Source organism: Brevibacterium luteolum, assembly GCF_013004595.1.
In the GTDB taxonomy this organism is placed as follows: Bacteria; Actinomycetota; Actinomycetes; order Actinomycetales; family Brevibacteriaceae; genus Brevibacterium; species Brevibacterium luteolum.
In genome coordinates, this window is record NZ_JABEMC010000005.1 from 1 (window position 1) to 57,031 (window position 57,031).

A 57,031-nucleotide genomic window follows, 5' to 3' on the forward strand; every position below is an offset into this window, starting at 1 on the left:
GCAGGCCAGCTTCTCGTTGACCATACGCACAGCACGGTCACGGACTTCTGCAGGGTACTTACTCGGTGCGGGCATGTTCCTATCCTCTCGGTTAGATCAAACCCTCCACCAGACCCGGGGCGATCCAGGATGATGCCGACGATGGCGGTCAGGCCGCTGGTGGCCAGGCCGACGAGCGACATGATGAGCGAGAGCAGCGCCAGGGTGTTCTGCGGCGGGGTCTGCACGTAGCCGGGCTGGCCGTATGACTGCGGCGTGCCGTAGCCGGAGCTTCCGTAGGTGTCGCTGCCGTAGCCGGTGCCTGCGTAGGTGTCGCTGCCGTAGCCGGCGCCTGCCGGCTGGTGGGCGTAGGGGTCGCCGGCAGCCGGGCTGCTGTACGGGGTGGGGGCGCCGCTGTAGCCGCCGGCTTCTGGGGATCCGTAGCCGTAGGGATCGCTGCTGCCGGAGCTGTTGGGCTGGTACTGATGCGACATCGCGCTCTCGCCTGGCCTTCTGTCATCGGGGGTGGGTGGTGCCAGCCAGCCGGTGCACCGGGTGCGTGCGACTGCCTGTACCAGCCACGGTACCCCGCGTGCTGATGGGCCGACAACGCAGATCGGCAGTTGTCACCGAATCGGCACACACCTGTCACGATTCCCTCCTCTGATGCGCTCGGTCTGGATGCCCTGCGCGCCGGCCGGCAGGTGCATGAGCCGCGGTCAGCAGGCCGGACGGTCAGCAGGCCAGACGGTCAGCAGCCCAGACGGTCAGTAGCCCAGCGCGAGGCCGCCGAAGAGGACGAAGAGGACGAGAAACCAGAACACGAAGTTAAGAACAATCAAGCCGACGATGACGTAGCCGACGACCAGACCCCAGGTGGCCAGGTGGACGCCGGTCTCACCGGAGCGCTTGATCTGTTTCTTGGCCATGTGGCCGAGGATGATCCCGCCGATCGCGGTCAGACCGCCAGTGGCCAGGCCGACGATCGACAGGATAAGCGAGAGCAGCGCCAGGTTGTTCTGCTGCGGGACCTCGGCATAGGGGTAGGCGTAAGACTGCGGTGCGCTGTGACCTGGGCTGCCGTCGGAACTGCGGGGCTGGTACGGGTGCGGCATCGCGGTCTCGCCTCCTTCTGCCGCTGGGAGCGGGGTGCGGCTGGCCGGCGCGGAGTCCGTGCGCCTGATCTCAGCGTAGCACTGCCTCGCGGTCTGCCGCGGTGACAGCCGGGATCGGCCGCTGTCACCGCATCGGCGCACGCCGCTTATGAGCCGAGTGCGCTGAGGATGACGGCGATGATGAAGGCGGCCCACCCACCGGTGATGATGAGCCCGAGGACGAATCCGGTGATCGCCGTCCCGAGGCCGCGCTGACCGGTCGCCGCGATCTGGATGAAGGCGATGATCCCGGTGATGAGCGCGATGAACGACGTCAGCCCGAGCGTGACGATCCCGGCGAGCGCCAGCCCCAGGGTCCACTTGGCCATGAGGTTGCGCGGCTCGCCGCGGTACCGCGCTGAGCTGCCGAAGGCCGGGAGGTCGTCGAAGATGTCGAGGATGTCGAAGATCATCGGGGTTCCCTTCCCGTCTCTGGCATGGCCGGGTGCCCTGCCGTCTGCCTCCACAGTAGACCGCACCCGAGGCGGTGCTCCCCTTTCCATGTCACCGGCTGGGCACATGTGGTGCCCGCCTGGGCACAGGTCGGCCTGCCACACGAGCCCGCCGGGCTGACTCGCCTACACTGGGCGCTGTGAGCCACCCGACGACCACCTCCGCGGCTGCCCCCGGCAGCACCGCGTCTGAGCCTGCCGCTAAGCAGCCCGGCGCTGCCGCGCGGCTGCGCGACCGGCTGGCCGGCCTCGACCCGCGTGTCTGGACGTGGGGTGTGCCGCTGCTGCTCGGCGTCATCGCAGCGCTCATGCGCTTCTACCGCCTGGGTTTCCCTGGCCGGCTGATCTTCGATGAGACCTACTACGTCAAGGACGCCTATACGCTCAGCCAGGCCGGCTACGAAAAGGCCTGGCCCGATGAGCCGAACCCTGAGTTCGAGGCCGGCAATACGAGCATCATGCTCGACGAACCGTCCTATGTCGTCCATCCGCCCTTGGGCAAGTGGATCCTCAGTCTCGGCATCGACATGTTCGGGGCGGACTCCTCCTTCGGCTGGCGCTTCTCCGCCGCGCTTGTCGGCGCGCTCTCGGTCGCCGTGCTCACCTACTTCGCCATCCGCCTCTTCCGCTCGGTGTGGATCGGCGGGCTGGCCGGGCTGCTCATGACCGTCGACGGTGAGCACTTCGTGCATTCGCGCACCGGCCTGCTCGACCTGTTCCTCATGTTCTTCGTGCTGCTGGCCTTCGGCTTCCTCGTCCTCGACCGGGAGCAGACCAACCGCCGGCTGCGCGACCGCCTCGCCCTCACGCCGCATGGCAAACGCGCAGCGGCCCCGGCAGCCGACCCGTGGACCTACGGCCCGGCGCTGGGCTTCCGCGGCTGGCGGCTGGCCGCCGGCGTCGCGCTCGGCTGTGCGATGGGTGTCAAGTGGTCGGGCCTGTACGCCCTGGCCGTCTTCGGCATCGCCGTCGTCGCCTGGGACATCACCTCCCGCTACCGCGCCGGTGTGCGCCGCCCGGTCACCGGGATGCTCATCCGCGATTCGGTGCCGGCGTTCCTGCTCATGGTTCCGGTCGCCTTCGTCACCTATGTCGTGACCTGGTCGGGCTGGATCTTCACCTCCGGCGGCTGGGACCGGCAGTGGGCAGCGGAGAACCCCGGCTGGTGGGACTTCCTGCCCGACTGGATCCCCGGGCTCGCGCACTACCACGCGTCTGCCTACAAGTTCCATGTCGGGCTCTCCAGCGAGCACACCTATATGTCCAACCCATGGGGCTGGATCGTGCAGTGGCGGCCGACGTCGTTCTACTACGAGTCCTACGCCGCCGGTGAGCACGGGTGCATGGTCGAGAAGTGCTCGTCTGCGATCACCTCGGTCGGCAACCCGGTCATCTGGGGGGCGGCGCCGGTGGCGCTCATCGTCCTCATCCTCGCCTGGATCGTCCGCCGCGACTCCCGTGCCGGCTTCATCCTCGCCGGCTTCGCCGCCACCTGGCTGCCGTGGTTCCGCTACCAGGACCGCACGATCTTCACCTTCTACACCATCGTCATGGTCCCGTTTGTGTGCCTGGCGATCGCCTACTGCCTCGGCCTGCTCTGGGGCGACGCCACGGACGCCGCTGAGCGCGGCCAGTCTCTGCTCGCACGCCGGCTGGCTGTCGCCGCGTTCGGGGCGGCGGCGATCCTCGTCTTCGCGTTCTTCTGGCCGGTGTACACCGGTGAGGTCATCCCCTACGACTCGTGGCGCCTGCGGATGTGGAACCCCAGCTGGATCTGATCGGCGCGGCCTGAATCGGCTGGCACACCCGGCCCACCCGGAGCGTACTTCCCTTAAGTTGATGCCTCGTTCACCTCCGCGTCACACATGGGTCGCCTCTCAGTCATCCGCGATGGTCATGGTGGTTGCCTGTGACCATGAACAACCAGACCAAGCGCACTGTCGCCATCATTCCCGCTCGCGGCGGGTCGAAGGGCATTCCGCTGAAGAACCTGCAGAAGGTTGCCGGCAAGACCCTGCTCGCCCGTGCGGTTGAGAGCGCCAGGGCCGCCAGCCGTATCGACACCGTCATCGTCTCCACCGACCATGACGGCATCGCCGAGGAGGCTCGGCGAGCCGGCGCCGAGGTGGTCCACCGTCCTGCTGACATCTCCGGTGACCAGGCGACCAGTGAGTCGGCCCTGCTCTACACGCTTGAGCAGCTGGCGGACAGCTACGACATCACCGCCTTCATCCAGTGCACCTCGCCGTTCATCCACCCGGAGAACCTCGACCACGCTGTGGAGCGCGTGGCTCGCGATCAGGCTGATGTCGTCTTCTCCGCCGTCGAGGACTTCAGCTTCCTGTGGACGCTCGATGAGAAGGACAATGCCGTAGCTGTCGGCCACGATGCGGCCTTCCGCCCGCGCCGCCAGGATCGCGCAGCGCACTACAACGAGACCGGCGCCTTCTACATCATGCGCACCTCGGGGCTTCAGAAGTACAAGCACCGCTTCTTCGGCCGCATCGAGATCGAAGAGGTGCCCGCCGAACACGCCCGCGAGATCGACTCGATGTCCGATCTGTCGCTGGCCCGCGCTGTGGCCTCCCAGCACGAGGCGATCAACGTCCTCGACGTCGACGCCCTTGTCACCGACTTCGACGGTGTGCACACCGACGACGCCTGCTACGTCGATGAGAACGGCGAGGAGACCGTCCGCGTCCACCGCGGCGACGGCCTCGGCATCAGCCGGCTCGTCAAGGCTGGCTTCCCCTTCCTCATCCTGTCGAAGGAGCAGAACCCCGTTGTCTCGCGCCGGGCCGAGAAGCTGCGCGTCGACATCGCCCAGGGCATCGACAACAAGGCCGAGGTCTTAAGCGAATGGATCACCGACAACGGCCTCGACCCGGCCCGCGTCGCCTATGTCGGCAACGACATCAACGACATTGAGGCCTTCAGCGTCGTCGGCTGGCCGATCGCCGTCGCCGACGCCCACCCGCAGGTGCTCGCCGCCGCGCGCTCGATCCTCACCCGCCGCGGCGGGCAGGGCGCCGTGCGCGAGGTCTGCGACCTCATCGATCCCGAAAAGACCAGATCAGCTGCGTGACATCCACTCACGCCACCCCGTGCAACACCTCGCACCGAAACGATTGGAGTTCCCAGCATGACTCAGAACGCTGATAACGCAGCACAGCCCTGCCCCTTCCGCCAGACCGCCGCGCCGGTGGCGATCGGCGAGCACCTCGTCGGCCCCGGCCAGCCGGTGTACGTCATCGGGGAGATCGGCATCAACCACAACGGCGATGTCGAGATCGCCAAGCAGCTCATGGATGTCGCAGCCGAGGCAGGCGCCCAGGCGGTGAAGTTCCAGAAGCGCAACCCCGATGTCGCCGTGCCGGAGGCACAGAAGTCGAAGATGCGTGAGACTCCGTGGGGCACGATGACCTACATCGACTACAAGTACAAGGTCGAGTTCGAGAAGGACGAGTACACCGAGATCGACCGCTACGCCAAGGAGAAGGGCCTGCAGTGGTTCGCCTCGCCGTGGGACACCGATTCGGTCGATTTCCTGGAGAACGAGTTCGACTCGGTGACCTACAAGGTCGCCTCGGCCTCGCTGACCGACTTCGAACTGCTCAAGGCGATCGCAGCCACCGGCAAGCCGGTGCTGTGCTCCTCGGGCATGTCCGACTGGAAGATCCTCGATGAGGCCGTTGAGTGCTTCGACCGCGACAAACTCGTCCTCATGCACTCGACTTCGACCTACCCGCTGCCGCCGGAGGAGACCAACCTGCTGGCGATCCCGGCGATGGCTGAGCGCTACGGCGTGCCGGTCGGCTACTCCGGTCATGAGACCGGCCTGCAGATCTCGCTGGCGGCTGTGGCTCTCGGTGCGGTGACCGTCGAGCGCCACATCACCATGGACCGCGCGATGTGGGGTTCGGACCAGGCCGCCTCGCTCGAACCTCACGGCTTCACCACCCTCGTGCGCGACATCCGCATCCTGGAAGAGGCCATGGGCGACGGCGTCAAGCGGATCATGCCCGGCGAAGAGACGAAGATCTCCTCGCTGCGCAAGTGATGTCAGACTGCGGTCGGGGCAGCCTCACACGAGGCTGCCCCGGCCGCGGCATCTGCGCGCGTCCTCCGTCCGCCACCTGAAAGCAGAGCATGCCCGATCCCACCCTGAGCGTCATCATCCCAGCTCACAATGCTGAGCCGTTCATCGCCGAGACTCTCCTGTCGCTGCGCTGCCAAGACCTGAGCCACGAGGAATTGGAGATCGTCGTCGTCAACGACGGCTCGGCCGACGCGACTGCCGAGATCGCGAGCGACGCCTGTCGCAGCGTCAAGCACTTCCAGCTCATCACCAATGAGCAGCCCAGCGGTGTCTCAGCAGCCCGGAACACCGGCCTGCGCGCCGCCGCCGGCGACTACGTCACCTTCCTCGATGCTGACGACTGGTTCGCCAACCGGCACCTGCGGGTTCTGCTCGACGCGATCATCCGTCTCGGGGTCGACTTCGTACGCTGCGACCAGATCCAGGCGATCGATAAGACCCGCCAGCTGCGCCGTGCCCCGGTCTTCCGCCGCAATGAGGCCCTGCGCACCCACGACTACATCGTCCACGGCTGGACGCAGACGATGGTCGACTTTCCCAACACGAACACCGGCGTCTACGCACGCCGTCTCGCCGACAACGGCACCCTGTTCTTCGATGAGTCGCTTTACAGCGCCGAGGATCGCGAATGGAACTGGCGGCTCATGCTCGAAGCCGATTCCTTCGCCGTCATCGATGCGCCCGGTGCATACTACCGTCGCGGTGTCAGCGACTCTCTGACCGCGGTCTACAACGAAACGCAGCTGCATTTCATCCCCAGCTGTGCGAAGACGATCGCCCAGACCCGCCGCTATGACAATCCGGCCTTCACCCTCAAGGCTCTGCACAACCTGTTCGCATTGGCCGACATCCACCTCCAGCGACGCGCTGAGATGCCCCGCAATCTGTATCGCCGGCTCGTCGACGGCGTGGCTGAGGCGTCAGCGACTGCCACTGCTGATGAACTCGACGAGGTGATCCTCTCCTTCCGGCCTGAGCGCGTGCGCCGGCTGCGCCCGATCATGCGCCGGATGGAAGCGAAGGGAGAAGCATGAAACAGGTCTTCGTCGTCTCCTCGTGGCTGCAGCTGCTGAGCATCAGCACGACCATCCGCAATGAGCGCATCGCCTCGGCTGAGGAGCGCGTGCTCATCGTCAGTGACACCCGCGCTGTCAACGAAGTCGGCGCATCGTTCGCCGAACAGCCGATTTCCGCTCCCCTGCTCGACGTCTTCGACCGCGTCATCGACTACAATTCCTGGATCTGGCCGCAGCACCCGTCCCAGTGGTCGCCGCTGGTCAATGAGCAGCCGATGTGGTCGAAGGCCCTCTTACGTGCATGGGACCTGGCCGACTGCCATGTGCAGCTCTTCATTGAGTCCGTGCAGGGCAACCCGGCTCAGGCCCTCAGCTGCATCTTCACCGACGCCGAGATCTTCGTCCACTCCGATGGCCTCATGACCTACGGCCCCACCCGCAGCAACCTGCCGCCACAGCTATGGCAGCGCCTGAGCGGTCTGATCTACATGGACCTCGTACCCGGCGTCGACCCGCTGCTTCTCTCAGAATTCGCCGGCCTCGACCGAATCGCTCTCGAGCCGGCCGAGCTGCGCACTGAGGTCGAACGCGTCGCCGCTGCTGTGGACACCTCCGAACTGCGCGTTCACCAGGACGCCTGCATGATCGTCGGCCAGTACCTAGCCGATGTCTCCCTCTTCACCCTGGAACAGGAGACCGAGCTGTACATGCAGATGATCGACCAGGCGATCTCCTCCGGCCACCGCCACATCTACCTCAAACCGCACCCTTCGGCCTCACAGTCGATCCAGAGCGCGCTGCAGCATCGCGCTCGCCTCCGCGGTGTGTCCTTCGATGTCGTACCGGCATACCTTCCCGTCGAGCTCGCGGCCCTCGTGCTCACACCCAACTCGATCTACAGCTGCTTCTCCACCGGGATGGTGACGGCCTGGCGGTTGTTCGGCATACCGGCGCGTGCCTTCGGCACCCGGGACGCCATGGAGGAGTTCCGCCCGTTTGAGAACTCCAACCGCATCCCGGTCACCATCTGCGACTACCTCTTCACCGACGGGACATCGGACAAGGAGCCCCTGCAGGAGGTCGTCAACGCGGTCAGCTACTGCATGCGAGCACAGATCCTGCCGCACCTGCGCGGTTCGACGGCTGACTTTTTGCACCGCAGCCTGCCGCAGTACCGGCACTGCTTCAAGCGCCGCCGGCTGACGAAGCTGCGACTGCCTGGCAGCTTGCCGCCTCCCAACCGCGCCCAGCAGGTGCGCAGCCTCGGACGCCGAACGGCTCGCAGCGGACTCGAAGCGCTGCGCAACAGCGGTCAGCTCGCCCAGAGGACCGCTGATCTGCTCAGCAGTCAGGCCAAGCGCATCCGGCAGCGGGCAGGCGAACGGAAGTGACATCGGCCGACCCCAACCCGGCAGCCAGCAGCTCGCCAGTCAGAAGAAGCTCTGCGAACATCTCGCACGCCTGGGTGGAATCGCCGTTGCAGCTCGTCTCGGCGGTCGAGGCACGACTGCCGGAAGAACAGCTGGAGATCCATGCGCGCATCGATGCAGAGGGCATGGACAGCTTTCTGCAGCGCTTCCGCAGCGAGTGGCTGCCTGCCGGCGTTACGATCGTCGCGATGGCCGAGATCGATCCGCAGATCTTCACCACCCGCAGCGGCCGGCTGCTCATCGGTGACCTGTGCTCCGGGCGCCTGCAGCGGGCCATGCTTGCCTCAGGACTGCAGCTGCGTCGGCCGGTGGTGGTCATTGATGACGGCTTCGCCACCCTGCATGCGGTGCGCGAACTCGTCAGCCGCCGGTCCCGACCGCTTGTGCGCCCGCGTCAGAAGACAAGCCGCTCCCGCCGGGCAGCCGCCTACGCCGTGGCTATGCTGCTGCGGGCAGTGATGCACGAGCGTCGGCTGTCGTGGACCACTGCCCTGCAGGTACCCGACGAGCTCATCATCTCCTTCACCGCAGCCGGCGGAACCGTGCGCCGGCACACCTTCGAGTACGTCCGCAGCCTGCCGGATGCCGGCAGCCGCGTACCCGAACGCATCATCATCGGTTCGGCGTTGGCCGCCGATGACCTCATCACCGCCGAAGCCTACTTCGACTGGCTGGCGGCGACCGTCGAGAGCCTGCAGCCCAGCGCCGAGGCCCCAGTGGCCTACTTCGCGCACCGCCGGGAGACCCCGGAGCTGCTCGCCCGAGTCGCCCAGCTGCCGCACGTCACCGTCCGGCATGCCCACCTGCCGGTCGAGATCCGCCTGACTACGGCCCCGGCCGGCGCACAGGTCCGCAGCCTGCCCACCTCGGCGGTGGCCAATCTGCCGGCCACGATGCAGGAACCGAACATCGCCGTCACCGCGATCCCGCCGTCCTGGTGGACCGGCACAGCACCTGACCGGCTGCGCCAGCAGCTGAATGCGGCCGCCGCAGCACCGGACACCGACGGCAGTGAGTACCGGATCGTGGCGATCGCCGACAGTGAGTCCTACCTCAAGTGGGCCGCCCGGGTGCTCGATTCCCTCGGCCCGGACATCGACGCGCAGCTGTGGGTCATCGACACTCCGATCCGTCCGACCGCCGGCCAGATCTCCCACGCTCTCGCCGGCTCCTCATGGGCAGGCACCCAGGTGCCGGTCGTCGAGCGCGCTGAGCTGCACGACCGGCTCGCCGCCGCCGGAACCGATGTGGTGCTCGCCGCGGCGACTGGCCCGGTCGTCCAGCAGATCGCGGCCACCGCTCACCGTCTGCCGCGGCGGCCCGGCCTGGCTACCGGACTGCCGGGCATCGGCTTGCCGGCCCGGCAGAAGGGCGTGCGGTACCGCCGCGACTGCGATCTGTTTCTCGCCCACTCCCACCACGAACGTGAGGCATACCGCGCTGCAGCCACCCGCGCCGGAGTGGCACTGGAGATCACCGTCGCCCGGCTGCCGTTGCTGACCAGCACCGATGTGCCCGAACCGGCCTTCGAGATGCAGGCTGACGGCACTGCCCCGGTGCCCACCCGGATCGTCTTCGCCCCCCAGGCCAAAGTGCCCACTGAGCGTCAGGAGCGGATCGCGATCCTACAGGCGCTTGCCGCCTTCGCCCGCCGGCACCCTGATTCCGAGGCGATCGTCAAGGTCCGGTCGCTGCCCGGTGAGCAGGAGACCCATCATGAAGAGCACAGCTACCTCTCGCTCATTCAGGAACTCACTGCCTCAGGGGAGCTCGCAGCTGGAGAGCTGTCGATCGCAGTCGGGCCCATGGATGAGTTCCTCACCGCTGGCTCGGCTCTTGTGACGGTGTCGTCGACGGCCGCGCTCGAATCGATCGACCGCGGCCTGCAGACGCTCATCATCTCCGATTTCGGGGTTTCGGAAGATCTCCTCAATGCAGTCTTCGACGGTTCCGGGATTCTCGGCTCGCTGCAGGACCTGTCTGCCGGACGCATCGGCTTTCCCAACGCGACGTGGCTGCAGGAGAACTACTTCCACCCTCCCTCGGCGGAGGTCAACCGGGCGTTTCGGATCCTTGCCGCACGGTCTCAGCAGTATCAGCTGCGGTCTCAGCCGTGGATCAAGCACATCAACAGCTGGCGAGCCGTGCGCGCCGAACTGCGCACTGCAGCGCCGCAGCCGGTCGTCGACGGCTACCGCTTCGCTGTGAAGCAGGTCAGAAGGCTCAGCCGTCGGCTGCGCTGAACTTCGCTCAACGGCGGGAGGACGGGAGCTCGTCCTCGGCCAGCGAAACGACGACTTCGGCTTCTGTGATGTCCCTAAACACCCACGTGCGGTAGGCGTAGAAGCGGAAGATCATCGCCAGCGCGATACCGATGACATTGGTCGAGAGGTTGTAGCTGATGGGGTCTCGCAGCCCCAGGATGTACCACGTGAACCCCAGCGGGATGACCGCGATGACCATGCCGATGGCATTGACAACGGCGAACATGATGAAGCCGCGCACATTCGAGCCCGAATCGCGGTCACCGTAGGTCCAGAGCTTGTTGCCCAGCCACGCGACGATGACGGAGAGCACCGTCGAGATGATCTTGGCCTTGAGCGGGCTGCCGGGCATGAGCGCAGGCACACCCAAGAAGCCGTAGACGAGCAGATTCGAGACACCGACGTCGACGACGTAGGCGAATCCGCCGACCGACAGGAACCGCAACACCTCGACAGCAAGCGTCCGCCAGCGAGAGACGGGCACAGAGGTGGCGGGGAGCGGCATGCGCACCATCATACGGCCCGAATATCCGCCTGTCGCCCGCACAGCCGCCGTTGAAGTGACATGTAGGTGAACGATGCCCAGGCACTGCGTGACGAGCTTCACGTTATGTCAGCAGATGACGCTGCAGCACAGATGAAGGGAACCAGTGGGGCTAGCCTGACGTAGCCGAATCCCTGCAATCGAAGGAACCCCTGTGATCGAACTGCGTGACCTGCGAAAGGAGTTCGCCGGTGTCACGGCACTCGACGGCATCAGCCTGTCAGTGCCGGCTGGCCAGATCCACGGCATCGTCGGCCGCTCCGGAGCCGGCAAGTCGACGCTCATCCGCTGCCTGACCGGGCTCGAACGCCCCACCTCGGGCACGGTGCGCATCGGTGACGTCGACATCACCAGCGCCCGCGGAGCTGCACTGCGCACCGCCCGTCGCACGATCGGAATGGTGTTCCAGCACGCGAACCTGCTCGATTCGCGCACCGCGCTGCGGAATGTCGAACATCCCCTGGAGATCGCCGGCGTCGGCCGGACTGAGCGCCGCCGCCGCGCTGCTGAGCTGCTGGAGCTCGTGGGCTTGGGCGATCGGTTGGACAACCATCCTGCGCAGCTCTCCGGCGGGCAGCAGCAGCGCGTCGGCATCGCACGAGCGCTCGCCGCCGAACCGCAGATCCTGCTGTGCGATGAGCCGACCTCAGCTCTTGACTCGCACACCACCCGCCAGATCCTGGCACTCATCCGCTCCCTGCGTGACAGGCTCGGGATCACGGTGCTCATCATCACCCACGAGATGTCGGTCGTCCGGGAGGTCTGCGATTCGGTGACTCTGCTCGCCGACGGACAAATCGAGCACACCGGTTCGATCATCGACGTCATCGGCCAGGCCGACTCCCCGCTCAGCCGCGCACTCCTGCCGCTGCCGTCCAGCGGCAGAACGCACGGCACTGTCGTCGAAGCCCTCACCACCGGCATCAGCCTCGATGCCGCGCTCGAGGCGGTGCGCACCTCCGGAACGGAGGCGCACCTCGATGCAGGAACCGTCGAGACGATCGCCGGCACGCTCGTCGGACGGCTGCAGTTCACCGTCGGCGGGCAGGCCGCTGCCGACACCCTCATCAGTGCGCTGGCCGCGCATGACATCCACGCGGAGGTCGCAGCATGAATGATGCCACCTGGTTCAACAACCCCGCCATCACCAGTGAGCTGCTGCCGGCTCTCGGTGAGACCCTGGCCATGACGGCGTGGGCGACGGTCATCTCCGTGGCACTCGGTCTGCCGCTGGGCATCTGGCTGTTCGTCACCACGCCGCACTCTCTGGCACCGAACCGGACGGTGCACCAGGTCGTGTCGACGATCGTCGACATCGGCCGGTCGATTCCATTCATTGTGCTCATCGTCGCAATCATCCCGTTCACCCGGCTGCTCGTCGGCACCGCGCTCGGCTGGAAGGCCGCGGTCGTTGCGCTCACGCTCAGCGCGATCCCGTTCTATGCCCGGCTGGTCGAAAACGCCCTCCACGAGGTCTCGGCCGGCAAGATCGAGGCCGCGCAGATGATGGGCGCCAGCCGCCGGCAGATCATCGGTCAGGTTCTTGTGCGCGAAGCGCTTCCCGGGCTCATCGGTGCAGCCACGGTCACCGCCGTCGCGTTGGTGAACTACACCGCGATGGCCGGCGCTGTCGGCGGCGGCGGACTCGGAGACCTTGCGATCGCCTACGGCTACAACCGCTACCAGGGCGACGTCATGATCGCCTGCATCGTCCTGCTCGTCCTCGTCGTCGGCCTCATCCAGTTCACTGGTGACCGCCTCGCCCGGCTTGTCGATCACCGCTGAAACATCCCATTCCGCTGTCCGCATTCGCGTGCAGCCCTTCTGAAGGAGAACCATGAAACATCTGCCCACCCTCGCTCTCGCGGCCTCAACCGCACTCGCCCTCACCCTCACTGGCTGCGGTCTGTCCAAGAGCGAGACCGACGTCGGCGAGAAGAACGGCGAGGTCACCACGCTGACGATCGGCACCTCGGTGACCCCGCACGGTGATATCTGGCGGTTCATCGACGAGAACCTCGCAGCCGACGCCGGGCTGGACATCGAGGTCAAGGAGTTCACTGACTACTCGCTGCCCAACCGGGCGCTGAGCGACGGCGAACTCGATGCCAACTACTTCCAGCACCTTCCGTACCTGGAGTCGGAGATCGAGGGGCAGGGCTACGAACTGCACCACTTCACCCCGGGTGTGCACGTCGAGCCGTTCGCACTGTACTCGAAGAAGATCGACGACATCGCCGACCTGCCCGACGGCGCAAAGATCGGCATCAACAACGACCCAGCCAACCAGGGCCGGGCGCTCAAGCTGCTGGCCGACAATGACCTCATCAGCCTCGGCGACGCCGACCCGATCACCGCCACCATCCACGACGTCGCTGAGAATCCGAAGAATCTGCAGTTCATCGAAGCAGAAGCAGCGTCACTGGCCCGCACCCTCGACGACACCGACGCCTCGGTCATCAACGGCAACAACGCCCTGGGCGCCGGTCTGTCATCGAAGAAGGACGGCATTCTCGTCGAGAGCCCGGCAGACAATCCGTATGCGAACATCCTCGTCGTGCGTGAGGGCACGCAGGATGATCCGGCGATCCAGAAGCTCCACGAACTCTCGCAGTCGCAGGAGGTCAAGGACTTCATCGAGGACACCTGGCCCGAAGGTGAGGTCATTCCAGCTGAGTAACCCAGCGCAATGCTGGAGCACAGGCAGGGCTGTGGGAGTTCATCCCACGGCCCTGCTTCAGCATTGAGGGCAGGTCAGAACAACCCGGTGATGCGGCCGTCATCATCGACGTCGATGGTCAGTGCCGCCGGCTTCTTCGGCAGGCCGGGCATCGTCATGATGTCTCCGCAGACTGCGACGACGAAACCGGCACCGGCGGACAATCGCACGTCACGGACTTCGAGGACGTGGCCCTCCGGTGCGCCGCGCAGGGCTGCGTCAGTGCTGAAGGAGTACTGCGTCTTGGCAATGCACACGGGAAGCTGTGCGTAGCCTTCCGCAGCGAACTGATCGAGCTTGCGCTTGACCGCCGGTGGGAACCGCACCTCGCCGGCCCGGTAGATCCGAGTGGCGACGGTCTCGATCTTCTCCGCCAGGCTGGCGTCGGGCTCGTATGCGTACTGCGGGGCGGCCTCCTCGGGGTGCTGAGCAGCTGCCATCACCGCACGCGCCAGCTCCACCGCGCCGGCCCCGCCCTCGGCCCAGTGCCGGGCTTCGACTGCGGTGACGCCTTCGGCGGCGAGGTCGTCGATGAGCGCGGAGATCTCTGCGTCGGTATCAGATGGGAACCGGTTGATGCTCACAACTGCGGGAATACCGAAGACGCTGCGCAGGTTCTCCAGGTGGCGGCGCAGATTCGGCAGTCCGGCGCGCATCGCCTCGATGTTCTCGTCTTCGAGAGCGGTCTTGTCGACACCGCCGTGGTATTTCAGCGCCCGGACGGTCGCCACGACGACTGTGGCCGAGGGCCAGATTCCGGCTGCGCGGGCCTTGATGTCGAGGAACTTCTCAGCTCCCAAGTCAGCGCCGAAGCCGGCTTCTGTCACCGCCCACTGGCCGAAAGTCAGCGCGGCATCGGTGGCGAGCACTGAGTTGCAGCCGTGGGCGATGTTGGCGAACGGGCCACCGTGGACGAATGCCGGGGTGTGTTCGATGCTCTGGACGAGGTTCGGGGCCAGCGCATTGCGCAGCAGCGCGGTCATCGCACCGGCCGCTCCCACATCGGCGACGGTCACTGGTTCCTTGTTGCGGGTGCGGGCGAGCACGATGCGTCCAAGGCGCTCCTTGAGGTCCTCAAGACTGGTCGCCAGGCAGAACACGGCCATCACCTCGCTGGCGACGACGATGTCGAAGGCGTCTTCGCGCGGGACGCCGCCGTTGTAGCCGCCGAGCCCGATGGCTGCGGCACGCAGGGCCCGGTCGTTGAGGTCGACGACGCGGCGGATGGTGATCCGGCGCGGGTCGATGTCGAGTTCGTTGCCGTGATGCATGTGGTTGTCGAGCATCGCGGCAGCGAGATTGTTGGCCAGGGCGATGGCTGCGAAGTCGCCGGTGAAGTGGAGGTTGATGTCTTCCATCGGCAGCACTTGCGCGTGTCCGCCGCCGGCAGCGCCGCCCTTCATGCCGAACACAGGGCCGAGGCTGGGCTCACGCAGGGCGAGAACGGCCGGGTGCTTACCCGGCACCTCGGGCCAGGATTCGAGTCGGGCGACTTCGTTGATCGCATCGGCCAGGCCGATGCTCGTCGTGGTCTTGCCTTCACCGGCAGGGGTCGGGCTCATGGCGGTGACGAGGATGAGGCGGCCGGGCTCGGCATCTTCTCTGTCCAGCACGGACAGGGGGATCTTGGCCTTGTCGTGACCGAAGGGGATGATGTCGGCTGCACTTAGTCCGACAGAGGCTGCGATGTCTCCGATCGGCTTGAGCTGTGCTTGGGAGGCGATTTCGAGGTCGGTGGACATGGGTTCAGTATGTCACGATGACCCGCTGACAGAACTGGTTTCGTGCGTTCTTCTTCAGCAGTCCTGATCGCCGTCTGCGACTGCTGGCTGAGGCTGCATCCACTGCGGTTCGCTGAGCAGAAACCGGACTGCGGCGAACAGCGTCTGCTCCGTGCTTGGTGAGCACAGCACCCGCGGCTGCCCCGGCGACCCGGCATGACCGGGACCGAGCTTGAGATTGTGAATTCGCCGCTTGCCGAGCAGCGCCTGGTTCGCGGCATCCATCACCTGCGCATGGGTGGGCGGCTGTCCTGTAGCGCGGAGCTCCAGCGCGAGGCTGTCGACGATGTCGTGAACAGGAACGGAAACGGTGCCAGCAGTGAAGGCGCGCTCTCCGCCGGTGTGGCGACGGGCCTGCAGCTCAGCAGCGGTGCAGCTGAGCCGCACGAGCCCGGCGAATTCCGGTTTGGCGGCGCGGTCGATCCAGCGGAAGTAGCCGGTCACCACCGCCGAGGCGTCGATGATCTCGCTTTCTTCGACGAGCGATTCTTCGCGCATCTCGCGCAGCATTCCGCTCAGCAGCAGTTCGGTCAGGGGGATCCGCAGCTTTCGTGCGCGTGCGCCTCTGCGCAGCAGCGAGGGTACCAGCAGCTGCCAGGGCCGGAAATCAGGATCAGCGTCAATGTGTTCCAGCGAGCCTGAACCGGATGCAGCGAGCGCACTGGGGGCGACGGAGTTGCCGGCGGTCTGCTGGACGAAGATGAAATGGTCATCAGCGGTGACGGCCATGATCGAGATGCCGACGATGTTCGCAGCACCGGCGTTCTCCAGTGCGCGGATGTTGAAAGAACTGTCGAGCACGTATTCCTGCACCGGCGAGACCTCCGCGGCATCGGAGTCCGCGTGAGCCGGTGGGGTCAGGTCGCTGTCGTTGACCAGACCCCAGACCTCGTTCGAAGCCTCGCCGTCGAAGTACGTCACCGGGGTGACGTCGACGTTGCCGGATTCCAGTTGCGCCACCGTCGGTTCGGTTGACAGCCGCAGCAGGCGACCGTTGAAGCGCACAGGCAGCCGCACCCGGCGCGAGGTGTTGCGGTCGAAGCGCAGGGCCGCACCTGCGTGCTTTTCCAGAGTGGCCGGCATTTCGAAATCACGGGACATCAGACGGGCGAGCATTCTGTGCTGTACAGGTTCGGCCGCGTTCGCGTGATATGGCGACTGACGCTGCAGCAGACGGTCGACAGCTTCATCCCACCAGAACTCGACAGGCACCGGGCCTGGCTGATTGGAGGATTCGGCGAGCCTGGGCTCGGCAGCCTTCCACTGCACCGCTTGTTCCGGCTGCGCATGATGATCGCGGTGCCGGTAGGGACGAGTGCGCGGTCGGAAGCGCGTGGCATGCCATTTCGACCAGATCCGGCCGGCGTCGAAGATCAGCGCGAGCGCACCAGCGACCGCCCCGGCGATGAAGACCGGTCAGACCCACGCCTCCGCCAGCGCGACGATACCGGCAGTGAACATGAAGAGGGCCCACAGCAGACGCGTCTCCTGCGCGTAGACGAATCGGGCGTAGTCGAAATGCGACTGCAGATGGCGCCAGATCACAGCCGGCTTCAATTCCGGCCTGCCGCGCTTGTGCCGCGTTCCTGAGTCCGCTGCCTGTCAGTGTGCATGCTCCAGCTCTCTCCATCGTTCATCTCCAACCGTCTATCGATTCAACCCTACGGGAGCACAGCCGGGTTCCCACCCGGCCTGCAACCGGGTTCAAGGCGGAGCCCCGGGGCGTGGGTCACGTACGGTGGCGCGCGGCCTTCTAAGAAGCGGACGCCAGCCTTGCTATGATTCTGTGAGCGTTTCGACGTTCCACCTGCCCCTGCGACCGTCTAGCAGCTTGTTTGAGCGGGTGCGCTCACTCAGCTCATGAAAGGGTTCTGCAGTATGAAGGATTGGCTCAGGCAACAGGCAGCGGGAGTCCTGAAATCGCGAGCCTGGCAACGCACCCGCACATGGATCCGCGGTTACCGGGCCCCCGCGGCCGGCCACGAGATCGACGACATCCTCGTCCCCGCCGAGGTCGTCGCGTATTTCGGTGACCACGCCGAAAAGATCTACCAGCTGGAGCAGTGGCTGCCAGTACTCGAAGAACTCGACAAGACCCACCGCGTTGTCCTCGTATTCCGGAAGCTCAATGCGCTTCGGGCTCTTAAGGGCAGGACAAAGCTGCAGAAGGTTTTCATCCGCCGTTTCGACGATCTCATCACCCTGTACTACGAAAACGCGTACGCTCTTGGTCTGTACGTGAACAACGGTGTGACGAACTTCCAGTCGCTGAGCTACCCACCGATGGTGCACGTTCATGTCAATCACGGAGAGTCTGACAAGATCAGCATGGTGTCCAATCAGGCGAAGGCCTATGACAAGGTGTTCGTCGCCGGCCAAGCTGCTGTCGAACGCCACCGGCGGGCGCTGATTGACTTCAACGAAGCGAACCTCGTTCGCGTCGGTCGCCCGCAGCTCGACATTCCGCGCACCTCCAGTCTGCCGCCGACCTCCAAGCGCACCGTGCTGTACGCGCCGACGTGGGAAGGTGAGAACGACTCGAACAACTACACCTCGATCGATGTCTACGGCCCGCAGATCGTGGAGGCGGTGCTAGCGCTGCCGAATGTGCGCCTCGTCTACAAGCCCCATCCGCGTGTGCAGGAAACGCAGAACTCGACGATGGCTGAAGCCGATGCGCAGATCCGTGCGCTCATAGCCGATTCAAACGCCGCTGGCGGTGAACATCTCGTCGAAATGCAGGGCGACATCCTGGGCATGTTCGATGCCGTGTCACTGCTCATCACCGATATCTCCAGCGTCGGCCTCGACTTCCTATACCTGCACCCCGAGGTGCCGATCGTACTGACCGATCGCCGCACGGATCGTGCGACGCTCAATGCCGAGTCTCCGGTCTCTCAGGCAGCGCCAGTCATCGATGAATCGACGATCGGGCAAACGGTGCTGCTGCTCCAGGAGGCGATCGAGCATGACAAGTTCGCTTCAGCGCGTGCGGAAATGCGCACGTTCTACTTCGGCGACGGTGAGCCGGGGTCATCGTCGCAGGCGTTCCTGTCAGCGATCGACCAGCTCGTCAGCGACCGCCGCCACCAACTGCGCAACTACGACGTCGAGGGTAGCAACATGGAAGCTGCCGACTGATATATTGCGGCAGAATTTGACTGCTCGATTCACTTCGAAACGATTTGAGACTGGACTGCTCAACCATGTTGATTTCAAACTCTACAGCCTTCGCGCCGCTTCGCAGACACATTCAACAAGCTCGCGTCAAATTCCCCCGCATACAAATCGTAAGCCTCACTTGGAATATCCCTGAAAATTTCGGTGGACTCACAAACGTTCTGCTACGGCGCACGTCCCTAATTGCCCAACTTGGTGGTTTCGATGTGCCAATCTTGACACTTGGCCCTCAGCCAGATGTGAAGGCCAAAGAGCGAGAACTTCGAGAGATTGGAATGATCGGGAAACGTGTCCACCTGCGCAACGTGTGGGTTGAAATCGCAGCGATGAATGATCGTCAGCTCGATCGACTAGCCATTTCAGGCTTACCGGTACCTCAGAGAACCCATCCTAGTCCGTCGCACATTGAAGATTCTGACGATAAATGCCGGCGGACGTCTTTCGACTCAACTGGCGCTACCCTGCGAATCGACCACCTGCGTGCGGACAATACTGTCGTCGTGCGGGACGAACGTAAGGATCCTAACGGGCACGGCGTTATTCTATATAATACTTCTGGAAAACCCCTTTGCAGGTGGGACCGAATTCGCGACCTGTACTTTGCGTGGATGGACGCGGCCATCGGTGACGAAGAAACATTCTTGATCAACGACTCGGCTTTTATTGGATCTTTTCTTGGACATTACCAGCGCCCCCACGTTCGAAAAATTCAAGCGATTCACAGCGCACACCTCGAGCCAGATGCTCCGTCGCTCTATGGCCCCGTATTTGCGGCGAAGAAGGAGATCATTACTGATCATGCTCAGTTCGACGCCTTGACACTGCTCACTGAGCGTCAGTGCAGTGAACTCCGTAAAGCATTTCCGGCTGCAAATAATACTGTTGTAATTCCAAATTCGCGACGCGTGGCCAAATCCGGCACTCAAGATATGCGTCACCGAAACCCCGGGTCGGGTATTATCTTAGCAAGATTGTCAAGCGTAAAACGAATCGACATCGCAATAGATTCTCTGCGAATATTAAAAGAAGACCGAAAGACGACAACACCGACACTAGACATCTTCGGCACCGGGCCAGATTTGTCACTACTACAAAATTTAGTATCCAACCTGAACCTCAGCAACGACGTAAAATTTCGGGGCTACAGTCACGAGACTTCGAATCTTTTGAACCAAGCATCTTTCCTCGTACTCAGTAGCAAAAGCGAAGGGTTCGGCCTCGTACTCGTCGAAGCAATGGCTGCGGGGTGCGTTCCAATCGCTTTTGACATCCGATACGGGCCAAGCGACATCATCACTCACGGTGTCGATGGGTTCCTTGTGCCCGATGGAGACTCCAGTGCGCTTGCCGCAACGATAGCCGAGTTTCTCGAAATGAGCGAGAAGGACCGTCTCAAGATGAGGAATGCAGCAAGAGCGAATGCTCGGAGGTTTGGGGATGTCACCGTGACACAAATGTGGGCTGAACTCTGCCACCGGTTAATCAAACGTCCTGTCCGTCCACTTGTAGCCGGGCGATTTGCCGAAGTATCGTTGATTCGACTGAGTTCTCAAGATTCATTTTCCGCAGTGATACTTTGCGGTAGGACTGCTGGTGGCTGGGCTTCAGCCGGTGCGGACACGTATCTGAGGGCTCGGACACGTAGCGGACTATATGGCTTTGAAGTACCAGTACGCTTGCATGATGACGAAACTTTCGATGTCTCTATACCCTTGACTCATTTTGCTGCTCAAAGCCCAGAAGTATACGATTTCTGGCTCACCGTAGCTGGCGCCCAGCAACACCGACGAGTTTCCGTTGCGACAGGCGCTGAGATCATCCCCCCCTCCTCAACCAATTCGCAGGTTGGACGATTCTACAAAACGGACCAAGGCAACCTCAGCCTTGCTATCGAGCCGGCACGGCTCTGAATCCGATCAGCGCCTCACTGCGTTCTTGATCTTCCGTGCCCAGGCCAGGATTTCACCAAGCCGACCGGTAGTCAGCTTGATGCTGATATTGCCCTGTGCTGTACAGTACGGATGCACGTTCCCGCGCGCCACCAGCGAAGCCTCGACTTCAGGCGCCGAAGCGACGCGGGCCCGCTGCACCAAATCCTTGCGCGGGTCGTCGTCATAACCCACTCGGCGGATGAGGTGAAGATCGACGACGCGTTCACTCGGAACCAGGAGTCTCCGCCAGCCCAACCGGAACTCTGCCGTGATGGTGTTGCTCTTTTTATCAGCGCCTCGGGTCAGCCGTACCGCCGGAAGCATGTAGCTCCAGTTCGAGCCGCGCTTTGAGACTTGCAGGACATGCGACTCGTCCACAGCGCCGCCAGAGAAGACCCGGGAACGGATCTGCAGCTCGGCACCGCGGGAGGTGAGTTGCCACCGCACAAGCGTGGGGGCAAGCTCAACAGCTGCGATCTGTGAACCAACGCGAATCGCCTCGATGTCGCCGGCTCTCACCCATTCGCTGCGACTGCGGAATGGCTCCTCAAGGGCGGCTTCCAGTTCGACGGGAATGAACTCCCGCTGGAACTGCTGATGCACCTCGATGAATCGCTTTGCGCGCTCCTGCTTAAGCCTGACGAACCGATCCGGTGCGTAGAACTTCAAACATTTGCGACGGTACAAATCGAGGATGATCCGGTCGGCTCGCTTAGGATCCGGATCGTAATCGCGAATGTTCCGGCTCACCTGAGCGATCGCCCAGGTGTACTCATCGGGATCGAGGTAGCGAGAGCTGATGTTCTGCCCGTCGTCGCGGGACCGGATCTGATAGTAGTCTGCGCCGGTGACCACCGACACCCGCTGCGCTAGGAAATAGGCCCGCGAGAGCATGATGCCGTCTTCGAGCCTGACTTTCTCCTCGGGGAATCGCAGTCCGTGCTTGTCGAGGAACGTTCGACGGAAGAGCTTCATCGGGCCCAATGTCTTCAGCACGCTCGAAAGGTCCGCATCGATGCGCGTACGGGCATAGAGCTTGGGTTGCACCCAGCGGCCGTTAATCGACCCCATCTGCGGCAGCACGATATCGGAGGCGTGCGCATCAGCAAAGTCACACATCACGGTGAACGCACTGGGGTCGAACTTGTCATCGGAGTCCGCGAAGAAAACATAGCGGCCGCGAGCCGCATTCAGAGCCCGGTTGCGCGGCTGGCCTGGCCACCCCCAGTTCTCCTGATGGATGACGTGCAGGTTGCTGTGGGTGGCGGCAAAGCGGTCGAGTTCGTCACCGCTACCGTCCGTTGAGCCGTCGTCAACGGCAATGACTTCGAACTCTGCGGCCGGCATCGTCTGTGAGAACACAGAATCGAGAAGCTCTGTGAGGTATGGCATCGAGTTGTAGACGGGGATGATGAGGGAGAGCCTTAGCTCGGTCATTTCCACCCTTTCCGATTCAGGTGTTTCTCCACACGAGAGCGGTTCTGGTGAGTGCTGAGCCGCACGAGCCGCGGGCCTCACACCCTTGCCCAAGTGAACCATCAGCTCTACACTACTGGCGGTCGGCCGTAGCGGGCCATCCGCAGCAGCCCGCGAGTGGAGAGCTTTTCGTGATCTTCTTCAGGACCCCAGGGGTCATCGCGCCAACCATCGATCCAGCCGCTGAACCAGGGTCGCAGCTGCTCGGGTTTGGTTGCCCAGCGCGTGGTCTGCATGAGCGTCCAGGACGCCACGTAGGCGAGGCTGAACGGCAGGGGCAAGTTGCGTCTGGCCAGCCACACGCGGTTGCGGGCGTTCATGTAGAAGTACTCTTCGTGCCGCCGCTGATCGATCACTGGGTGGGCGACCGAGACATCGCCCATGTACCAGACCTGGTAGCCAGCATCCCAGATCCGCCAGGCCAGTTCGATGCCCTCATGGGCGTACCAGAACGGCGCTGGCCAGCCGCCACAAGCGTCGAAGGCCTTGCGCTGCAGGCACACCGCCCCCTCCCACACGGAGAAGACGTTCGAGGACTGCTCAGCGCTGCCCTTCTTCAGGCGCGGAATCCAGCGTTTGGGTGCCGGTGTGCCGGAGGGGTCCTCGACGCGCGGTTGGATGAGACCGATGCTGGGCTTGGTGCGCATGAGCTGCGCCATGCGCATGAGGGTCGTGTCGTCAGGCAGCCAGGCATCATCATCGAGGAAGAAGAGGAACTCCCCCTCGACATGCGGCACGCCCTCGTTGCGTCCGGCCGGAATGCCGATGTTGTTCGGAAGCGCCTGCGTCTTGACCTGCGCCGGCAGGCCAGATGGCTCCCAGCCGTTGCCCACGCAAATGATGTCGAGATCCACGCCGCGCTGAGCGAGCAGCGAATCAATGCCGCGGCGCAGGTCATCCATCCTCTTACCCTGTGTAAGCACGACGACACCGAAGGAGTACAGACGCGACTTCTTCGCAGCAGCTTTCTCCTCCGCAGCCGAGGTGCCGGGCAGGTGGCCGTGGCGGGCGCGCACCGCACGTTCGAGTTTGCGGCGCTCCCGCGAGCTGTCACGCAGGGACCCGAGCTGCGGGGTGTCGAAGGCCCCCGTCGGGATCGGCCGAGTGGCGTCCTTGTGCGTATGGATGTGTTCGTGTGTCATGCCGACAATCTCCTTGAGGCCATGATCGCCAGGAAGTGCCCGACCACCGACAGCGCACACAGCGGCACTAGGAGGGTGATGAGCCAGCGCTCTCCAATGAGCTCTGGTCCGGCACTGGTTGAGGCGACGAGGGTGACGATCGCGGCGATGACGGCCAGGATCGACATCTCGACTGAGTGGTACAGGCGGTGAAAGGGAACGAAGCGGGCGACCAGTTTGAGGGTGGCGAGCAGACCTGAGGGAATGGCGGTGGCCTGAGCGGTGTCCGGCAGCTTGCCGAGGCCGTTGAAGGCGCGGGCGACATGCACCATGTCGTTAAGAGCCTTGTTGAGAATCACAAGGAACCCGAGGATCGCTCCGGCCAGCAGGTACGGGTATGAGCCCGCCGGGTCGTCGTGCAGGTTGGAGAACTCACCGACGGCACGGGCGCCCAGGGCGATCGCAACGAGTCCTTCGGTGGTGTAATGGCCGACTTTGTCGAGAAAGACGCCCGTGGCCCCCATCGTGCCGCGCCAGCGTGCGACCTCACCATCGCAGCAGTCCAGGTACATCTGCAGCTGCGAGAAGAACAGTGCCAGCAGCGGGCCGAGCAGCCCCGGAATCAGCAGCGAGGCTGCGATTAGCCAGCCGGAGAGGATCATGAGTCCGGTGACGCCGTTGGCGGTGATCGGGGTGCGGACGAGCAACACCGTCGTATAGATCGAGAAGTGGCGCAGGTACAGCTGTGCGGTCCAGTGCTCGGCGTTCTTCCGGGCACGCACCTCTGGAGGCTGCGCGATAGCGCGCAGCTCTTCGAGCGTCGGCCGCTGCGGCCGGACAGGACTGAGCACATTCCCTCCAAGCTGATCGCGGCTGTCCAGATCGGTCTGACCGTTCAGTTTACCGTCAATTCACCGGAAGGACATGCAGGTACCGTTCAGCCCTGTGCCTGGCTGCCTTTTGCCTCGACAGCGGAGGTGATGATGTCGGTGAGGTCGTACTGCGCCTTCCATGCGAACTCGCGCCCGATCCGGTCGACATTGGCGATGAGCTGTGGTGGGTCACCAGCGCGACGTTCGCCCATGACGGGGGTGATCGGTCGGCCTAGGACGCGTGCCACTGTGTCGATCACCTCGCTGACGGAGGCGCCGGCACCGGTGCCGACATTGAAGACGGACTCCGAAGTCGGGCCCTCACTGGCCGCGAGATAGTCGAGGGCATAAATATGAGCTTCGGCCAGATCGGCAACGTGGACGTAGTCGCGGATGCACGTACCGTCCGGTGTGTCGTAGTCGTCTCCGAAGATCACCGGCGCCTCTCCACGGCCGATCCGGTCGAGAACGATCGGAACGAGGTTCATGATCGCTGTGTCGGCGAGATCCTCCCAGCCGGTGCCAGCGACGTTGAAGTAGCGCAGCTTTGCAGCCTTGAGGCCGGTGGCGGTCATGGCGTTGTCGATCATCCATTCGCCAATCAGCTTGGTCTGGCCGTACGGATTGATCGGCTTGCAGTCGATGTCCTCCGGCACCTGCTGCACGTCCGGCATACCGTATGTTGCTGCCGAGGATGAGAACACCATGGTTCCAACGCTGGATGCTTCCATCGCGGCGAGCAGATTCGCCAGCCCTCCGACGTTCTGTCGGTAGTACCAGATGGGCTTCTCAACGGACTCTCCCACCTGCTTTTTTGCAGCAAAGTGGATAACGGAGTCGACTCCGTACTCAGTGATCACCTGCGCGAGCCGAGGTTCAGCATCGGGCTCGGCAAGGTCGATCCGCTCCAACGGCGTGCTGCTGACGCGATTCTCGACTCCGGTGGACAGATCATCCACTACCACAACGCGGTCACCCCGCTGTTCCAACATGCGAACAACGTGGGAGCCAATGTACCCGGCGCCACCGGTCACCAGTACTGACATCGCCACTCCTCCATGCGCAACTTCGCTGACGCGGCCTTACACCGAATGATCGCACACACGGCGAACTTGGCGCTCTCCAGGCCTACGACGAGAGGTCGGACTTGATCTGCGTCGTTGAGATCTCAGGTGTGCGTGGCAAGTAGACGACCTCACAGTGCTCTTCGAGTTCGTCGAACTTCCCTTGCCAGTCGTCGCCCATGACGAATACGTCGATGTGATACCGCTGTACGTCGTCGGGTTTCTGCTCCCACGTTTCCTCTGGGATAACGAGGTCGACGTACCTGATCGCTTCGAGCATGCGCTTGCGATCTTCGTAGCTGAAGTACGACTTCTTTCCCTTGCCAGCATTGAACTCATCCGTCGAAAGCGCTACGACGAGGTAGTCGCCTTGTTCTTTGCACCGCTGCAGCAGGCGGATGTGGCCGTAGTGCAGCAGGTCGAACGTGCCGTAAGTGATGATGCGGCGCATTGGTGAAGTCTCCGTTGTTTGGAAGCGACGGTAACAGGGCCTCGCCGGGAAGCAGGCCGGGATCCGCATAATGGTAACGGGTTAATTACACCTAGGTAAAATCTGTGCGAACGCCCCCGCGGGGGCCTACCGCCTTTTGCCTCTCACCTGGCTTGCACCAGTGCGTCCCGACCCACTGAGCTCACTTGTACTGCGTTCTCCGACGATTCGAATCGTCGCAGCTTCGAAGCGAAGCTGCTGCTGACCCGGTTCCGTGTTTCCGAGGTAGTGGGCCTGGGCATCGCGCACCGCACCGCTATCAGACGAACCCGCAGTTGCGATCACTAGGTCGACGATTTCACTCGGCTGACGCGCCTCACCCGCGGGCACACGGTCGAAGAGCCCACCAGGCAGCACTTCTGCACCGGGATCATCCGGCCGGACGAGTACGAGCGGCTTGCCTGTCGAGAGCCAGTCGAAGGCCAATGCCGACATTTCGGCAAGGCATGCACCAGCTGCGTCGAACTGCCACCCCAGGTGAGCATCATCGTCGAGGTATCCGCGCGGATGCTCAATCACCAACTGTTTGACCGCAGCCAGCGCCTGTGCCGTTCCGACATCCATGACCCCGGTACGCGGGTGGGGGCGGAAGATCACCCGACAGCCGGCATCAAGCAGCCCGCGCACGATTGCCGGGCCGTTGTGCTTGAGGGTGCCATACGCCATCGACGGGGAGTCACCCTCCCAGGTGGGGGCGTAGAACACGGTCAACCGTACGCTACCGCTCACCTCCTGCCAGGCCTGCGGCGCCTGGCGCGGCGCGTCGAGCTGCGGGCGACCGATGTCGATCATGCGCGCTTCGCCGCCCTGCTCCCGGAATCCGACGAGCGTGTCTAAGAGGCGCTGGCGAGCGGCCTGGCCAGCGGTGAAGATGTAATCGTAGGCCTTGAGCTGATTGGAGATCATCGAGACCTTCTCGCTCTCCCCGTGACTCAGGTGCACATGCGCTGGCCGGGTGAAGCGCAGCGCCTGGAAATTCATCGTCGCTTGGTTGACGTAGAAGACGACACGCAGACTCGGCTGACCCATAAAGGCTTCAAGGTCCTTGGCAAGCCGGCCGAAACGAACCGGAAGCTGGGTAGCCGGTGTGATGCTGCGGGCGTGCTCGGCACTGCGACAGAAGATCGCCAACGGGGCCTCACCGTGCCCTTCCTCGACAAGGCGCTCAGACAGCCTCTCAAACGGCACCAGCCATTCACGCAGCTGATAGAGGCTGGCCGCATCCCCGGCGAAATAGGCCGCAACGACGAAAGCGTCGTCCGGTTGCGGCGCATATGTCGGGGCAAGTCCGCGTTCGGCGAGACGACCGCGGACCAACGTCGCACTGGCGCGTGCGATCGACCGGCCACGATTGACAGCCTGGATGCCGACTCGACGCAACTGGTCGGAGCGTGTCGGGAAACTCATGCCCATCACCCTAGCCTGCATCCGTGCACAGCAACCGGGAATCGGCAGACCTGCACTGGTGTCATCAGGTCAGCGCTATGCGGTCCTCCGATTCCCGCCACGCGACTTCGAGCCAGACCGAACCGAGTGCTGCATCAGCGGTGCTGCCGGTGGTGAGCCGCGAGCGCAGCTGGACGGTTTCCTCAGAGGTGGCCATGGTTGCCCTGAGGAAGGAGCGCAGGATCTCATCGTTTACGTCGCAGGCAGGAATGCGCAGCTGACGGTCGATGTCTGCGTTCGGGTGCCGGTCGAGGACCGCACCCATGTCGGGGAACCGGACTTCGAGGCGGTTGGCCAGGTCGCCGGCACACTGCAGGTTGTCAGCGCATGCCCGAGCGACTGCCTCGACCGGATCGTCGATGAGGGTCAGCAGCACGTCAGGCGGGAGGTCTGGGTTCGCGGCCAGCTGGGTGCGCAGCTCATCGGGTCCCCATCCGCAGATGACACGCGCGGCTTCCTTCGCCAGTCCGGGTTTGGCCGGGTCATCGGCACCATGACTCGACTTCTCCGGGAAGCGCCGAATGACATCCTCGTAGTGCCATTCGTAAAACTGGCTGCGCGGCACGTTGAGGTAGTCCTCTTCGCGCAGAATCCGCTCCCACACCTCGCCGACGGTATCGGTGGGGATCGGTTCGCCGGCCTTCTCTTTGCCCAAGACGACCGACTCGCGCACCCCGCAGGCACGCTTCTGCCTGCGGGTGGCGATCAAGGAGCGCAGCGCGTAGGCGGGTTTGTCGATCCAGTCGGCGAACGGCGACTCGAAGTGGCGGATGATCGACATCGAGTTCCATCGACCTGTGCGCTCAGGGTCGACGGCGTTGATGACACAGTCCTGCACAGAGTCAAGGGTCAGCAGGATCTGGCGGAACTCCGGGTGGTTGTGGGACTCCCGGGCGAGCACGTATGCGATGTCCTGCGGTATCCGGCGCATGCCGGTCAGGTGTGCGATAGCCGCATCCCACTGCGCGTTCGACACGGCACTGCGCACCTCAGACCACTCGGCACTCATAATCACCATTCAACCATGAGCAATTCAGGGAACACAGTGTGCCATGTCAGCCCTCACAGGTCTGTCCTGCCGGTAGTGTGAGGAGGTGAGGCCGTGCCAGGCAGGCACCGGTCATTGATCTGCAAGAGAGGACTACCTGATGGAATTCCGTTACCTCGGCAACAGCGGACTCAAGATCTCCGAGATCACCTACGGCAACTGGCTCACCCACGGCTCCCAGGTTGAAAACGAGATCGCGACCAAGTGCGTGCATGCCGCACTCGACGCCGGCATCACGAGCTTCGACACCGCAGACGTCTACGCCAATACCAAGGCCGAGTCGGTCCTCGGCGAAGCCCTCAAAGGCCAGCGCCGCGAGTCACTGGAGATCTTCACCAAGGTCTACTGGCCCACCGGCCCGCGCGGGCACAACGACTGCGGCCTGTCGCGCAAACACATCATGGAATCGATCAACGGTTCGCTCTCCCGCCTGCAGACCGACTACGTCGACCTCTACCAAGCGCACCGCTACGACAACGAGACCCCACTCGAAGAGACGATGCAGGCGTTTGCCGATGTCGTCCGATCCGGCAAGGCCCTCTACATCGGTGTGAGCGAATGGACCGCTGAGCAGATCCGGGCCGCCCACGGGATGGCCACGGATCTCGGCATCCAGCTCATCTCCTCACAGCCGCAGTACAACATGCTCTGGCGGGTCATCGAACCCGAGGTGGTGCCGACCTGTCAGGAGCTGGGCATCTCCCAGATCGTGTGGTCGCCGATCGCCCAGGGCGTGCTGACCGGCAAGTACAAGCCCGGCCAGCCGCTGCCCGAAGGTTCGCGTGCCACCGATGAGTCCGGTGGCGCAAAGGCCGTGGCCGGACTGCTCGAGGACGAGACCCTTGAAGCCGTTGCCAAGCTCGAGCCGATCGCCCAGGACCTGAACCTGACGATGGCACAGCTGGCGATCGCCTGGGTGCTGGCCAACGACAACGTCGCTGCCGCACTCGTCGGCGCCTCACGCCCCGAGCAGATCACCTCGAACGCCGAGGCCGCCGGGGTCAAGCTCGATGCAGATGTGCTCACGAAGATCGACGATGCCCTCGCAGGTGTCGTCAAGCGCGACCCGAAGCTCACCGTCTCCCCGGAGACCCGTCCCTGCTGAGGCCTGCAGCCGGCGTCGGCTGAGACAAGCCGACAGAGACGCATACTGGGCGGTGCACTGCGGTGCACCGCCCAGTTCCATGCCCGGCCGCTGGGACCTGCGGCATGCCCGGCCGCTGGGACTTGTGGCGGACCTGCCACATACCGAGCACCCTTGACGCACCAGCCCGGGGTTGACTCGGTGGTGAGCCCTCCACCGCCGAGCCGATTGCAGGAGTCTGCTGTGTACTCACGCCCACCTCATCGGGACATCCCCCGAGACCTCTACGGCCTGCCTGCCACTCCCCCGGACACCCGCACCCCGAGTCCGGCTCCTGACCGGTCGAGCTTTTCACCAGCGGCCACGCTGCGCCGCTCGCGGGGCGCACGCACAGTGGTCATCGTCATGAGTGTCGTCATCGCAGCGGCCCTGCTCGCAGGACTCACGGCAGCTGTGCTGTCCGGTGGCGTCTGACCAGGTGACGACTGTGGCAGATGCGATCTGGTCACGACTGTGACAGATATAATGCCGTCATGACGGCTCTGCGCATCACCTCGGAATTCATCGCCCGCTATGCCCCGCGCTATGTGATCACCGAGCTCGAAGACCGCCTGCTGACCAAGGACGCGAAGAAGGCACGCAAGAAGGAGCGGCTGAAGTACAAGTCGTTGCTGCGCTTTGCGGAGTGGAAGGCGGTTGCCGTTCTGCCGATGCTCACCAGCTACTCTGACAAGGCCACGCAGAAGGACATCGAGTACCTGACCTTCCTGGCGCTGGAGGAGGACACCCCTGATCGCTGGCGGATTCCGATCCTGTCGATCATCGCCGGGGTCGGCAAGCCCTTCGCCAGTGCGATCCTCTCAGCGGTCTACCCCGCGGATTTCGCGCTCATGGACGCCCGCTCGGTCGGCGTGCTCTTCGATGCGGGCCTGTTGGAGTCGAAGAACACCGCCCGCGTGCCGTATGAAGACTACCTGGGTGTCGTGCGAATGATCGCCAGCGAAGCGAATGTCAGCCTGCACGAGGTCTACCGCGCCCTCTACGCATACGCCGAACTCGGCGAACTGGCCGCCGAAGACACTGCGGCGACGGTTGAGGGCACCGAGTCAGCCACGGCGAAGCCTTCCACGACCAAGACTGCCGAGACCACGCCTGCCACGGCGAAGAAGACGACTGCGCAGAAGAGCACCACCACGAAGGCTGCGCCGAAGAAGGCCGCTACCAAGAAGGCCACCGGCAAGAAGTCGACAGCCACGAAGACGACGGCGAAGAAGTCGACTGCGCAGAAGTCGAACAGGAATTGAGCCGCAGGCAGTGCCACGCAGCCGGATCTGTTTCGGCCGGCTGCGCGGCACTGTCAGGTCATCACAGCGCTGTCAGCGCGGCTGTGCCGGTGTGCTCGTGCCCTCGGCCAGCCAGTCGGGCAGGTTGGGGATGACGCACTCGCGAGTCAGGGAGGCGAACCGGCGCTCGGCGGTGTCGGCTGGCAGGTCATCGAAGGAGAACCAGGCAGCCTCGGCGATCTCCTCGTACACCGCAGGAGCGGAGACATTCAGACCAGCGGGCAGACCGCGGTAGGCGAAGACTGTGCCCGTGACCGCATGCCCGGCCTCATTGGCAGCCGCCGCGGTCCACGTGCCGAGCTCAACGAGCCGGTCATCGGCAAGCTCAAGATGCAGCTCCTCGGCGACTTCGCGGATGATCGCGTGCCGAGCGCACTCACCAGGTTCGGGCTTGCCGCCAGGCAGCATGAACGCCTGGGTGCCGGACTTGCGGACCATGAGCAGCTCACGGTGCTCAGGGTGGCGGATGACGAGGGCGGAGACGCGGATCTCAGGCATGAGGGCACTCTAACAACGCACGCCAGCCACCGCCTCGGGGGCGGTCACAGACTGATGATGAGCAGGGTCGCCCCGAGCACGACGCCGGCGCCGAGCAGGGTCAAGGTGGTGTAGCCGATGATGTCGCGCATCTTCAGCCCGGCGATCGCAAGCACCGGCAGGGCCCAGAAGGGCTGGATCATGTTCGTCCACTGGTCTCCGTAGGACACCGCCATGATCGCCACTGTCGGGTCGACGCCGAGCTGGTCGGCGGCATCGAGCATGATCGGGCCCTGCACGGCGAACTGGCCGCCGCCGGAGGGGACGAAGAAGTTGACCAGGCCGGCGGCGAGGAAGGCGAGCAGGCCGAAGGTCGTCGGGTTGGCGATCGAGACGAGTGCGGTGGAGAAGACGACGATGAGGCCGGTGGCCTTCATCATGCCGAGGATGCCGGCGTAGAGCGGGAACTGCAGCAGGATCTCGCCGACGTTGGCGGCGGCCTCCTTCGTCAGGTGGATGAGTTCGAAGGGGCTGCGCACGAGCAGGAAGATGAGCGCCAGGAACGACCAGTTGACGATGTCGAGGGTCAGCGAGCCGCCCTGGACGAAGTGGACGACGAGGTAGCCGGCCAGTGCGAGGCCGGTGATGAGGGTGAGGATGCGTGAGGCGTCGATCCGGTCAGCCGGTGTCACGACGTCTTCGCCGGCGGGGTCGTAGGCCTCGGATTCGACGTGGGCGGGCAGTTCGACGACCGGGTCGTTCTTCCGCGGGGCGGCCAGAGCGAACAGGGCGGCGCAGACGATGATGACGGCGGCGGCTGCGGCGATGTTCCAGCCGGCGAAGATCGTCTGGGAGACCGGGATGAGCTGGCCGCCTAAGGATTCGGCGAGGAAGGAGTCCGGGGTGGCTGCGGTCAGCGGACCTGAAGCGGAGTAGCCCATGTGCCACACGACCATGCCGGAGTAGCCGGCAGCCACGAGCAGCGGGAAGTGGACCTTCATCTGCCTGCCGCGAGCCTGAATGGCGATCTCGCGGGCGAGCAGTGCGCCGACGACCAGACCGAGTCCCCAGGTGATGAGAGAGGCGACGCTGGCGACGATGAAGACGAAGACGTAGGCCATGAGCGGGCTCTGCGGCACGGCGGCTAGCGCGGAGAGGCCCTTCCGGACGGGTCCGGTGTTGGCCAGGATGTGGCCGAGCAGCAGGATGAGCGCCATCTGGGTCATGAACTCCAGCAGCCCGGCCAGGCCCTCTCCCCAACCGGTGAGCACGTCGACGGGGCGGGCATCGGTGAGGATGAACGCAAGTATCGCGACGATGAGGGTGAGCAGGATGGCGAAGACCAGCGATGACGGCACCCAGCGCTCGAGGAAGTGATTCAGCGGTCGCATGAGCCCGCGTGAAGCCTGCGCGTTCGACTGCGCTTCCTGGGTTTCCGGGGTGGTCGGGGGCGGAGTGTGACTAGCCATGAGGTGTGGGCCTTTCTCGTCGTTGAGTTCCGGTTGTGGTGACCGGTGGTCGCGGTCGGATGTGCTCGCACCATGCTACGGGCGATGATGCCCCGGCTCTGAGGCGGGGTTCCGGGTGCTGCCTTCAGGGCAGAGACCTGGCCCGGCACCCCGGTCGGCCGGCTATCGGACGAAGTGCCGCAGATCTCGGCCAATTCACCGAATATTCAGGAAACCTGGTTGTCACCCGATGCCACTCAGGTTACTCTCAGAGAGAATTGATATTTTTCTGACCTTCGAAGGGACAGCCTCATGAAGCGCACATCTCTCCGCCGCCTGGCTGCCGGCGCCTCCGCCGCCGCGCTCGTCAGCGCTGGTGCGCTCTTCGGCTCCTCGGCCGCATTTGCGCAGCCGACGCCAGAAGAGACACAGGCTGCCACCGAGCCGGCGGCGCAGCCGGCTGACAGCGGTCAGAAGTCTGAGGAAGAGAAGCACGACGACTCGGCCGAGAAGCAGGCCGAGACGGAGACTGAAGAACAGCAGAAGCCTGCCTCTGCGAAGACCAAGGAGCTTTCGAAGACCGACGAGCCGGCTGAAGACGATGGCGACGACGATGCCCCGGCGTTCGACCCGCAGGTGAGCTCGGCTCCGGATGAGATCACCGCCGCAGACCTCACCGACCCGGACAAGGGCATCAGCATCACAGCCTCAAACCTCCAGGCCGGAGACGTTGTCACCGACAACCTCACCAACAAGCCGAATACCGCTGACGGTGACAAGCTGACGACCAGCGTCTACTACACGGGCGATGCGAGCGACTTGAAGGTCGGCGACACAGTGAACTTCACCGTTACCGTCGCTCGTGAGGGCGAAGAGTCGAAGACCTTCGACTTCACCGTCACGATCATCGGTGAAGACGACGGCGACGATGAGGCCCCGGCGTTCGACCCGCAGGTGAGCTCGGCTCCGGATGAGATCACCGCTGCAGACCTCGCCGACCCGGACAAGGGCATCAGCATCACAGCCTCGAACCTCCAGCCCGGAGACGTTGTCACCGACAACCTCACCAACAAGCCGAATACCGCTGACGGTGACAAGCTGACGGCCAGCGTCTACTACGAGGGCGACCCGAGCGACTTCGAGGTGGGCCAGAAGGTGGGCTTCACCGTTACCGTCTCCCGCGAGGGCGAAGAGTCGAAGACCTTCGACTTCACCGTCACGATCATCGGTGAAGACGACGGCGACGACGAGACCATGGAGCCGGAGCTGAAGATCTCACCGCAGAAGATCAGCGTCACCGACTTCCGCAATGAGAACAAGGGTGTCCAGCTCACCGTCACGAACTGCTACCCCGGTGAGGCAGCAGCGTTCATCATCGAACATGAGAACGGCGAGCTGAGCTACGAAGTCGACGCCGACACCAACGACGACGGCACCGCCGTCATCGAGCATATCCACGGCACGGGCAACGCACCCGACTCCGCTTACACAGGCACCTACACCGTCACCGTCATCTGCGGCGATGGCGAGAGCGACGGAACGTTCTCCGTCCACGCCGATGACAACGGCAAGGGCGGCGGTGACTCTGACAAGGGCCGTGACCGCGACCGCAACGAGCTGCCGCGCACCGGCTCAGACCTGACAGCACTCTACGGTGCAGCCAGCCTGCTGGCCGTCGGAGCTGCAGCCATGGTGGTCAGCCGTCGCAAGAGCACCAAGCAGTGATGACCGACGGCTGAGAAGCTGACATTCTGTGGTCCGCTGGGGGATTCTCCCGGCGGGCCACAGTCATGTCTGCGCACAGGTGCGACTGTGCAGGGTCGGCCGCCGGCACCGCAGTCGTCACCGTCACCCGGCACGCGAAGAGACAATGAGAGCTCAGACGGCACGCTGATCGCACGTGCCAAAAGAGTCGGCCCGCCGGGCGAACCCGGCGGGCCGACATATGCTCTGAGATCAGCTGTTCTTGTAGTACAGCTGCTTGTTGCAGAACTCGTCCATCGCCAGCGGGCCGAGCTCACGGCCGACACCGGAGCGCTTGACGCCGCCGAAGGGCAGGTACTCCCGGGACTGCTCAGGTCCGTTGACGAAGACCATGCCGGCCTGCAGCTGGTCGGCGACCTTCTCCGCCCGGCTCATATCCGAGCTGAACACGGCCGAGCCGAGACCGAACGGGGTGTCGTTGGCCAGCTCGACGGCTTCCTCGTCGGAGGAGACGCGGAAGATCATGAATGCCGGGCCGAAGAGCTCCTCGTAGTAGCCGCGCTTGCCCTTCTGCACATCGGTGAGCACGACTGGCTCGACGAAGGAGCCCTTTCCTTCATAGGCCTTGCCACCGGCCAGCAGGGTCGCACCGTCAGCCACCGTCGCCTCGACCTGCTCCATGAACCGCTCCTGCGCTGCCTTCGACGACAGCGGGCTCAGTTGTGAGTCCTCGGCCAGCGGGTCAGCCGGGGTGAACTTCTTGGCCGACTCGGTGATCTTCTCGACGAATTCGTCGTAGATGTCGTCCATGACGATCATGCGCTTGGGCGAGTTGCAGGCCTGGCCGGTGTTGCCCATGCGAGCCTGGAACAGCGTCTTGGCGGTCGCGGCGACATCCTCGGAGTCGAGCACGACGTACGGGTCCGAGCCGCCGAGTTCGAGGACCACCTTCTTGAGGTTCTTGCCCGCCTCGGCGGCCACAGCCGAACCGGCGCGCTCCGAACCGGTCAGGGACACGCCCTGGTTGCGCGGGTCGGGCAGGATGATGTCAGCGACCTGCTCGTTGGTGGCGTAGACGTTGATGTAGGCGTCGGCCGGCAGGCCGGCCTCGGCGAAGATCTCCTCCATCACCTGTGCCGAGCGCGGGCACTGCGGGGCGTGCTTGAGGATGATCGTGTTGCCCAATGCCAGGTTCGGGGCGGCGAAGCGAGCGACCTGGTAGTACGGGAAGTTCCACGGCATGATGCCCAGCAGCGAGCCGACCGGCTTGCGCAGCAGATAGGCCTCGCCGTCCTTGGGTCCCTTGAGCTTCTCCTCGGAGATGAACTCGGCGGCGTTGTCGGCGAAGTACTGGTAGATCATGCTCGACAGTGCGACTTCGCCCTTGCCCTCCGGGATGGCTTTGCCCATCTCGAGCTTGATGATCTCGGCAAGCTCCTCAGCGCGATCCGAATAGATCTTAGCGACCTTCGACAGGATTGTCGTGCGCTCCTCCACTGGGGTGGTGGACCAGGTGGCGTAGGCGTTGTGCGAGCGGGCGAGCGCATCGGTGATCTGCTCATCGGTGGCGGTCGGGAACTCCTCGACGACCTCACCGGTGGCGGGATTGACGACTGCATACTGCGACATCTGTGATTCCTTTCACTCGACCGTCGCGGACCGCGTACCTAAGGCTGCGACGGTGCAGGCCGGCCTGTGCACCGGCGGTTGATGCCCACGCTAGTCGCCGCTGGGCCTGCTGTTCAACCGGCGTAGACTGGCGCTGAGACCCCGTCCCGCCACCTGTTGAGAGGACCGATCGTGACCGCTGAGAGGCACAGCATCGAAGAACTCGCCGCCCGCTACTACGCCACTGTCGACTCCGGTGATGCCGATGCGACATCGGCGCTGTTCGCCCCCGACGCCAGCTATGACCGGCCGGGCTACCCGACGATGGTCGGGAAGGCGATCACCGACTTCTACCACGGTGAGCGGATCATCGTCTCAGGCCAGCACACCATCACCGAGGTGCTGGTGTCCGGCCAGCAGGCTGCTGTGCAGGGATCGTTCGCCGGCACGCTCAAGGACGGTTCGGAGGCCAGCGAGCGGTTCGCCGACTTCCTCACCTTCGACGATGCCGGGCTCATCACGAACCGGACGACGTACTTCTACCGCGCGGCAGTCTGAGTCAGGCCGCGCAGGCGCAGGATGCCCTCCTGCATGTGGTCGCGTTCGGCCGTGAGCGCCTCGGCTGACGGGTAGGCCCGCTCAACCTGCTCGAAGACCGGTTCCATGCCTTCGGCCGACATATCCGGTTCGGCCACGTCGATCTGCGCGAACGACGGGCCGATGTGCTCCATGAGACCGCGGAACCCGGCTTCTCCCCCACCCAGGTGCAGGCCGCCGAACAGTCCGACGGCAGCCCAGCGCATGCCCAGTGCGTTCTTCAGCACCGTGTCGACATCTTCGGCACTGGCGATGCCGGCTTCGACGATGTGGGTGGCCTCGCGCAGCAGGGCGTTCTGCAGACGGTTGCCGACGAAACCGGGGGCTTCCTTCTCGAGCACGACCGGCACACGGCCCAAGGTGACGAGGAACTCGCGGAGGGCAGCCACCACCTCGGGCGCGGTGCGCTCACCGGGGACGACCTCGACCAGGGGCATGACGTGCGGCGGGTTGTACGGGTGGCTGATGAGGATGCGGGCGGCTGCCTCGTCGGACAGACGCGCAGCGATCTTCGTCGGCAGCAGCGCGGAGGACGATGAGGCAAGCACACAGTCAGCCGGGGCGGCGTCGACGAGGTCAGCGAACATCTGGATTTTCGCTTCGAGGTTCTCCGGCCCGGACTCCTGCACCAGGTCAGCGCCGCCCACCGCCTCGGTCAGGCACTGGCAGACCTCGATCGGTGCCTCGGTCTCAGCGGCCAGCCTCTCGGCGACCGTGTCGAGATCCGGGCGGGGATCGAACAGGCGCACGCGGTGCCCGCGGGAGGCGAACAGCCTAGCCCAGGACAGGCCGATCGTGCCGGCGCCGATGATGGCGGCAGTCAACGGGGTCTCGGTGAGCATATGGGCAAACGTACACCGCCGCCTGCCACATTTCGACCCCGCCCGGCTCGCGGGACGGCCAGCACCCTGGCGGTAGTGCGCTGGCGTGGAATAATAAATCTATGAGCAACGAGAACATCATCGCCGGAGCCGAGGAACAGCTCGCCCAGGCGCAGGAGTCAGCCGGTGTCGTCATGCGCTGCCTGCACACCGCCGCTGAGGCGGCCGAGGCCTCGCTGCTGCTCGATGAGGTGTGGAACGTCGGCAGAGCCGGCACCACCCAGCTCGAGCCCGGGCTCATCGTGGCGCTGGCCCATGCCGGCAACTACGTCGCCGGGGCCTTCGATGTTGAGGACGACTCGCTCATCGGCGTGACGATCGGGTTCTTCGGCCAGCCGCTGGGCAAGATGATGCACTCCCATATCGCCGGTGTGCGCCACGAACAGGTGGGCCGCGGCACCGGTGCAGCGATGAAGCTGCACCAGCGGCTGTGGTGCCTCAACCACGGGATCAAACAGATGACGTGGACGTTCGATCCGCTCATCGCCCGCAACGCCTACTTCAATTTCAGCCGGCTCGGCGTCAATGCGCTGGACTATTACGAGGACTTCTACGGCCAGATGCGCGACGGCGTCAACGAGGGCCAGGCCTCAGACCGGATGCTCGTGTCCTGGCGGCTCGACCTGCCAAAGCGCCCGCCGCTGCCGGAGGCGCTGGAGAGCGCTGAGCCGGTCTTCGCACTCGACACCGTCGACGGTGAGCCGCGGCTGAGCGACGTGCCGCGCGAATGCGAGGTCGTCGGAGTGCGGATCCCCAGCGACATCGAATCGCTGCGCGGGGTCGACCCGGAGCTGGCGACCCGCTGGCGGATGGCGCTGCGCGACACGTTCACCGGCCTGATGGAAGACGGATGGGAGATCGTCACCTGCCGCCGCGACGGGGTGTACCTGCTGACGCACCCGTGACGGGTGAGCTGGCGCAGCCAGTCTGCGAGCCTGCGATCTGCGCGCCTGTGCTTCCGGGCAGAAGTCCGGTCACAAAGTGACGGTCCCGGGTACGGATCAGGGGCAATATTCGACCAGTCTTTGGGCCGAGAAGAGTGAGAGGAGCCATCCTCCCGATTCCTGATTGGGTATCGGAAGGATGGCTTCTCTGTGTCTGGGGTCAGTCCTGCTGCTGGTGCTGACTGCGCAGCAGCTTCTTGTCCAGCTTGCCCACTGAGGTGCGCGGCAGCTCCTCGCAGAAGACGACGTCATCGGGCAGCTGCCACTTGGCGAACCGGTCGGCGAGGACGGCGAGGATGCTGTCCTTCGTCACACCGTCCTCGCGGGCGACGACATAGGCGACTGGGCGCTCATCCCACTTGGGGTCGGGCACCGCGATGACCGCGGCCTCGGCGACCTGCGGGTGATCGAGCAGCGCATTCTCCATGTCGATCGAGGAGATCCACTCACCACCGGACTTGATGACGTCCTTGAGGCGGTCGGTGAGCTTGAGGTAGCCCTGCTCGGTCAGCAGTCCGGCGTCTCCGGAGCGCCACCAGCCGTCCGTGAACCTCTCGGCGCTGTCGTCGAGGTTGTGGTAGCTGCTCGTGATCCAGGGTCCGCGGAAGAGGACCTCGCCCTGTTCACCGGCCGGCACCTCGGCTCCGGCCGGGTCGACGATCTTGACGTCGATGCCGGTGACCGGCACACCTTGGTAGCGCTGCAAATCCCACACCTCGTCCTCGCTGAGCTCCATACCGGGCTTGAGATGCCAGTTGACGGTCACCAGCGGCGTCGTCTCCGTCGCACCGTAGGCGTGGATGACCTTGACGCCGGTGAGGTCGGTCAGACCCTTGAGCAGCGCCAGGGGCGGTTCGCTGGCACCGGAGACCACCCGGGTGCTGGAGAGGTCCGGCGGGGTGTCGAGGGCCTTGAAATGCTCGAACAGCGGAGTCAGCAGGGCCGGTGCTGCGTTGGCGACGGTGACACCGAAACGGGTGAACCCTTCGGCCACCGGGGTGATATCCGCAGCAGCGAAGCGGCCCGGCAGCACGACTCCGGCGCCGGCGGCCAGCGCAGTCTGGGGGAAGCCCCAGGAGATGACGTGGAACATCGGCGTGATCGGCATGACGACGTCGGTGTAGTCGACCTGAAGGGCAGCCAGTGAGGCCATCGTGTGCAGATACATGCCGCGGTGGGAGTAGAACACCCCCTTGGGCTTGCCGGTCGTGCCGGTGGTGTAGCCGGCATAGGCGGCGGTGTTCTCGTCGATGACCTGCCAGTCGTAGTCGGTGGGCTTGCCGGAGATGAGCTCCTCATAGGAGTACACGTTCTCCAGGCTCGTCTCGATCTGATCCAGCGGCTTGTCCGTGAGCACCACCCAGCCCTTGACGTAGGTCGATGGGGCGAACGCCTCGGCCAGCGGCAGCAGCGATTCGTCGACGAAGACCCAGTCGGTCTGCGAATGGTTGACGACATAGGCGAGGTCGGGGACCGCCAGGCGCAGATTCAGCTGCAGCATCGTCGCCGCCACGCACGGCACACCGAAGTACAGCTCGAAGTGGCGGCGGGAGTTCCAGTCCATGACCCCGACGGTGCTGCCGGCACCGATCCCGAGCTCATCAAGGGCGTGGGCGAGCTGGCTGATGCGGGCGTACTCTTCGCCGTAGTCCGACTGGTGCCACTGACCGGCCAGATCGCGGTAGGTCACCGGTGCATCGGAGAACGTCCGGTTGGCATGCCGGAGGAAGGTAGTGAGGTTGAGCTGGTAGTCATCGCCCATGGTCGAGCGGTTGCCGGTGAGCATGAGGGTGTGCCTTTCATGTCATGCGAGTGGTGCGGGTGCAGCGGCTGAAACGTCAGGAGCCGCGGAATTCCGGGGTGCGCTTGGCGAGGAACGCCGTGACGCCTTCGGCGGCATCGGCGGAGTCCTTGAGCATGTCCTGGCCGGTGGCCTCGCGGTTCAGGGCTGCGTCGAGTTCGTGCAGGGTTGCCTGGTTGATCGCCCATTCGGTCTCGCCGAGTGCCAGGGTGGGGCCGGCGGCGAGCTGGGAGGCGATCTCCTGTGCCCGGGTGAGGTACGCCTCGGGTGCGGTGACCTCGGTGGCCAGGCCCCAGTCGTAGGCCCGGGCGGCGTGGACCTTCTCGCCGGTCAGGGCCATGCGCAGGGCACGGTGGCGGCCGGCGGAGGCGGCGACGAGTGCGGTCGAGCCGCCGTCGGGCATGAGGCCGATGCGGGTGAAGGCGAGCATGAGGTAGGACTTCTCGCTCATGATGACGTAGTCACAGATGAGCGCGAACGAGCAGCCGACACCGGCGGCCGGGCCGGAGACGGCGGCGACGGTGGGCACGCGCAGGTCGCGGATCTTGCCGATCGCCTCGTTGATGACGTCGAGGCCGACGCCCTTGAGCTCGCCGTCGGTCATCGCTGAGACGTCAGCTCCGGAGCAGAAGGCGCGTGCATCGCCGGTGAGGATGACGGCCCGGGCCTCTTCAGCGGCGCGGTCGAGGGCTTCATTCAGCGCGATGACGGTGTCGCGGGTGAGCGCGTTGAGCGCCTGTGGGCGGTTGATGCGGATTGTCATGACGCCGGCGTCGAGGGTGACGTCGAGCTCCTCAGCCATGGGTGTCCTCCTGAATGTCGAGAATGACTTTGCCGATCACCGAGCGGTTCTCCAGTTCGGTGATCGCCGCAGCGGCCTGGTCGAGGCTGAAGCGGGCGTGGATGTGGGGGTTGAGCTGGCCGTTTGCGAGGTATTCGCGCAGGTGGGCCCACTGCTTCTGGGCCATGAGCGGGTCGGACGGCAGGGCTGCGCCCCAGCCGACACCGGCGACGGAGATGTTGTTGAGCAGCAGCCGGTTGACCTTGACTTCCGGGATCGAGCCTGCGGTGAAGCCGAGCACGAGCAGTGTGCCGAAGCGGGCCAGACACCGCAGGGAGTCGGTGAAGCGGTCCCCGCCGACCGGGTCGACGACGACGTCGACGCCGCGCGGGGCGACGTCCTTGACGGCGTCTTTGAAGCCGTCGGCGCCCACGACGTGCTGGGCGCCGAGTTCGGTGACCATCGCAGCCTTCTCATCACTGGAGACCACCGCGATGACCTCAGCCCCCATGGCCAGGGCGATCTGCACGCAGGCCGAGCCGAGGCCGCCGGCCGCACCGTGGATGAGGACGCGCTGACCCGGCTGGAGGTTCCCGCGGGTGCGCAGGGCGAAGTCGGCGGTCAGGACGTTCATCGGCATCCCCGCCGCAGCCTTCAAGGAGACCTCCTCAGGCAGGGGCAGAACCATCGCCTCGGGTGCGGTGGCGAATTGGGCGAAGGCCCCGTTCGGGATGATCGCAGCGACCCGGTCACCGGGGGCGAAGCGGGAGGAACGGGATTCGACGACGGTGCCGGCGAGTTCGGACCCGAGGATGAAGGGCGGTTCGTGCTTCGTCTGGTACTGCCCGTATGTCTGGAGCAGCTCGGGGAAGGTAACCCCGGCGCAGGCGACCTCGATGAGGACTTCGCCCTCGGTCGGGGACGGTGCGGGTGCGTCCTGCAGCTCGACTGCGCCCGGGCCGTCGAGGCGGGTGACGTGGATGGCCTTCATACTCTCCCTTTTCGCCGTGAGACTGTGCCGGCAGGGCGTGTGCGCCCTTGCCACGGTCGATGCCGGCAGCTAGATTGAATCCGGTATCGAACGATTGTTCAGCAGACTACTGGCTTGATCTGTCTCACACAAGAAGAGACGGGACGCAAAGCCTGCGAGGAGTGAGATGAACCGTCACCGTCAGTCCCACGTCACCCCCTATATCGCCCACACAGCGGAGCTGACCCGCGAGCTCATCGACGTGCTCGTGGCCACCGGTGACGAGGCGGCTGTGGCCGCACGGGTCGGGGAGCTGGCCGGGCAGCTTCAGGCACTGGCCGCCGATCCGTCGCAGGCGGCACCGTCGCACGGCGCCCGAGAGTCCTATCTGCCCAACGACCGCAGCCCGGTGACCTCGCTGCGCAACCCGATCGCCCCGCCGATGGAGCTCAGCTATTCAGACGGCCGCGCCGAGGGCACCGTGACGCTGAGCGCACCCTATGAGGGCCCACCGCAGCGAGCGCACGGCGGGGTCGTGGCGATGCTGCTCGATCACGTCATGGGAGCTGCCGCCAACACTGATGCCCCGCCGCCGGCGCTGACCCGGATGCTGTCGATCGACTACTTCGACGGCACCCCGCTCGGCACCGAGGTCACTGTCGTCGCCTGGGTCGACCAGGTTGAGGGCCGCAAGAAGCACATGGTCGGCGAGATCCGGCACGATGGCAAGGTGTGCGCGCGCTCGACCGGGCTGTGGATCGACCTGCCGGCCGAGGTGTACGAGAAGGCCTTCGCCGAGGCCGGACTCGCCCCGGAATCATTCGCCTGACCACCACAGTGTGACCCCGGTCGCAGAGGCCGGTTAGCGGCTGGCTACAGTTGAGCTCGGTCACACTCACTGCACCGCCGACGAAGGAGCCCACATGAACGACGCAGTCATCGTCGCCGCCCGCCGCACCCCGACCGGTAAGCGCGAAGGCGTGCTCTCCGGCATCCACCCCGCTGACCTTTCGGCCGTCGTGATCGAGGACCTCGTGACGACCACCGGCATCGACCCGGTCGTCATCGACGATGTCATCTGGGGCAATGTCACTCAGGCCGGCGAACAGACCGGTGACATCGCCCGCACCGCAGCCCTGTCAGCCGGCCTGCCGGAGTCGGTGCCCGGCGTCACAGTGGACCGCCAGTGCGGCTCGTCACAGCAGTCGGTGCACTTCGCCGCCGCCGGACTCATCGCCGGCCACTACGACGCCGTCATCGCCGGTGGCGTCGAGTCGATGTCGCGCAACCCGATGGGCTCCTCGCTCATGGGCAAGAGCCCCTACGGCGAGCGCTTCCTCGCCCGCTACGACGGTGTGTTCCCCAACCAGGGGATCGGCGCAGAGATGATCGCCGAGCAGTGGGGTTTCGACCGCACGCAGCTCGATGAGTTCGCCATCGAATCCCACGAACGCGCAGCCGCAGCCACTGATGCCGGTGCCTTCGAATCGCAGATCGTGCCGGTCGAGACCGAGCACGGCACCATCACCGCTGATGAGGGCATCCGCCGCGGAGGCACCGTCGAGGGCCTGGCGAAGCTCAAGACCGTCTTCCGCGAAGACGGTGTCATCACCGCCGGCAACGCCTCCCAGATCTCCGACGGCGCAGCAGCCCTGCTCATGATGACCTCGGAGAAGGCCCGCGAGCTCGGGCTCACGCCGATCGCCCGCGTGCACACCGCGGTGCTGGCTGGAACTGATCCGGTCATCATGCTCACCGGCCCGATCCCAGCGACCCAGAAGGCGCTCAGACGCTCGGGGCTGTCGATGTCGGACATCGGCGTCTTCGAAGTCAACGAGGCCTTCGCCTCGGTGCCGCTGGCCTGGGCCAAGGACCTCGAGGCAGACACGAAGCTCATGAACCCCAACGGCGGTGCGATCGCGCTGGGCCACCCGCTCGGCGGCTCGGGCGCGCGCCTCATGACGACGATGGTCCACCACATGGCCGACAAGGGCATCAGGTACGGCCTGCAGACGATGTGCGAAGGCGGCGGCCAGGCCAACGCCACCATTCTCGAACTCCTCTGACACCACGCCCGAGGCACAGCTGGAAACCCAGCCACCGCCTCGGGCGCGGCACCGTCACCGGTACGGCCGGGGCAGCAGGACTGCCCCGGCCGCTGCCGTCTCATCAAGCCTGCGGCGGCCACCTGTCTCGACTGTGTCACAGGTCATAGAAAGTTCTTGAAAACTGGCTGAACAATCATTAACTTGATACCAGCGTCAACTTCAGCTGACGCCGCGGCGCCCGCAGCAGCGGGCGACGAACCGTGAGACGAACCGAGGTGACACTGGTGTCCAGGCTCAACGCGCTGCTCGACAGATCCCTGTCGGTCCTGACCGCGATCGCCGTCGTGCTCATGATGGCCCACATCGTCATCCACGCACTGTCGCGGTTCCTCTTCAACGCCCCGATCTTCGGCACCAACGAGATCGTCGCTTTCTGGTACCTGCCCTTCGTCGCACTCCTCGGGATCCCGGCCGCACAGCTGCAGAAGGAGCACATCACTGTCTCCCTCCTCTCAGATCGGCTCGCCCCGCTGCCGCAGGCGATCACGAAGATCTTCGGTTACGCCCTCGGCGCGCTTGTCAGCGTCGGGTTCGCGTGGTTCGGGCTCAAGGAGGCGCTCAAGCGCATGGACATGGGCGCGACTGCCGGGGTCACCGACATCATCGCCTGGCCGGTGTACTTCCTCGTCCCGGTCGTGTTCGCCATGCTCGCCGCACTGTTCGTCGTCGACATCATCATCACCGCCCGCACCCGCAATCCCGAGGTCAATCCGCTCACCGGTGAGACGGCCGAACGGGACATCGAAGAGACCATCATCTGAGGCAGGCCATGACCATCTCCCCCGCTCAGCTGCTGCCCGCCGACAAGAAGGCCGAGGCGCGTGCCGCCCACGCAGCCCGCACCGGCCGCGGCAGCTGGCTGACTCTCGGCATCGGCCTGGCGCTCTTCGCCGGCTGCCTCGCCGGACTGTTCACCAGCCCCACCCCGCAGATCGCCGGCATGTGGTGCATTGCGATGATGCTCATCCTGCTCTTCCTCGCCGTGCCTGCTGCGATCGCGCTCGCGGCGCCCAGCCTTATCGGCGTCTATGCGCTCTCCGGCATCCCAGCCACCGTCAACATCCTCTCGACCTCGCCGTTCCATTCGGTCTCGCAGTGGTCGTACTCGGTGCTGCCGATGTTCATCTTCATGGGCATGTTGCTGACCCAGTCGGGGCTGACGTCGAAGATCTACCGGGCTGCCGATCACTGGTTCTCGTGGCTGCCCGGCGGCATCGGCATCGGCACGACCGCCGCCGGTGCAGGCCTGTCCTCGGTATCCGGCTCGACGATCGGCATGACATATGCGCTTGGCCGGGCCGGCATCCCGGAGATGCTGCGTGCCGGCTATGACCGGCGGGTGGCCGTGGGCACCGTCATCGTCGCCGGTCTGCCCGGCAACCTCATCCCGCCTTCGATCCTGCTCGTCGTCTACGCCGGCATCGCCTCGGTGCCGGTCGGCCCGCAGCTCATCGCCGGCACCCTGCCGGGCATCCTGCTGGCGGTCACCTTCGCCGTCTTCATCTTCCTCCTCGGGCTCTTCGCCCCGGCTCTGGTGGGCAAGGGCACAGCCACCGGCACCGAGGCGGTGGCCTCGACCTGGCGGGACCGGTTCCGTTCCCTTGGTGACATCTGGGGCTTCCCACTCATCCTCATCGTGCTCTTCGGCGGCATGTTCTCCGGTGCCTTCACCCCGACCGAGGCCGGTGCGGCCGCCGCATTCGCAGCCCTGCTGCTGTGCCTGCTCTACACCCGCCGCGACAAGCCGCTCGCCCGCGTGTCGCAGGCTGCGATCTCGACTGTGAGTGCGACCGCTGCGATCTTCTTCATCATGATCGGCGCAGAAATGCTGACCAAGCTGCTGGCCATCACCGGCCTGGCGCCGATGATCACCGGGTTCATCACCGACCTCGGGCTCTCGCGCATCAGCTTCCTGCTCGTGCTCGTGGTCGTCTACCTCATCATGGGCATGTTCTTCGACACCCTGTCGATGATGCTGCTGACGATCCCGATCCTGCTGCCGACCCTCGACGCGATGGACGTCTCGGCGCTGTGGTTCGGGGTCTTCGTCGTCCTGCTGGGCGAACTCGGCATGATCACCCCGCCGGTGGGCATCCTCTCCTACATCGTGCACAACATCACGAAGGCACCGGAGGTCAACCTCGGGCACACGATCACCCTCAAGGACGTGTTCACCGCCCTGCTGTGGTTCCTGCCCATCGCCGTGCTGTTCCTCGCCCTCATGATCCTCTTCCCGGAGATGGCGACCTGGCTGCCGGCGCAGATGAACCCAGCCGGCGGCTGACGATGACTTCCCGGCCCAACCGTTCGGTCTGCTGCCACCCGGCGCCAGACCCCGACCCACACCGCCGGCAGCGTTGCCGGCACAGCCTGCCGGGGCTTGACCCGGCGCAGCAAGAGAAGGAGACTCTCGTGACAACCCACCTGATGAAGACGCGGCGGGCGCAGACCACTGGTGCCCTGGCTGCCGGCGCCGCGCTCACACTGGCCCTCAGCGCCTGCGCCGGCAGCGCCGGCGGGGGCGGCGGAGGCGAAGGCGGCGGTGACGGCTTCGCGTACGGCGCCGACCAGTCCGAGGTCGATGAGCTCATCAAGGATCTCGACCCGGTCACCATCAAGTACCAGCCCTCGTCGGCCAGCGCGCAGTCGGTCATGGCCCCGACAGGCACCGTGTTCAAGGAGCTCGTCGAGGAGCGCTCCGGCGGCAAGATCACTGTCGACATCGTGTGGGGTCAGGCGATCGCCTCCTACGCTGAGGTGCATGACGCCCTGGCCGACGGCCGTGTAGACGTGGCCTATACGCTGCCGGGCTACTTCCCCGATGAGTTCCCGGTCATCGATGCGATCGGCACCGCGATGGCCGACCAGCCGGCCTCGCCGTTCTCCGGCGAGCTCGTGACCAACGCCGTCGGCAGCGACATCGCCTGGCAGATCCCGGAGGCGATCGAGGAATACGAGTCCAAGGGCCTCGTTCCGCTCACGCCGTTCGCCGCCTCGGGCGGGTACTACAACGTGTGCGCAGAGCCGACCTCTTCTGCCGATGACTGGAAGGGACGCCAGATCCGCATCGCCTCGCAGGCCCAGGCTGCGCAGGTGACGAAGCTCGGCGGCTCACCGGTCTCGCTGCCGTACCCGGAGACCTATGAGGCGCTGCAGCGCGGCACCGTCGACTGCACGCTCGGCCAGCTCGTGCCCTCAGCCGAGTCCGGCATCTTCGATGTCGCACCGAACCTCGGCTACACCACCGACCACTCCTTCTCGCGTACAGCCGGCGCCTACCTGGCCGGCCAGACGTTCACGGAGCTTCCGCTGGCCTACCAGCAGATCATCTTCGACTCGAATGCCCTGGCCGCCTCCGGCGGCATGAAGGCCGTCATCGACGGCAACGCCGATGCCATCAGCCAGGCGAAGGCGGCCGGTGGTGAGGTCGAGCCGTTCGACGATGATGTGCAGGACAACGTCGGCGAGTACTCCCAGGAGCTCATCAAGCAGGCCGTCACCGACGGCAAGCTGAGCCAGGAGAACGTCAACGCGATCGCCGAGGCGACTAAGCGCCAGCAGCGCGCGATCGAGGACCTCGGCTACGTCGACGACGGTGAGACCGGTGACTTCGACGAGTGGTACGACAAGGACACCGACTACACCGAGTTCGCCAAGCACAACTACGAAAACGGCAGGGCGATGGAGCACCGCCCGAGCTGACCGGCACGTCGCCTGGGCGGCACAGCGCCTGGGCGGCACAGCGCCTGGGCGGCTCAGTGCCTGGGCGCTGAACAGCTGACCGGCACGCACGCGCAGCGGTATGTGAGGACTCTCATAGACCGCTGCGCGTGCGCTGTCCATAAGATGTTTGACATGACACGACTGCCTGCCTCCGGATCATCACCCCGCCCGGCGCTCACTCGCCGCCTGCTCGCCACCGCGGCCGCCTCGGCGGCGGTCATGCTGGCCGGATGTGCAGGGTCGGCCGGCGGCCAGTCGACGAACAGTGCGGGCGCCGGCGGCGGCTTCGACTACGGTGCCGAACAGGCCGACGTCGATGCGGCACTGGCTGACCTGGACCCGGTGACGATCACCTACCAGCCGACGGCTGCCAGCGAGAAGTCCGTCATGGCACCCGGCGGCACGGTGCTGGCCGAGGAGATCGAGAAGCGCTCCGGCGGCAAGATCAGCGTCGACATCGTGTGGGGGCAGGCGATCGCCGGCTACACCGAAGTCCACGATGCGCTCGCCGACGGGCGCGTCGACCTGGCCTTCACGCTGCCGGCCTACGACCCGGCCGAGTTCCCCGCCTTCGATGCGATGAGCACCTCGCTTGCGCTGCTGCCGACCTCGCCGTATGCCGGTGAGCTCGTCGCCAATGCCGCCGGTGCCGAGGTGGCGTGGGGCTCCGATGCGCTGGTCGAGGAGTTCGAGGAGCAGGGGCTGAGCCCGCTCATCCCGCTCATCGCCTCCGGCGGGTACTACACGATCTGCACCGACCCGCTGGAGACTGCTGAGGACTTCGACGGCCGGCAGATCCGGATCGGATCCTCGGCCCAGTCCGAGCAGATCCAGAACCTCGGTGCGACTCCGGTGTCGCTGCCGTTCCCGGAGACCTATGAGGCGCTGCAGCGCAACACCATCGACTGCGACCTCGGCCAGCTCATCCCGGCCGCCGAATCCGGGATGTTCGACGTCGCCAAGCACATCGCCTACCCGACCGAGCACAGCTTCTCCCGCTCCCCTGGGGCGTATATGGCAGGCAAGACCTACCGTGAGCTGCCGCTTGCCTATCAGCAGGTCATCTACGATGCGATGATCGCCGCCTTCGACGGGCAGATGCAGGTCTCCGTAGGCGGCAATGCGGTGGCAGTCGGGGCGGTCAAGGATGCCGGCGGGACCATCACCGAGTTCCCGTCCGAGGTGCAGAAGGCACTCGGGGACCAGACGCAGGAGATGAGCCGTGAAGCCGGTGAGCAGGCCGGGCACGACAGCCTCGCCGATGACATGGCAGCCGCCGGTGAGAAATGGGGCACGCGCATCGAAGAGCTCGGCTTCACCGACGGCGGCGGAGTTGAAGACCTCGATGAGTGGTACGACGACGGCACCGACTACCGGAAGTTCGGCACCGCCGTGTTCGAGGAGGTCTTCACCGAGCACCGGCCGGGGTGAGGCCTGCAGATGCCAGCCGCACCATGTCCGCTGCGCCGGAGTCCCGCAGGGCTCTGAGCGCGGTTCTTCCCATCCTGGTGCGCGGTTCGGATTCTCTCGGGAGAAGGTCGGCTCGTCGGCGAGCTGACCACCTGCCCTCAAGCACGCGGTAACGCGCTGTCCACAACTGTGGGGGTCAGGTTGACTGGCTCAGCCTACCGAAGCATAATCTTGCTATAGCTCCTCGCCGTCCTCCGGGACTGGCGAGGCTTTTTCTTAGAGGAGGCAATGGTGCCGGAACTTCTGCGAGCCGTCGTTGTGGTCGATTATCAGAACGTTCACCTGACTGGGCATGGTGTGTTCGCGCCCGGTGAGCCGAAACACAAGAGCTTGATCGATCCCGGTCGATTCGGACGCAAGCTGATCCAGGTCCGCAATTCGAAACAGCGTCATTCGAAATACCACGCAGACTTGAGCAGGGTCGTTGTCTACCGCGGTCTGCCTATCCCCGAACATGACCCGGATGATTATGCGCGCAATCAAGCTCAGAAGGCTGAGTGGATGAAGGATCCCTTGGTCGAAGTAAATTACCGTCCGCTGAAGTACCAAGTGCTCCGTGACCGAGACGGACGCCCTGCATCTGACTCAAACGGCCGGCAGATAGTAACGAGCAAGCAGGAGAAGGGTATTGATGTCCTATGCGCTTTGGCACTCGTCCGCGAGGCAATGATGGAGGGTGTTGACCTTGTGATCCTGGCCTCGCAGGACACCGATCTAGCCCCTGCACTGGAGGAGGCACACTCCGTAGGCGGCGCAAAGATTGAGACGGTCTCCTGGTACGAACCGAAGAACTATCGGAGCCGCGAAATCCGCTCTTCCGCAGTCCGGTTGTGGAACACACGTCTGTCGGAATCAGACTTTCGGGCGTGTCTCGATACACGGTCCTACGCCTGAGCTTCCCATCGATTCGGTAGTTGCTCACTCCTCGTGGATGAGCGCGAGGAAGTCCGCAGCCGCCCCGCGCAGCCTGTGACCCTTCGCCCACAGCGCGTGCAGCTGCCGGTCGAGCCTGACGTCGTCGGCCACCGGAATCTCGACGAGGCTGCCGGTGCGAAGCTCCGACTCGACGGCCAGCCGTGAGATCGCCGCCGGGGCCAGCCCGGCGAGTGCCGCGACCTTGACGGCGGCATTCGACGGAAACGCCGCAGCCACCTGCACTCCCCCGGCCGCCGCCAGTGCCGCGTCGATGACGCCGCGGGTGCCTGAGCCCTCCTCCCGGACCACGAGCGGACGCGCCGCCAGTACGGTGGCGGACACGACCTCGGGACCGGCCCACTGCGCCGCGATGGCGGGGGTTGCGACGATGACCAGCGCGTCAGTGCCGATGAGACGCGCGGTGAGGTCCTCGGGCACCTCAGCCGATTCGATCAGCCCGATGTCGCAGCTGCCCTCGCGGACCGTGGCGCACACGGCTGCCGTATTGCCGATGCTCATGCCGACATCGGCGTTGGGGTGGGCGGCGCGGAAGCGCTCGAGCCAGCGCGGCAGCAGATGTTCGGCGATCGTCATCGATGCACTCACCCGCACGCGCGCGCCGACTTCGCGGCGCAGCGCGGCCATCCCGGAGAGCAGGTGGTCGTAGCCGGTCATGATCTCTGCGGCCCAGGCGGCGAGCGCCTGGCCCTGCGGGGTGAGCTTGGTGCCGCGCGGGCTGCGGTTGAGCAGCGGGATGCCGGATTCGCGTTCGAAGGCGCGCAGCATCCGCGAGGCGTTGGGCTGGGCGAGGTCGAGGGCCCGGGCGGCCTGCCCGATCGAGGTGGTGTGCCGATCGAGCTCGACGAGCAGGGCCAGCACCTGCGGGTCCGGCAGGCGGCCAGCTGGCGGGCGCACATCATTCGGCGAGGTCATGGCCCTCAGTGTGCACCCGAAGCCCGGTCATATCAAGTTCATATGAGAGTGAGACGGAACTGGGGTCTACTGCCAGCTCTCCTGCCTCCCCAGAGTGGAGGGCATGGCAGAGAACAACGACTCGGCGGCGACCCGGGCAGGCGCGACCGCCGCCCCGGCACGCCAATCCCAGACCAGCCCGGCCGCCCCGCACAGGCCGGGCCACAGGCTCACCGACCACCGCCTCGGGAAGTTCCTCCCCGGGCTTGCCGTGTGCGCCGCGGCCACGCCGATGGCGATGGGGATCGCGCACTTCGTGCCGCTGGCCTCCGCGCTGCTCATCGCGATCATCCTCGGCATCGTGCTGCGCAACGTGATGGGCGAGCTGCCGGGATCGTGGGCTGCGGGCATGCAGTTCTCCGCGAAGAAGATCCTGCGTCTGGGCATCATCCTGCTCGGCGCGCAGCTGGTGCTCGGTGACATTGTGTCGCTGGGCTGGAAGATGATCCTCGTCGTCATCGCCGTTGTCGCCATCGGCATGCTCGGCACGTTCGGGCTCGGCCGCGCGCTCGGCATGGGCCGCGATCTGTCACTGCTCATCGGCTGCGGCTTCTCGATCTGCGGTGCCGCCGCGATCGCCGGCGTCGAGTCGACGGTGCGCGCCCGCAAGGAGGACGTCGCTGCCGCGATCGCCCTCGTCGTGCTCTTCGGCACCCTCATGATCGCCGCCGTCCCGCTCATTGCCGGCCTGCTGGGCCTGGGTGAGGAGACCGCCGGCATGTGGGCCGGTGCCTCGACCCATGAGGTCGCCCAGGTTGTGGCGATCGGCGGGATCATCGGGCCCGAGGCGCTCAAGGTCGCCGTTGTCGTCAAGCTCGCCCGGGTGCTCATGCTCGCCCCGATCGTCGCAGTCCTTGCGCTCTCGGTGCGCCGCTCCTCGGCTTCGGCCCTCACTCCGGGCCCGGACTCCGAGGTCAAGGCCGCCCGCCCGCCGCTGGTGCCGCTGTTCATCATCGGCTTCCTCGCCATGGCGATCATCCGCACGCTCGGCTGGCTGCCCGACTGGGCCGTCACCGCCGCTGGCATCGGCCAGACGATCGCGCTGACCGCGGCGATGTTCGCCCTCGGCTCCGGCGTGCACATCAAATCTCTCATCAAGCTCGGCTTCATGCCGGTGCTGCTGGCCACCCTGTCGACGCTCATCGTCGCCGGTGTCGCAGGCCTCGGCATCTGGCTGGCCGCCTGAGACCGCTCATCCAGTGCCGCTCATCCAGTGAGACCCCGGGCGCATGTCCGCGGTCTCACTGGCGTCTGGCGAGCCTGCGGCTCAGCGGCGGGTGCCGGCCGGCTGGCGCGGCCTGCACACCGCCCGGGACGCCCTGCGAGCGTAGAGGGCTGCGCGCAGGCCGATGAGCACAGTCGCCAGCAGCACGAATGAGGCCGAGAGATTGATCCACAGGAATCCGCCGAGGCCGAGCACCGTGCCGGCAGTGGCGGCCATGAGCGCGCCGCCGAGGTTCATCGCCGAATCCGAGGCGCCCTGCAGGGTCAGCTTCGCCCGCGCCGGCACACTGGCGCTCAGCAGCGCCGAACCGCCGATGAGCGTCATCGACCACGACACCCCGAGCAGGAACAGCGCGGTCGTCAGCAGCGGCATCGAGGAGACATCCCGCAGCGCATCGAGGACACCGAGGATGATGGTGATGAAGAAGCTGATGATGCCGGCGATGATGACGGTGAACGGGCCGTACCGGTCGGCCATCCACCCGAACAGCGGAGACAGCCCGTACATGCCGGCGATGTGGATGCTGATGACGAGCCCGACCTCGCCCAGGTGGAAGCCGTGGTGGTCCATATGCAGCGGTGTCATGACCATGACGTTGGTCATCATCATCTGCCCGGCGACGATCGTGATGATGGCGAACAGCGGGACCGGCCGGGCGGCGACGAACCGCAGTGCGTCGATGAGACCCAGCCGCGACCCGTCGGCCGGGTGCCGGTCATCGGCGGTCTCCCTCGCCTCGGGTGCGGCGGCCTCCGGGCCCGAGGCGGTGGTCCCCGGGCCCGAGGCGGTGGTCTCCGCTGCCGAGTCAGGTTCCGTTCCGGCAGCGGTCGGCAGCTGACTGGCCACGCGGCCGGGCAGCAGGCCCGTGCACGCGACGGCCAGGGCGAAGCAGACCATCGAGATGGCATACGGTCCGGCAAGCGGGTTGAGGCCGACCTGCTCTCCGAGCCGGGCACCAGGGGCGGTGAAGTTGGGCCCGAGCACCGAGCCGACCGTCGTAGCCCACACGACCAGCGACATCGCCCTCGCCGCGCGGGCAGGGTCGGCCAGATCGACGGCGGCGTAGCGGGCCTGCAGGCCAGCGGCGGTGGCGGAACCGCACATGAGCATGCCCGCCAGGAACAGCGGCAGCCAGGCGATGATGACGCCGGCGAGCACGACGATCGTGCCGACAGCGCCGATGCCGAAGCCCAGTGAGAGTGCGAAGCGGCGCCCGCGCGCTGCGGCGAGGGTGGCCAGCGGGTAGGAGATGAGCCCGGCGCCGAGGATGACGGCCATCTGCGCGAACCCGGCCATCTCGGTGCGTCCGGTGATCTGCTCGGCCAGCAGCCCGCCGACGGCGTATCCGGAGGCGATGCCGGCGCCGGCGAAGAGCTGGGCCCCCATGAGCGTGAGCTGGCTGCGGACCCGCGGTGAGACCGGCATGCACACGACCTTTCAGATGCTGGACGGCAGGCGGTGCCGCCGAGATTCCAGCGGATTCGCGCAGCGCTGAGCGGATCCGCCCGATGCCCTCCATCTTGGCATAGGGCCCTGCCACCAGTCGGGACGTGTCAGATCCGGTCTCGGCACAGTCTCACCGCGGGGCTTTGAGGACCTTCATGGTGATGTGGGAACTGACCCGTTCGACGCCGGAGATGCCGGTGAGCACCTGGGAGATGAAGTGTTCGGCGGCCTCCAAGTCCTTGACGGCGATGCGCACGAGGTAGTCGGGGTTGCCGAACATGCGGCGCAGTTCGATGACCTCATCGCAGTCGATGAGCTCGCCTTCGAAGGTCTCGGCGATCTGCTTGGTCTTCGTGCCCATGTCGACGTGGACGATGACCTCACACGCCCGCTCGATCGCCGCCGGGTCGATGCGGGCGTGATAGCCGGTGATGATGCCCTCGGCTTCGAGCCGTCGGACCCGGCGCAGGCACGGTGAGGGGGTGAGACCGACGCGGTCGGCCAGTTCGGTGTTGTTCAGCCGCCCGTCCAGAGCCAGGTGGTCGATGATAGCGCGATCGATGGTATCCATGAGTGAATCATGCCAAGATTCTCTGCTGAAGGGCAATAGTGGCAATCGCGTGCCAGGCGATTTCTCCTACCATGAGCCTCATGGTCCACTCCCCTGCACAGCACACGCTGACGCCTGCTTCCCGCCTGCCTGTCTCACCTGCCACGGCGGTCGGTGAGCGCACCGACTGGGCCGGTGTCGCCTCGGTCGCTGCTGGTGCTGCCACCTGGGGAGTCGGTGCCGGTGTCGCCGGCTTCATCTTCGCGATCTCGACGATGTCGGCTGCCACCGTGACGTTCTGGCGGTTCCTCGCCGCCGGCATCATCCTCGCCCTTGCCTATGAGGCCCGCCGCGTCTTCTCACCTGAGCGCCACGGCGGTGAGCCGAGCCTGCTGACGATCATGCACCGGCACGGCTTCGCCCTCATCATCATCGGCTCGGCACTCGCCGCCGCCCAGTCGCTCATGTACGCCTCGGTCGCCTCACTCGGCGCCGGCCTCGGCACGATCGTGCCCCTGGCTGTGAGCCCGGTGGCGATGGCAGTGCTGTCGATGCCGCTGCTGGGCACCCGCCTCAACCTCGCCGGCTGGCTCACGATGATTCCGCCGCTGGTCGCCATGGCCTGTGTCGTCGGGCTGACGAACGGGGCGACCGCCGCCGAGGTGTCGGTCATCGGCGTGTGCCTGGCGGTCACCGCCGCGGGTGCGCATGCGCTCATGACGATCTCCTCGAAGCGCCTGTCGACCGGCGGCACCTCGGTGTTCGGCACGACGACGCTGACGTTCCTCATCGCCTCAACCGCCCTTGCCCCGTTTGCTGCCGCCAACGGCTTCCTCGGCCACACGGACCGGCCGTGGGCGGTCATCGGCTGCCTGGCCGTGCTCGCGATCTTCGCCTCGGCGGTCGCCTATCCCCTGTTCTTCACCGGGGTCAAGCGCATCGCCGCGCCGGTGGCGGCGATCGTCATGCTCGTCCAGCTCATCGTCGCGACCCTCATGGGCACGATCGTGCTCGGCGAGCCGATGCCGGCTGCCGCGTGGCTGGCCCTGGCCGCACTCATCGCCGGCATCACCCTCCACACGCTTGTGGCCCGCAGCCTGCCGCTGAGCACTCGCCGCGAACGCGTTGCGATGGGCTGAGGCTGCATCGACTACGGGCTGGCGATAGAGGCGGTTAACAGCTCCGCACATCTGTAACGGTCGAAGCCAGTGGGAAGGTCAGAATTGTCGGCCGTTCGCAGCAAATAGCGCGTGAGGCGTTCGCTCACACGCGCCGCATCGAGTCGATATCCGCGCGGCGGGCCGTCATCGAGCGACCATGTCACGGATGGGTGCTCTTCGCGTATCTCCAGAAGTAGGGCCAGATCACTCAGGTCAGCGTCGCTTCTGCGGCTGCTCCAGCTCAGCAGTTTGAGGATCACGGCTGTTTCGACATCAGGAATTTTCGTCCGATAGAGCAATGTCTGACCTCCGCTGAGCCGTACGTCTACCTCCGTGTCGATCGCTGGAGCGCTCAGAGCAAACGTCAGTTCAGGAAGGGCGTCGACGAGTCCGACTCCTGGCACGTTTCGAGTACTCAGGCCAGGGTTCGGGCTGAGTGAGGGCAGAAGGACGTTGATCTCCAGCTGCTGTCCACGGCCAGTGTGCTTGACAAGCTGATTCGCTCGCAGATTCTCAAAACCGCGCCGGCGCAGCTGAGTGACGAGAGAACCGACGGCTTCTACTGTCCCGACGGTTGCATCGGCGTCTCGCGTCACCCGCATGCTGCGATGCGTGACCGGATAGTGGGCCAGCAGCAATCGCACCATGAAGCCGCCGATCAGTCGGTAGTCGATGTCTGACTCAGCTGCACTGTCGAGTTCGCTCTGGGCCAGGAAGCCGAGATCTTCCGCTGGCCCGGCAGACTCCACAGAAACGCGCCGCACATTCTCAGGCATCGACACCGACTTCCTTCGACAAACACATGCGAGCAAGGTGTTCGGCAGCAGCGGTCACCCGGGAGCTGCCGGCTGCACGCAGGTCGGAATAGATGAGAGGCCAGTCAACGGTCGACAGCTTTCCATCGGCATGCGCATCGAAGGCTCGCACCGCCCATACCGTCGGGTCACGCGGGATTCGTATGCGAAGCGTCGCCGCCTCTAACGGCACTGGCACGAAGCGCAGCCCAGAAAGGTCTATCGGAGCAGACACGTAGATCAAGCCAACCTGCGAAACCGCGTACGGCGCCCGGGCCTCGGCTGCAACCTCACCGCTGATGAGCGGTCTGACACTCTGCCGGATCGCCTCGCCGTACGCTTCATCAACCTGGGTTGCGACTGCTTGCGGACTTCGCCATCCGAACTCGTGGGCGCCGTCGTCCCGATACTCTTCCATCCATTTTGCGAGCAGTGTGCTCCTGTCACGAACGGAGTATCCCGATTCACCGCGGTCACAATCGATCTGTGTCAAGGCCAGTGAGACAGCCTGCTGGGTCACTCCGAGCACGTCGGAGAGCTCGCGCTGGGAAACAGGCTCGCTGGTGGCGAGCAGACTTCGCATCACCGCCCACCTCACCCATGGCAGCGGGCCCCGCCGCGGCCGTTTGGTATAACTGCGCGCTCCAGCCCGGGTTTGGCAGATCTCACGCCCGTTCAGGATCAAACGTCGAGGAGTCTCAGTGAGCAGATCGATCTCGCCGTGCCGCGCCCGATCGACTACGCCTGCAGTCGCTGACCGTCCCGCGTAGAGAGTACGTAGCCCAGAACCGGTGGCCCGAAGCGTATGCGCTGTCACTCGCTCCTGGGCAGCCCACGGGTTCACCTCTACGGGTCGACCATCGGCAGGCGTCAGCCTCCAGGTCCCTGAGGTTCCAGGATCAACGCGCACATCGAGATCACGGAGCAGCTCAGAGATGTCCATACCTGCCCCCTTACAAGAGTA

51 protein-coding genes and 1 pseudogene are annotated in these 57,031 nt (G+C 65.2%); 26 read left to right on the forward strand and 26 right to left on the reverse strand.

Annotated features, from left to right (window positions below; genetic code table 11):
* From HLA91_RS08720 to HLA91_RS08730, 3 genes and pseudogenes are all read right to left on the reverse strand, one after another.
* A pseudogene (locus HLA91_RS08720) lies at window positions 1–473 on the reverse strand (hypothetical protein); the annotation flags it as partial.
* Window positions 474–746: 273 nt separating this feature from the next.
* Window positions 747–1,094 (reverse strand): DUF4190 domain-containing protein, encoded by a 348-nt coding sequence (locus HLA91_RS08725; RefSeq protein ID WP_170274361.1) that lies wholly within the window; start codon window positions 1,092–1,094, stop codon window positions 747–749.
* Between the two features lie 146 nt (window positions 1,095–1,240).
* On the reverse strand, window positions 1,241–1,546 hold the full coding sequence (locus HLA91_RS08730; RefSeq protein ID WP_170274362.1) for a DUF4190 domain-containing protein: 306 nt from the start codon (window positions 1,544–1,546) through the stop codon (window positions 1,241–1,243).
* A gap of 179 nt (window positions 1,547–1,725) precedes the next feature.
* Here HLA91_RS08730 and HLA91_RS08735 point away from each other — a divergent pair, with 179 nt between their 5' ends.
* The 6 genes from HLA91_RS08735 (at window position 1,726) to HLA91_RS13860 (ending at window position 10,373) form a co-directional block, all read left to right on the forward strand.
* A complete protein-coding gene (locus HLA91_RS08735) occupies window positions 1,726–3,363 on the forward strand; it encodes a dolichyl-phosphate-mannose--protein mannosyltransferase (RefSeq protein WP_338076758.1) in 1,638 nt (545 codons plus the stop codon).
* A 137-nt stretch (window positions 3,364–3,500) separates the two neighbouring features.
* Window positions 3,501–4,670 carry an acylneuraminate cytidylyltransferase gene (locus HLA91_RS08740; protein WP_170274364.1) on the forward strand — a complete coding sequence of 390 codons (1,170 nt, stop codon included), beginning with the start codon at window positions 3,501–3,503 and terminating at the stop codon, window positions 4,668–4,670.
* Window positions 4,671–4,727: 57 nt separating this feature from the next.
* The gene (locus HLA91_RS08745; protein ID WP_170274365.1) at window positions 4,728–5,645 is read left to right on the forward strand and encodes an N-acetylneuraminate synthase family protein; all 918 of its coding nucleotides are present in this window, start codon (window positions 4,728–4,730) and stop codon (window positions 5,643–5,645) included.
* Window positions 5,646–5,734: 89 nt separating this feature from the next.
* Window positions 5,735–6,718, forward strand: a complete 984-nt coding sequence (locus HLA91_RS08750) for a glycosyltransferase family 2 protein (protein ID WP_170274366.1) — start codon at window positions 5,735–5,737, stop codon at window positions 6,716–6,718.
* Window positions 6,715–8,091: a polysialyltransferase family glycosyltransferase gene (locus tag HLA91_RS08755; RefSeq protein ID WP_170274367.1), complete on the forward strand. Its 1,377-nt coding sequence runs from the start codon at window positions 6,715–6,717 to the stop codon at window positions 8,089–8,091. Before HLA91_RS08750 ends, HLA91_RS08755 begins: the two co-directional genes overlap by 4 nt.
* A gap of 74 nt (window positions 8,092–8,165) precedes the next feature.
* The gene (locus HLA91_RS13860; protein ID WP_239557079.1) at window positions 8,166–10,373 is read left to right on the forward strand and encodes a DUF6716 putative glycosyltransferase; all 2,208 of its coding nucleotides are present in this window, start codon (window positions 8,166–8,168) and stop codon (window positions 10,371–10,373) included.
* A 7-nt stretch (window positions 10,374–10,380) separates the two neighbouring features.
* Here HLA91_RS13860 and HLA91_RS08765 read toward each other — a convergent pair whose 3' ends face one another.
* A complete protein-coding gene (locus tag HLA91_RS08765) occupies window positions 10,381–10,899 on the reverse strand; it encodes a GtrA family protein (protein ID WP_170274368.1) in 519 nt (172 codons plus the stop codon).
* 193 nt (window positions 10,900–11,092) lie between these two features.
* Between HLA91_RS08765 and HLA91_RS08770 the strand changes: the two genes are divergently transcribed.
* The 3 genes from HLA91_RS08770 to HLA91_RS08780 are packed head-to-tail and all read left to right on the forward strand — an operon-like array spanning window position 11,093 to window position 13,618.
* Window positions 11,093–12,052: an ATP-binding cassette domain-containing protein gene (locus HLA91_RS08770; protein ID WP_170274369.1), complete on the forward strand. Its 960-nt coding sequence runs from the start codon at window positions 11,093–11,095 to the stop codon at window positions 12,050–12,052.
* Window positions 12,049–12,723, forward strand: a complete 675-nt coding sequence (locus tag HLA91_RS08775) for a methionine ABC transporter permease (RefSeq protein WP_170274370.1) — start codon at window positions 12,049–12,051, stop codon at window positions 12,721–12,723. The genes HLA91_RS08770 and HLA91_RS08775 overlap by 4 nt, the downstream gene beginning before the upstream one ends.
* Window positions 12,724–12,775: 52 nt before the next feature.
* A complete protein-coding gene (locus HLA91_RS08780) occupies window positions 12,776–13,618 on the forward strand; it encodes a MetQ/NlpA family ABC transporter substrate-binding protein (RefSeq protein ID WP_170274371.1) in 843 nt (280 codons plus the stop codon).
* 74 nt (window positions 13,619–13,692) lie between these two features.
* On the opposite strand, the gene HLA91_RS08785 is transcribed toward HLA91_RS08780, so the two are convergent.
* The 3 genes from HLA91_RS08785 to HLA91_RS14060 all read right to left on the reverse strand — a co-directional run bounded on the left by HLA91_RS08785 (window position 13,693) and on the right by HLA91_RS14060 (window position 16,983).
* Window positions 13,693–15,399, reverse strand: coding sequence for a formate--tetrahydrofolate ligase (locus tag HLA91_RS08785; protein ID WP_170274372.1), 1,707 nt, complete (start codon window positions 15,397–15,399; stop codon window positions 13,693–13,695).
* Between the two features lie 54 nt (window positions 15,400–15,453).
* Window positions 15,454–16,539 carry a hypothetical protein gene (locus HLA91_RS08790; RefSeq protein ID WP_170274373.1) on the reverse strand — a complete coding sequence of 362 codons (1,086 nt, stop codon included), beginning with the start codon at window positions 16,537–16,539 and terminating at the stop codon, window positions 15,454–15,456.
* A gap of 315 nt (window positions 16,540–16,854) precedes the next feature.
* Entirely contained in the window at window positions 16,855–16,983 is a 129-nt protein-coding gene (locus tag HLA91_RS14060; protein WP_259834508.1) for a hypothetical protein, read from the reverse strand.
* A gap of 333 nt (window positions 16,984–17,316) precedes the next feature.
* Here HLA91_RS14060 and HLA91_RS08795 point away from each other — a divergent pair, with 333 nt between their 5' ends.
* On the forward strand, window positions 17,317–18,579 hold the full coding sequence (locus tag HLA91_RS08795) for a CDP-glycerol glycerophosphotransferase family protein (RefSeq protein WP_170274374.1): 1,263 nt from the start codon (window positions 17,317–17,319) through the stop codon (window positions 18,577–18,579).
* Between the two features lie 647 nt (window positions 18,580–19,226).
* The gene (locus tag HLA91_RS08800) at window positions 19,227–20,528 is read left to right on the forward strand and encodes a glycosyltransferase (protein ID WP_170274375.1); all 1,302 of its coding nucleotides are present in this window, start codon (window positions 19,227–19,229) and stop codon (window positions 20,526–20,528) included.
* Between the two features lie 6 nt (window positions 20,529–20,534).
* On the opposite strand, the gene HLA91_RS08805 is transcribed toward HLA91_RS08800, so the two are convergent.
* The 7 genes from HLA91_RS08805 to HLA91_RS08835 all read right to left on the reverse strand — a co-directional run bounded on the left by HLA91_RS08805 (window position 20,535) and on the right by HLA91_RS08835 (window position 28,027).
* A complete protein-coding gene (locus tag HLA91_RS08805) occupies window positions 20,535–21,986 on the reverse strand; it encodes a glycosyltransferase family 2 protein (protein ID WP_170274376.1) in 1,452 nt (483 codons plus the stop codon).
* A 107-nt stretch (window positions 21,987–22,093) separates the two neighbouring features.
* On the reverse strand, window positions 22,094–22,927 hold the full coding sequence (locus HLA91_RS08810) for a glycosyltransferase family 2 protein (RefSeq protein ID WP_170274531.1): 834 nt from the start codon (window positions 22,925–22,927) through the stop codon (window positions 22,094–22,096).
* A gap of 236 nt (window positions 22,928–23,163) precedes the next feature.
* Window positions 23,164–23,997, reverse strand: a complete 834-nt coding sequence (locus HLA91_RS08815; protein WP_170274377.1) for a CDP-alcohol phosphatidyltransferase family protein — start codon at window positions 23,995–23,997, stop codon at window positions 23,164–23,166.
* Window positions 23,998–24,083: 86 nt separating this feature from the next.
* Window positions 24,084–25,064, reverse strand: coding sequence for a UDP-glucose 4-epimerase GalE (gene galE, locus HLA91_RS08820; RefSeq protein WP_170274378.1), 981 nt, complete (start codon window positions 25,062–25,064; stop codon window positions 24,084–24,086).
* Window positions 25,065–25,146: 82 nt separating this feature from the next.
* Window positions 25,147–25,533 (reverse strand): glycerol-3-phosphate cytidylyltransferase, encoded by a 387-nt coding sequence (tagD, locus tag HLA91_RS08825; RefSeq protein WP_170274379.1) that lies wholly within the window; start codon window positions 25,531–25,533, stop codon window positions 25,147–25,149.
* A gap of 126 nt (window positions 25,534–25,659) precedes the next feature.
* Entirely contained in the window at window positions 25,660–26,979 is a 1,320-nt protein-coding gene (locus tag HLA91_RS08830; RefSeq protein WP_204514216.1) for a hypothetical protein, read from the reverse strand.
* A gap of 64 nt (window positions 26,980–27,043) precedes the next feature.
* Window positions 27,044–28,027 carry a hypothetical protein gene (locus HLA91_RS08835; protein WP_170274380.1) on the reverse strand — a complete coding sequence of 328 codons (984 nt, stop codon included), beginning with the start codon at window positions 28,025–28,027 and terminating at the stop codon, window positions 27,044–27,046.
* A 139-nt stretch (window positions 28,028–28,166) separates the two neighbouring features.
* Between HLA91_RS08835 and HLA91_RS08840 the strand changes: the two genes are divergently transcribed.
* The 3 genes from HLA91_RS08840 (at window position 28,167) to HLA91_RS08850 (ending at window position 30,454) form a co-directional block, all read left to right on the forward strand.
* A complete protein-coding gene (locus tag HLA91_RS08840) occupies window positions 28,167–29,171 on the forward strand; it encodes an aldo/keto reductase family protein (protein ID WP_170274381.1) in 1,005 nt (334 codons plus the stop codon).
* Between the two features lie 222 nt (window positions 29,172–29,393).
* Window positions 29,394–29,624, forward strand: coding sequence for a hypothetical protein (locus HLA91_RS08845; protein WP_170274382.1), 231 nt, complete (start codon window positions 29,394–29,396; stop codon window positions 29,622–29,624).
* Between the two features lie 59 nt (window positions 29,625–29,683).
* Window positions 29,684–30,454 carry a hypothetical protein gene (locus HLA91_RS08850; RefSeq protein WP_170274383.1) on the forward strand — a complete coding sequence of 257 codons (771 nt, stop codon included), beginning with the start codon at window positions 29,684–29,686 and terminating at the stop codon, window positions 30,452–30,454.
* Window positions 30,455–30,526: 72 nt separating this feature from the next.
* Here HLA91_RS08850 and HLA91_RS08855 read toward each other — a convergent pair whose 3' ends face one another.
* Both HLA91_RS08855 and HLA91_RS08860 read right to left on the reverse strand, forming a co-directional pair.
* A complete protein-coding gene (locus tag HLA91_RS08855; RefSeq protein ID WP_170274384.1) occupies window positions 30,527–30,991 on the reverse strand; it encodes an NUDIX hydrolase in 465 nt (154 codons plus the stop codon).
* Between the two features lie 44 nt (window positions 30,992–31,035).
* Entirely contained in the window at window positions 31,036–32,361 is a 1,326-nt protein-coding gene (locus HLA91_RS08860) for a short-chain fatty acid transporter (RefSeq protein WP_170274532.1), read from the reverse strand.
* 369 nt (window positions 32,362–32,730) lie between these two features.
* On the opposite strand from HLA91_RS08860, the gene HLA91_RS08865 reads away from it, so the two are divergent.
* Window positions 32,731–34,143: an LPXTG cell wall anchor domain-containing protein gene (locus tag HLA91_RS08865; protein ID WP_170274385.1), complete on the forward strand. Its 1,413-nt coding sequence runs from the start codon at window positions 32,731–32,733 to the stop codon at window positions 34,141–34,143.
* Window positions 34,144–34,374: 231 nt separating this feature from the next.
* On the opposite strand, the gene HLA91_RS08870 is transcribed toward HLA91_RS08865, so the two are convergent.
* A complete protein-coding gene (locus HLA91_RS08870; RefSeq protein WP_170274386.1) occupies window positions 34,375–35,751 on the reverse strand; it encodes an NAD-dependent succinate-semialdehyde dehydrogenase in 1,377 nt (458 codons plus the stop codon).
* Between the two features lie 171 nt (window positions 35,752–35,922).
* On the opposite strand from HLA91_RS08870, the gene HLA91_RS08875 reads away from it, so the two are divergent.
* Window positions 35,923–36,288, forward strand: a complete 366-nt coding sequence (locus tag HLA91_RS08875; RefSeq protein ID WP_170274387.1) for a nuclear transport factor 2 family protein — start codon at window positions 35,923–35,925, stop codon at window positions 36,286–36,288.
* On the opposite strand, the gene HLA91_RS08880 is transcribed toward HLA91_RS08875, so the two are convergent.
* Entirely contained in the window at window positions 36,270–37,169 is a 900-nt protein-coding gene (locus HLA91_RS08880) for a 3-hydroxyacyl-CoA dehydrogenase family protein (protein WP_170274388.1), read from the reverse strand. The genes HLA91_RS08875 and HLA91_RS08880 overlap by 19 nt on opposite strands.
* A 101-nt stretch (window positions 37,170–37,270) precedes the next feature.
* Here HLA91_RS08880 and HLA91_RS08885 point away from each other — a divergent pair, with 101 nt between their 5' ends.
* Complete coding sequence (locus HLA91_RS08885; protein ID WP_170274389.1) at window positions 37,271–38,113, forward strand: hypothetical protein; 843 nt, start codon at window positions 37,271–37,273, stop codon at window positions 38,111–38,113.
* 199 nt (window positions 38,114–38,312) lie between these two features.
* Here HLA91_RS08885 and HLA91_RS08890 read toward each other — a convergent pair whose 3' ends face one another.
* Genes HLA91_RS08890 through HLA91_RS08900 form a run of 3 tightly spaced genes read right to left on the reverse strand, consistent with a single transcriptional unit; the run spans window position 38,313 to window position 41,725 of the window.
* On the reverse strand, window positions 38,313–39,938 hold the full coding sequence (locus tag HLA91_RS08890) for a long-chain-fatty-acid--CoA ligase (RefSeq protein WP_170274390.1): 1,626 nt from the start codon (window positions 39,936–39,938) through the stop codon (window positions 38,313–38,315).
* 52 nt (window positions 39,939–39,990) lie between these two features.
* Window positions 39,991–40,755, reverse strand: coding sequence for an enoyl-CoA hydratase (locus HLA91_RS08895; RefSeq protein ID WP_170274391.1), 765 nt, complete (start codon window positions 40,753–40,755; stop codon window positions 39,991–39,993).
* Complete coding sequence (locus HLA91_RS08900; protein WP_170274392.1) at window positions 40,748–41,725, reverse strand: NADPH:quinone oxidoreductase family protein; 978 nt, start codon at window positions 41,723–41,725, stop codon at window positions 40,748–40,750. Before HLA91_RS08900 ends, HLA91_RS08895 begins: the two co-directional genes overlap by 8 nt.
* Before the next feature lie 166 nt (window positions 41,726–41,891).
* Here HLA91_RS08900 and HLA91_RS08905 point away from each other — a divergent pair, with 166 nt between their 5' ends.
* The 7 genes from HLA91_RS08905 to HLA91_RS08935 all read left to right on the forward strand — a co-directional run bounded on the left by HLA91_RS08905 (window position 41,892) and on the right by HLA91_RS08935 (window position 49,899).
* Window positions 41,892–42,533 carry a PaaI family thioesterase gene (locus HLA91_RS08905; protein ID WP_170274393.1) on the forward strand — a complete coding sequence of 214 codons (642 nt, stop codon included), beginning with the start codon at window positions 41,892–41,894 and terminating at the stop codon, window positions 42,531–42,533.
* 94 nt (window positions 42,534–42,627) lie between these two features.
* Window positions 42,628–43,770, forward strand: a complete 1,143-nt coding sequence (locus HLA91_RS08910) for a thiolase family protein (protein ID WP_170274394.1) — start codon at window positions 42,628–42,630, stop codon at window positions 43,768–43,770.
* 266 nt (window positions 43,771–44,036) lie between these two features.
* Window positions 44,037–44,573 (forward strand): TRAP transporter small permease subunit, encoded by a 537-nt coding sequence (locus HLA91_RS08915; RefSeq protein WP_170274395.1) that lies wholly within the window; start codon window positions 44,037–44,039, stop codon window positions 44,571–44,573.
* A gap of 8 nt (window positions 44,574–44,581) precedes the next feature.
* Entirely contained in the window at window positions 44,582–46,096 is a 1,515-nt protein-coding gene (locus HLA91_RS08920) for a TRAP transporter large permease (protein ID WP_170274396.1), read from the forward strand.
* Window positions 46,097–46,224: 128 nt separating this feature from the next.
* Entirely contained in the window at window positions 46,225–47,514 is a 1,290-nt protein-coding gene (gene dctP, locus HLA91_RS08925; protein WP_338076760.1) for a TRAP transporter substrate-binding protein DctP, read from the forward strand.
* Window positions 47,515–47,667: 153 nt separating this feature from the next.
* Window positions 47,668–48,966 carry a TRAP transporter substrate-binding protein gene (locus HLA91_RS08930; protein WP_170274397.1) on the forward strand — a complete coding sequence of 433 codons (1,299 nt, stop codon included), beginning with the start codon at window positions 47,668–47,670 and terminating at the stop codon, window positions 48,964–48,966.
* Between the two features lie 267 nt (window positions 48,967–49,233).
* Window positions 49,234–49,899, forward strand: coding sequence for a PIN domain-containing protein (locus HLA91_RS08935; protein WP_170274398.1), 666 nt, complete (start codon window positions 49,234–49,236; stop codon window positions 49,897–49,899).
* A 24-nt stretch (window positions 49,900–49,923) separates the two neighbouring features.
* On the opposite strand, the gene HLA91_RS08940 is transcribed toward HLA91_RS08935, so the two are convergent.
* Window positions 49,924–50,853: a LysR substrate-binding domain-containing protein gene (locus tag HLA91_RS08940; protein WP_170274399.1), complete on the reverse strand. Its 930-nt coding sequence runs from the start codon at window positions 50,851–50,853 to the stop codon at window positions 49,924–49,926.
* Between the two features lie 103 nt (window positions 50,854–50,956).
* Between HLA91_RS08940 and HLA91_RS08945 the strand changes: the two genes are divergently transcribed.
* The gene (locus HLA91_RS08945; protein ID WP_170274400.1) at window positions 50,957–52,078 is read left to right on the forward strand and encodes a YeiH family protein; all 1,122 of its coding nucleotides are present in this window, start codon (window positions 50,957–50,959) and stop codon (window positions 52,076–52,078) included.
* An 81-nt stretch (window positions 52,079–52,159) separates the two neighbouring features.
* Here HLA91_RS08945 and HLA91_RS08950 read toward each other — a convergent pair whose 3' ends face one another.
* Window positions 52,160–53,542: an MFS transporter gene (locus HLA91_RS08950; protein WP_170274401.1), complete on the reverse strand. Its 1,383-nt coding sequence runs from the start codon at window positions 53,540–53,542 to the stop codon at window positions 52,160–52,162.
* Between the two features lie 151 nt (window positions 53,543–53,693).
* Complete coding sequence (locus HLA91_RS08955) at window positions 53,694–54,134, reverse strand: Lrp/AsnC family transcriptional regulator (RefSeq protein WP_170274402.1); 441 nt, start codon at window positions 54,132–54,134, stop codon at window positions 53,694–53,696.
* Between the two features lie 80 nt (window positions 54,135–54,214).
* Here HLA91_RS08955 and HLA91_RS08960 point away from each other — a divergent pair, with 80 nt between their 5' ends.
* Window positions 54,215–55,252, forward strand: coding sequence for an EamA family transporter (locus HLA91_RS08960; RefSeq protein ID WP_170274403.1), 1,038 nt, complete (start codon window positions 54,215–54,217; stop codon window positions 55,250–55,252).
* Window positions 55,253–55,263: 11 nt separating this feature from the next.
* On the opposite strand, the gene HLA91_RS08965 is transcribed toward HLA91_RS08960, so the two are convergent.
* Window positions 55,264–56,049, reverse strand: a complete 786-nt coding sequence (locus tag HLA91_RS08965) for a hypothetical protein (RefSeq protein ID WP_170274404.1) — start codon at window positions 56,047–56,049, stop codon at window positions 55,264–55,266.
* On the reverse strand, window positions 56,042–56,650 hold the full coding sequence (locus HLA91_RS08970; protein ID WP_170274405.1) for a type IV toxin-antitoxin system AbiEi family antitoxin: 609 nt from the start codon (window positions 56,648–56,650) through the stop codon (window positions 56,042–56,044). Before HLA91_RS08970 ends, HLA91_RS08965 begins: the two co-directional genes overlap by 8 nt.
* Window positions 56,651–57,031 lie beyond the last annotated feature (381 nt).

Coding starts and splice junctions, on each gene's coding strand:
- HLA91_RS08900 (WP_170274392.1), bottom strand. CDS start 41,725: ATGAAGGCCATCCACGTCACCCGCCTCGACGGCCCGGGCGCAGTCGAG.
- HLA91_RS08830 (WP_204514216.1), bottom strand. CDS start 26,979: ATGAGTTTCCCGACACGCTCCGACCAGTTGCGTCGAGTCGGCATCCAG.
- HLA91_RS08880 (WP_170274388.1), bottom strand. CDS start 37,169: ATGCTCACCGAGACCCCGTTGACTGCCGCCATCATCGGCGCCGGCACG.
- HLA91_RS08755 (WP_170274367.1), top strand. CDS start 6,715: ATGAAACAGGTCTTCGTCGTCTCCTCGTGGCTGCAGCTGCTGAGCATC.
- HLA91_RS08745 (WP_170274365.1), top strand. CDS start 4,728: ATGACTCAGAACGCTGATAACGCAGCACAGCCCTGCCCCTTCCGCCAG.
- HLA91_RS08725 (WP_170274361.1), bottom strand. CDS start 1,094: ATGCCGCACCCGTACCAGCCCCGCAGTTCCGACGGCAGCCCAGGTCAC.
- HLA91_RS08840 (WP_170274381.1), top strand. CDS start 28,167: ATGGAATTCCGTTACCTCGGCAACAGCGGACTCAAGATCTCCGAGATC.
- HLA91_RS08860 (WP_170274532.1), bottom strand. CDS start 32,361: ATGCGACCGCTGAATCACTTCCTCGAGCGCTGGGTGCCGTCATCGCTG.
- HLA91_RS08895 (WP_170274391.1), bottom strand. CDS start 40,755: ATGGCTGAGGAGCTCGACGTCACCCTCGACGCCGGCGTCATGACAATC.
- HLA91_RS08835 (WP_170274380.1), bottom strand. CDS start 28,027: ATGAGTGCCGAGTGGTCTGAGGTGCGCAGTGCCGTGTCGAACGCGCAG.
- HLA91_RS08935 (WP_170274398.1), top strand. CDS start 49,234: ATGGTGCCGGAACTTCTGCGAGCCGTCGTTGTGGTCGATTATCAGAAC.
- tagD (WP_170274379.1), bottom strand. CDS start 25,533: ATGCGCCGCATCATCACTTACGGCACGTTCGACCTGCTGCACTACGGC.
- HLA91_RS08955 (WP_170274402.1), bottom strand. CDS start 54,134: ATGGATACCATCGATCGCGCTATCATCGACCACCTGGCTCTGGACGGG.
- HLA91_RS08785 (WP_170274372.1), bottom strand. CDS start 15,399: ATGTCCACCGACCTCGAAATCGCCTCCCAAGCACAGCTCAAGCCGATC.
- HLA91_RS08950 (WP_170274401.1), bottom strand. CDS start 53,542: ATGCCGGTCTCACCGCGGGTCCGCAGCCAGCTCACGCTCATGGGGGCC.
- HLA91_RS08810 (WP_170274531.1), bottom strand. CDS start 22,927: ATGGATGACCTGCGCCGCGGCATTGATTCGCTGCTCGCTCAGCGCGGC.
- HLA91_RS08795 (WP_170274374.1), top strand. CDS start 17,317: ATGAAGGATTGGCTCAGGCAACAGGCAGCGGGAGTCCTGAAATCGCGA.
- HLA91_RS08790 (WP_170274373.1), bottom strand. CDS start 16,539: ATGTCCCGTGATTTCGAAATGCCGGCCACTCTGGAAAAGCACGCAGGT.
- HLA91_RS08740 (WP_170274364.1), top strand. CDS start 3,501: ATGAACAACCAGACCAAGCGCACTGTCGCCATCATTCCCGCTCGCGGC.
- galE (WP_170274378.1), bottom strand. CDS start 25,064: ATGTCAGTACTGGTGACCGGTGGCGCCGGGTACATTGGCTCCCACGTT.
- HLA91_RS08910 (WP_170274394.1), top strand. CDS start 42,628: ATGAACGACGCAGTCATCGTCGCCGCCCGCCGCACCCCGACCGGTAAG.
- HLA91_RS08945 (WP_170274400.1), top strand. CDS start 50,957: ATGGCAGAGAACAACGACTCGGCGGCGACCCGGGCAGGCGCGACCGCC.
- HLA91_RS08805 (WP_170274376.1), bottom strand. CDS start 21,986: ATGACCGAGCTAAGGCTCTCCCTCATCATCCCCGTCTACAACTCGATG.
- HLA91_RS08930 (WP_170274397.1), top strand. CDS start 47,668: ATGACACGACTGCCTGCCTCCGGATCATCACCCCGCCCGGCGCTCACT.
- HLA91_RS08765 (WP_170274368.1), bottom strand. CDS start 10,899: ATGCCGCTCCCCGCCACCTCTGTGCCCGTCTCTCGCTGGCGGACGCTT.
- HLA91_RS08890 (WP_170274390.1), bottom strand. CDS start 39,938: ATGCTCACCGGCAACCGCTCGACCATGGGCGATGACTACCAGCTCAAC.
- HLA91_RS08855 (WP_170274384.1), bottom strand. CDS start 30,991: ATGCCTGAGATCCGCGTCTCCGCCCTCGTCATCCGCCACCCTGAGCAC.
- HLA91_RS08780 (WP_170274371.1), top strand. CDS start 12,776: ATGAAACATCTGCCCACCCTCGCTCTCGCGGCCTCAACCGCACTCGCC.
- HLA91_RS08920 (WP_170274396.1), top strand. CDS start 44,582: ATGACCATCTCCCCCGCTCAGCTGCTGCCCGCCGACAAGAAGGCCGAG.
- HLA91_RS08730 (WP_170274362.1), bottom strand. CDS start 1,546: ATGATCTTCGACATCCTCGACATCTTCGACGACCTCCCGGCCTTCGGC.
- HLA91_RS08750 (WP_170274366.1), top strand. CDS start 5,735: ATGCCCGATCCCACCCTGAGCGTCATCATCCCAGCTCACAATGCTGAG.
- HLA91_RS08885 (WP_170274389.1), top strand. CDS start 37,271: ATGAGCAACGAGAACATCATCGCCGGAGCCGAGGAACAGCTCGCCCAG.
- HLA91_RS08960 (WP_170274403.1), top strand. CDS start 54,215: ATGGTCCACTCCCCTGCACAGCACACGCTGACGCCTGCTTCCCGCCTG.
- HLA91_RS08940 (WP_170274399.1), bottom strand. CDS start 50,853: ATGACCTCGCCGAATGATGTGCGCCCGCCAGCTGGCCGCCTGCCGGAC.
- HLA91_RS08870 (WP_170274386.1), bottom strand. CDS start 35,751: ATGTCGCAGTATGCAGTCGTCAATCCCGCCACCGGTGAGGTCGTCGAG.
- HLA91_RS08865 (WP_170274385.1), top strand. CDS start 32,731: ATGAAGCGCACATCTCTCCGCCGCCTGGCTGCCGGCGCCTCCGCCGCC.
- HLA91_RS08850 (WP_170274383.1), top strand. CDS start 29,684: ATGACGGCTCTGCGCATCACCTCGGAATTCATCGCCCGCTATGCCCCG.
- HLA91_RS08775 (WP_170274370.1), top strand. CDS start 12,049: ATGAATGATGCCACCTGGTTCAACAACCCCGCCATCACCAGTGAGCTG.
- HLA91_RS08800 (WP_170274375.1), top strand. CDS start 19,227: ATGGACGCGGCCATCGGTGACGAAGAAACATTCTTGATCAACGACTCG.
- HLA91_RS08965 (WP_170274404.1), bottom strand. CDS start 56,049: ATGCCTGAGAATGTGCGGCGCGTTTCTGTGGAGTCTGCCGGGCCAGCG.
- HLA91_RS08970 (WP_170274405.1), bottom strand. CDS start 56,650: ATGCGAAGTCTGCTCGCCACCAGCGAGCCTGTTTCCCAGCGCGAGCTC.
- HLA91_RS08905 (WP_170274393.1), top strand. CDS start 41,892: ATGAACCGTCACCGTCAGTCCCACGTCACCCCCTATATCGCCCACACA.